46 protein-coding genes and 2 pseudogenes (2 of these 48 cut by a window edge) are annotated in these 57,671 nt (G+C 65.2%); 32 read left to right on the top strand and 16 right to left on the bottom strand.

Annotated features, from left to right (window positions below; genetic code table 11):
- On the top strand, positions 1–1,134 hold the 3' portion of the coding sequence (locus ACSQ14_RS25615; protein WP_436017924.1) for a Gfo/Idh/MocA family protein. The gene continues 111 nt to the left of window position 1, outside the view; 1,134 of the gene's 1,245 nt are visible here — the last part of the coding sequence; its start codon lies beyond the left edge, outside the window; the stop codon is at positions 1,132–1,134.
- 622 nt (positions 1,135–1,756) lie between these two features.
- Positions 1,757–2,539: a TetR/AcrR family transcriptional regulator gene (locus tag ACSQ14_RS25610; protein WP_436017922.1), complete on the top strand. Its 783-nt coding sequence runs from the start codon at positions 1,757–1,759 to the stop codon at positions 2,537–2,539.
- A gap of 155 nt (positions 2,540–2,694) precedes the next feature.
- On the opposite strand, the gene ACSQ14_RS25605 is transcribed toward ACSQ14_RS25610, so the two are convergent.
- The 4 genes from ACSQ14_RS25605 to ACSQ14_RS25590 form a co-directional block, all read right to left on the bottom strand.
- Entirely contained in the window at positions 2,695–5,151 is a 2,457-nt protein-coding gene (locus tag ACSQ14_RS25605; protein WP_436017920.1) for a TonB-dependent receptor, read from the bottom strand.
- 941 nt (positions 5,152–6,092) lie between these two features.
- Positions 6,093–6,938 (bottom strand): SDR family oxidoreductase, encoded by an 846-nt coding sequence (locus ACSQ14_RS25600; protein ID WP_436017918.1) that lies wholly within the window; start codon positions 6,936–6,938, stop codon positions 6,093–6,095.
- A 259-nt stretch (positions 6,939–7,197) separates the two neighbouring features.
- A complete protein-coding gene (locus ACSQ14_RS25595; protein ID WP_436017916.1) occupies positions 7,198–8,397 on the bottom strand; it encodes a cytochrome P450 in 1,200 nt (399 codons plus the stop codon).
- Between the two features lie 57 nt (positions 8,398–8,454).
- Positions 8,455–8,649 carry a ferredoxin gene (locus tag ACSQ14_RS25590; protein WP_436017914.1) on the bottom strand — a complete coding sequence of 65 codons (195 nt, stop codon included), beginning with the start codon at positions 8,647–8,649 and terminating at the stop codon, positions 8,455–8,457.
- A 461-nt stretch (positions 8,650–9,110) separates the two neighbouring features.
- Here ACSQ14_RS25590 and ACSQ14_RS25585 point away from each other — a divergent pair, with 461 nt between their 5' ends.
- From ACSQ14_RS25585 to ACSQ14_RS25570, 4 genes are all read left to right on the top strand, one after another.
- Positions 9,111–10,013: a fumarylacetoacetate hydrolase family protein gene (locus tag ACSQ14_RS25585; RefSeq protein WP_436017912.1), complete on the top strand. Its 903-nt coding sequence runs from the start codon at positions 9,111–9,113 to the stop codon at positions 10,011–10,013.
- A 1-nt stretch (position 10,014) separates the two neighbouring features.
- Positions 10,015–10,911: an alpha/beta hydrolase gene (locus tag ACSQ14_RS25580; protein WP_436017910.1), complete on the top strand. Its 897-nt coding sequence runs from the start codon at positions 10,015–10,017 to the stop codon at positions 10,909–10,911.
- 11 nt (positions 10,912–10,922) lie between these two features.
- Positions 10,923–11,540 carry a VOC family protein gene (locus ACSQ14_RS25575; protein ID WP_436017908.1) on the top strand — a complete coding sequence of 206 codons (618 nt, stop codon included), beginning with the start codon at positions 10,923–10,925 and terminating at the stop codon, positions 11,538–11,540.
- A gap of 364 nt (positions 11,541–11,904) precedes the next feature.
- On the top strand, positions 11,905–13,335 hold the full coding sequence (locus tag ACSQ14_RS25570; protein ID WP_436017906.1) for an MFS transporter: 1,431 nt from the start codon (positions 11,905–11,907) through the stop codon (positions 13,333–13,335).
- A 442-nt stretch (positions 13,336–13,777) separates the two neighbouring features.
- Here the strand turns inward: ACSQ14_RS25570 and ACSQ14_RS25565 are convergent, their stop codons facing one another.
- The 4 genes from ACSQ14_RS25565 to ACSQ14_RS25550 form a co-directional block, all read right to left on the bottom strand.
- Complete coding sequence (locus ACSQ14_RS25565) at positions 13,778–14,566, bottom strand: SDR family NAD(P)-dependent oxidoreductase (protein ID WP_436017904.1); 789 nt, start codon at positions 14,564–14,566, stop codon at positions 13,778–13,780.
- 403 nt (positions 14,567–14,969) lie between these two features.
- Positions 14,970–15,812 carry an IclR family transcriptional regulator gene (locus tag ACSQ14_RS25560; RefSeq protein WP_436018132.1) on the bottom strand — a complete coding sequence of 281 codons (843 nt, stop codon included), beginning with the start codon at positions 15,810–15,812 and terminating at the stop codon, positions 14,970–14,972.
- Between the two features lie 312 nt (positions 15,813–16,124).
- Complete coding sequence (locus ACSQ14_RS25555) at positions 16,125–16,634, bottom strand: nuclear transport factor 2 family protein (RefSeq protein ID WP_436017902.1); 510 nt, start codon at positions 16,632–16,634, stop codon at positions 16,125–16,127.
- 304 nt (positions 16,635–16,938) lie between these two features.
- The gene (locus ACSQ14_RS25550) at positions 16,939–18,576 is read right to left on the bottom strand and encodes an FAD-dependent monooxygenase (RefSeq protein WP_436017900.1); all 1,638 of its coding nucleotides are present in this window, start codon (positions 18,574–18,576) and stop codon (positions 16,939–16,941) included.
- Between the two features lie 505 nt (positions 18,577–19,081).
- Here ACSQ14_RS25550 and ACSQ14_RS25545 point away from each other — a divergent pair.
- Entirely contained in the window at positions 19,082–19,819 is a 738-nt protein-coding gene (locus ACSQ14_RS25545; protein ID WP_436017898.1) for a GntR family transcriptional regulator, read from the top strand.
- Between the two features lie 631 nt (positions 19,820–20,450).
- Entirely contained in the window at positions 20,451–21,347 is an 897-nt protein-coding gene (locus ACSQ14_RS25540; RefSeq protein WP_436017896.1) for a TIGR03619 family F420-dependent LLM class oxidoreductase, read from the top strand.
- A 586-nt stretch (positions 21,348–21,933) separates the two neighbouring features.
- On the opposite strand, the gene ACSQ14_RS25535 is transcribed toward ACSQ14_RS25540, so the two are convergent.
- The gene (locus ACSQ14_RS25535; protein WP_436018130.1) at positions 21,934–22,788 is read right to left on the bottom strand and encodes a LysR family transcriptional regulator; all 855 of its coding nucleotides are present in this window, start codon (positions 22,786–22,788) and stop codon (positions 21,934–21,936) included.
- A gap of 97 nt (positions 22,789–22,885) precedes the next feature.
- Here ACSQ14_RS25535 and ACSQ14_RS25530 point away from each other — a divergent pair, with 97 nt between their 5' ends.
- From ACSQ14_RS25530 to ACSQ14_RS25505, 6 genes are all read left to right on the top strand, one after another.
- Positions 22,886–23,896 carry a bile acid:sodium symporter family protein gene (locus tag ACSQ14_RS25530; RefSeq protein ID WP_436017894.1) on the top strand — a complete coding sequence of 337 codons (1,011 nt, stop codon included), beginning with the start codon at positions 22,886–22,888 and terminating at the stop codon, positions 23,894–23,896.
- A 375-nt stretch (positions 23,897–24,271) separates the two neighbouring features.
- A complete protein-coding gene (locus tag ACSQ14_RS25525) occupies positions 24,272–24,610 on the top strand; it encodes a helix-turn-helix domain-containing protein (protein WP_436017892.1) in 339 nt (112 codons plus the stop codon).
- Between the two features lie 481 nt (positions 24,611–25,091).
- Entirely contained in the window at positions 25,092–25,703 is a 612-nt protein-coding gene (locus ACSQ14_RS25520) for a cysteine hydrolase (RefSeq protein ID WP_436017890.1), read from the top strand.
- A gap of 261 nt (positions 25,704–25,964) precedes the next feature.
- The gene (locus tag ACSQ14_RS25515) at positions 25,965–26,483 is read left to right on the top strand and encodes a DUF1993 domain-containing protein (RefSeq protein ID WP_436017888.1); all 519 of its coding nucleotides are present in this window, start codon (positions 25,965–25,967) and stop codon (positions 26,481–26,483) included.
- 212 nt (positions 26,484–26,695) lie between these two features.
- Complete coding sequence (locus ACSQ14_RS25510; RefSeq protein ID WP_436017886.1) at positions 26,696–27,937, top strand: MFS transporter; 1,242 nt, start codon at positions 26,696–26,698, stop codon at positions 27,935–27,937.
- A 330-nt stretch (positions 27,938–28,267) separates the two neighbouring features.
- Positions 28,268–29,563, top strand: a complete 1,296-nt coding sequence (locus ACSQ14_RS25505; protein ID WP_436017884.1) for an ISNCY family transposase — start codon at positions 28,268–28,270, stop codon at positions 29,561–29,563.
- A 421-nt stretch (positions 29,564–29,984) separates the two neighbouring features.
- On the opposite strand, the pseudogene ACSQ14_RS25500 reads toward ACSQ14_RS25505, so the two are convergent.
- A pseudogene (locus ACSQ14_RS25500) lies at positions 29,985–31,027 on the bottom strand (IS110 family transposase).
- Positions 31,028–31,259: 232 nt separating this feature from the next.
- On the opposite strand from ACSQ14_RS25500, the gene ACSQ14_RS25495 reads away from it, so the two are divergent.
- On the top strand, positions 31,260–32,426 hold the full coding sequence (locus tag ACSQ14_RS25495) for a MucR family transcriptional regulator (protein ID WP_436017882.1): 1,167 nt from the start codon (positions 31,260–31,262) through the stop codon (positions 32,424–32,426).
- A 613-nt stretch (positions 32,427–33,039) separates the two neighbouring features.
- Here the strand turns inward: ACSQ14_RS25495 and ACSQ14_RS25490 are convergent.
- Positions 33,040–33,243 carry a hypothetical protein gene (locus ACSQ14_RS25490; RefSeq protein ID WP_436017880.1) on the bottom strand — a complete coding sequence of 68 codons (204 nt, stop codon included), beginning with the start codon at positions 33,241–33,243 and terminating at the stop codon, positions 33,040–33,042.
- Between the two features lie 661 nt (positions 33,244–33,904).
- Here ACSQ14_RS25490 and ACSQ14_RS25485 point away from each other — a divergent pair.
- The 4 genes from ACSQ14_RS25485 (at position 33,905) to ACSQ14_RS25470 (ending at position 35,654) form a co-directional block, all read left to right on the top strand.
- A complete protein-coding gene (locus tag ACSQ14_RS25485) occupies positions 33,905–34,279 on the top strand; it encodes a response regulator transcription factor (RefSeq protein ID WP_436017878.1) in 375 nt (124 codons plus the stop codon).
- 128 nt (positions 34,280–34,407) lie between these two features.
- Positions 34,408–34,590, top strand: coding sequence for a hypothetical protein (locus ACSQ14_RS25480; protein ID WP_436017876.1), 183 nt, complete (start codon positions 34,408–34,410; stop codon positions 34,588–34,590).
- Between the two features lie 106 nt (positions 34,591–34,696).
- Positions 34,697–35,137: a response regulator gene (locus tag ACSQ14_RS25475; RefSeq protein WP_436017874.1), complete on the top strand. Its 441-nt coding sequence runs from the start codon at positions 34,697–34,699 to the stop codon at positions 35,135–35,137.
- Positions 35,138–35,147: 10 nt separating this feature from the next.
- Positions 35,148–35,654, top strand: a complete 507-nt coding sequence (locus tag ACSQ14_RS25470) for a PAS domain S-box protein (protein WP_436017872.1) — start codon at positions 35,148–35,150, stop codon at positions 35,652–35,654.
- Between the two features lie 775 nt (positions 35,655–36,429).
- Here the strand turns inward: ACSQ14_RS25470 and ACSQ14_RS25465 are convergent.
- The gene (locus ACSQ14_RS25465; protein ID WP_436017870.1) at positions 36,430–37,044 is read right to left on the bottom strand and encodes a response regulator transcription factor; all 615 of its coding nucleotides are present in this window, start codon (positions 37,042–37,044) and stop codon (positions 36,430–36,432) included.
- Positions 37,045–37,175: 131 nt separating this feature from the next.
- On the opposite strand from ACSQ14_RS25465, the pseudogene ACSQ14_RS25460 reads away from it, so the two are divergent.
- The 3 genes and pseudogenes from ACSQ14_RS25460 to ACSQ14_RS25450 all read left to right on the top strand — a co-directional run.
- A pseudogene (locus tag ACSQ14_RS25460) lies at positions 37,176–37,351 on the top strand (IS110 family transposase); the annotation flags it as partial.
- Positions 37,352–37,431: 80 nt separating this feature from the next.
- Positions 37,432–37,932 carry a phasin family protein gene (locus ACSQ14_RS25455; RefSeq protein WP_436017868.1) on the top strand — a complete coding sequence of 167 codons (501 nt, stop codon included), beginning with the start codon at positions 37,432–37,434 and terminating at the stop codon, positions 37,930–37,932.
- Positions 37,933–38,236: 304 nt separating this feature from the next.
- Positions 38,237–39,238 (top strand): sensor histidine kinase, encoded by a 1,002-nt coding sequence (locus tag ACSQ14_RS25450; RefSeq protein ID WP_436017866.1) that lies wholly within the window; start codon positions 38,237–38,239, stop codon positions 39,236–39,238.
- Positions 39,239–39,657: 419 nt separating this feature from the next.
- Here ACSQ14_RS25450 and ACSQ14_RS25445 read toward each other — a convergent pair whose 3' ends face one another.
- Positions 39,658–40,425, bottom strand: coding sequence for an SDR family NAD(P)-dependent oxidoreductase (locus tag ACSQ14_RS25445; RefSeq protein WP_436017578.1), 768 nt, complete (start codon positions 40,423–40,425; stop codon positions 39,658–39,660).
- Between the two features lie 390 nt (positions 40,426–40,815).
- On the opposite strand from ACSQ14_RS25445, the gene ACSQ14_RS25440 reads away from it, so the two are divergent.
- Positions 40,816–41,475: an alpha/beta hydrolase gene (locus ACSQ14_RS25440; protein ID WP_436017864.1), complete on the top strand. Its 660-nt coding sequence runs from the start codon at positions 40,816–40,818 to the stop codon at positions 41,473–41,475.
- A gap of 206 nt (positions 41,476–41,681) precedes the next feature.
- Positions 41,682–42,809 (top strand): hypothetical protein, encoded by a 1,128-nt coding sequence (locus ACSQ14_RS25435; protein ID WP_436017862.1) that lies wholly within the window; start codon positions 41,682–41,684, stop codon positions 42,807–42,809.
- Positions 42,810–42,991: 182 nt separating this feature from the next.
- Here the strand turns inward: ACSQ14_RS25435 and ACSQ14_RS25430 are convergent, their stop codons facing one another.
- Positions 42,992–43,282, bottom strand: coding sequence for a DUF3892 domain-containing protein (locus ACSQ14_RS25430; RefSeq protein WP_436017860.1), 291 nt, complete (start codon positions 43,280–43,282; stop codon positions 42,992–42,994).
- 798 nt (positions 43,283–44,080) lie between these two features.
- On the opposite strand from ACSQ14_RS25430, the gene ACSQ14_RS25425 reads away from it, so the two are divergent.
- Together ACSQ14_RS25425 and ACSQ14_RS25420 are read left to right on the top strand one after the other, a co-directional pair.
- Positions 44,081–45,106, top strand: a complete 1,026-nt coding sequence (locus ACSQ14_RS25425) for an IS110 family transposase (RefSeq protein WP_436017858.1) — start codon at positions 44,081–44,083, stop codon at positions 45,104–45,106.
- Between the two features lie 223 nt (positions 45,107–45,329).
- Complete coding sequence (locus ACSQ14_RS25420) at positions 45,330–46,493, top strand: IS110 family transposase (RefSeq protein ID WP_436017856.1); 1,164 nt, start codon at positions 45,330–45,332, stop codon at positions 46,491–46,493.
- A gap of 549 nt (positions 46,494–47,042) precedes the next feature.
- Here the strand turns inward: ACSQ14_RS25420 and ACSQ14_RS25415 are convergent.
- On the bottom strand, positions 47,043–47,312 hold the full coding sequence (locus ACSQ14_RS25415) for a hypothetical protein (protein WP_436017854.1): 270 nt from the start codon (positions 47,310–47,312) through the stop codon (positions 47,043–47,045).
- A gap of 194 nt (positions 47,313–47,506) precedes the next feature.
- Positions 47,507–48,784: a sensor histidine kinase gene (locus ACSQ14_RS25410; RefSeq protein WP_436017852.1), complete on the bottom strand. Its 1,278-nt coding sequence runs from the start codon at positions 48,782–48,784 to the stop codon at positions 47,507–47,509.
- Positions 48,785–49,097: 313 nt separating this feature from the next.
- Here ACSQ14_RS25410 and ACSQ14_RS25405 point away from each other — a divergent pair, with 313 nt between their 5' ends.
- From ACSQ14_RS25405 to pflA, 6 genes are all read left to right on the top strand, one after another.
- Positions 49,098–49,250, top strand: a complete 153-nt coding sequence (locus tag ACSQ14_RS25405; protein ID WP_436017850.1) for a hypothetical protein — start codon at positions 49,098–49,100, stop codon at positions 49,248–49,250.
- A gap of 1,660 nt (positions 49,251–50,910) precedes the next feature.
- On the top strand, positions 50,911–51,561 hold the full coding sequence (locus ACSQ14_RS25400) for a response regulator (protein WP_436017848.1): 651 nt from the start codon (positions 50,911–50,913) through the stop codon (positions 51,559–51,561).
- A 299-nt stretch (positions 51,562–51,860) separates the two neighbouring features.
- Positions 51,861–53,453, top strand: coding sequence for an L-serine ammonia-lyase (locus tag ACSQ14_RS25395; RefSeq protein WP_436017846.1), 1,593 nt, complete (start codon positions 51,861–51,863; stop codon positions 53,451–53,453).
- A 9-nt stretch (positions 53,454–53,462) separates the two neighbouring features.
- Positions 53,463–54,734, top strand: a complete 1,272-nt coding sequence (locus ACSQ14_RS25390) for an MFS transporter (RefSeq protein ID WP_436017844.1) — start codon at positions 53,463–53,465, stop codon at positions 54,732–54,734.
- A gap of 33 nt (positions 54,735–54,767) precedes the next feature.
- Positions 54,768–57,029 (top strand): formate C-acetyltransferase, encoded by a 2,262-nt coding sequence (pflB, locus tag ACSQ14_RS25385; RefSeq protein WP_436017842.1) that lies wholly within the window; start codon positions 54,768–54,770, stop codon positions 57,027–57,029.
- A gap of 1 nt (position 57,030) precedes the next feature.
- Positions 57,031–57,671: the 5' portion of a pyruvate formate-lyase-activating protein gene (pflA, locus tag ACSQ14_RS25380; RefSeq protein ID WP_436017840.1), read on the top strand. The gene runs 208 nt beyond the window's last position; 641 of the gene's 849 nt are visible here — the first part of the coding sequence; its start codon is at positions 57,031–57,033; its stop codon lies beyond the right edge, outside the window.

Genomic DNA, 57,671 nt, shown 5'->3' with positions numbered 1-57,671 from the left:
CGTCGTCCTGGGCGAAGAAAGAGTTATGGAAGAATGACCGCACGAGTTGGACTAATCGGCCTCGGCAACTTCGCTCAACGCAACATAATACCCGGTATAGTTCGGGCTCGTGACGTTGAATTGGCGGCGATATACGATCAGTCGCCCAACGCTGTTCGCGCCGTTGCCGAAACTCTGCCGCCGGGCGCCGTCTGCAGCTCCGCGACCGAGCTGATCCAACGGCGAGATCTAGATCTTATCTACGTCGCGACGCCCTCAATTGCACACGCGGAGCTCGTAGAGGCCATCATCGGCGCGGGCCGGCACGTGATTTGCGAGAAGCCGTTCGCCACCAACTATCAAGAAGCCGCTCGCTTAGCGTCGCTTGCAAAGACCGCGGGGGTCGTGAACGCGATCGACCACGAAATGCGCTACTCGGCGATCTACCGCGGAATTCGCGATCGTGTGCAGGAGGGCTATCTCGGCAACGTCGTCATGTCCGCCCTCACCTTCAGCTCTGATTACGCCGTCAAACCCAAATATCCTGCGACATATTATTGGAGTTTTGGGTCTCTGAGAGACCATACGGGCGGCCTCTTAAGGCAGAGCATTTCTCACTTCATCGATCTCTACCTGTTCATGTTTGGCGGCATTCAACCCCATGGCGGGTATTGCGCGACAATGGTGAAGGCGAAGCCCGAGCTTGTCGAAAGCATCTCTTCAACTGGCGAGAGAGTGTTGTCCGCCGGGCCCTTGCGCGCCGTAGATGCGGACGACGCCATCGCGCTGGCAGGGCGGCTGACGAATGGCGCGCCGGCGTCAATAACGGCGACGTGGTCGGCTCCTGTGCCGACCGGGACACGATGGATGATCCAGGGCGATGAAGGAATGCTGGTCTACGAGGGGAACGAGACCGGCGGATTGTGGGGCGACGCATTGCGGGGCGCGCGCATCGGCAAGACCATTTCGGATCTGCAGCTACCGCAGGAGATCTTCCCCGACACCTATCCGACCGGGCCGAAATATATGAGCGCTCTGGTCGGGGCCGAGATTGAGGATGTCGTCCGCGTAATCGGGGGCGGCTCGGATGGAATGTTCGCGACATTCGATTCCGAATGCGAGGTCTGGAAAATCATCGAAGCCTGGGACAAATAGGCCCCTGCGCCGGGACAGGCCGCTGGTCGAGCGGCTGGCGGCCTGTCCGCTCTCTATCCATACGCGCGACGAATGGCCGGACGCCAAGATCGCCAGCGCCGCCGGCCGGCGCGCCAAGCCTGGTCGGCGACAGTATTTTCCGAGGGCTCATCAAGGCCTTCGGTCGCGAGCTCACCGATGCCGAGAGCGTCGGCCCGTCCTCGGGTCGCGGCGCTGAGGCTGAGGCGATCGTACGGGACAACGCTCCGAGGTGAAGGGCGACGTCGCCACCTAAGCGGTCAGTCGCAACGTCAACTACGCCAAGATCTGCACCGACAGGTTCAGCTTCAGCGCCCCCTCAAAGAGCTCGTCCAAGGCCCGCGTCCGCGACACCTATGCGCGCCGCCCGTGACTCGGCCAAGGCGCCACGGAGGGCCGCAGGTGCGCGAGACCGCAACGATGCATGCGATCGGAGCCTGCCCCCATGCCTCTAGTCCGCTGATGGATCAGCTCGGATTTGGCGCTATGAAGGACGCCTCATGGGGCATTGTCCGACGAGTCCCTTTTCGCTCAGGGACGGCGCGATCTTTGTCGCTTGGAGCAGGGAAGCGGCGGCGGGCCTGGGCAAGGAGTTTCAAGATAGATGTCCGGCGGCAAAAAGGACTTAGCGCAAGACATGCCTCACAGCGAGCAAGACGCCGGCGTCTTCGAGGGCAAGGAAACAAAGGGGGATCGTACGCGTCGGCGGATACTGAACGTTACCGAGGAACTTCTCGCAGAGAAGCCGGTCTGGGACCTGCGCTCAGTGGACATTACGCGGCGAGCCGGCGTAGCGCCCGCCACTTTTTATAGCCACTTCGAGAGCGTTACGGAGGCCGTGCTCGAGCTCGTAGAAACCTTCTCGGAAAGCCCTCCAGAGGTCGTGGCGTTGGCGACACAAAGGTGGTCCGACATATCGGATGCTCGGGAGTTTGTGCGGGCCCACTTCGACCATTGGAGCCGTCATCGCACCGCTTTCAAAATCCGAAGCATCACAGCCGATGCGGGTGAGCACCGGTTCGAATTGGCCGAGTATCGGTCCGTAGAACCTTTACTTCGTGCATTTTCGGCGCGCTTCGCCGAGCGTCAACAATCAAGCGACTTTCCGGAAGAGCTGGATCCAGTGGCCATAGCTGGTTTGTTCATCGCCATGTTGGAGAGAACCGCCGCGGTTCTGCCCCGCGTCGAAGCCAGGGGATTGGCGCCGGCCGCCCCCCAAATAGAAGTATCGGCTCTGATCGAAGCCACGGCGTTCATCGCTTTCAAGCTCTTCGGAGCAGAGGAGGCGACATCCGCGAATATCACGACGAAGCATCGGGATGCTCGCAGAACGCGTCGGAGCTCCACCCGAATAGCGGGCCGAACGCGTCGGAAGGACAATCAATAAGGCGCTGCATTTGTGCTTAAGGGTCCAGACGCACGCGCCTGGTTGCGCACCGCATCGTCGTCTCAAGGAAGCCGCGTTTGGCGCTCAAGCGGCGATTTCCACCCTCGGGAAGGGGCGCAGCGTCGCCGCTGCGCCCCGCCTGATACCTGCAGCGCCTAGTCTTCGCCGAAGGTTTTTCTGATCGTCAGGCCGAACATCCGCGGCTCGGTCGAAATGGCGGTAATGATTCCGCCCTGGCTGGACGGGTCGGGGCCCGCGATCTGGTATTTCTTGTTCAGCAGGTTCGTGACGAACAGACCCACCTTGAGACCGGCGTCCTCCACGGTGTAGTCCATACTGCCGCTCAGCAGCCCCACCGAGGCTCGGCCGTTGGTGCAGCTGCCGATGCAAAGCGCGACGAGCCGGTTGACCAGGTCTGCTGGAATGGCCGGGTTGATCAGGCGGGCCGACGGATTGGCGCCGGCCGTCCAGGACCAGTCCGCCTGCACGCCCAAGGTCCCCTCGCCCACCGTGGCTTCATAGCGACCGCCAAGACTGTAGGTCCACGGCGGTTGGGAGAACCGCTCGCCGCTGGCGTCCACAGGTGCGCCGCCGTTCACCCGCAGGGCGCCCGGGAAGGAGTCGTACTTGCCCCAGAGGTAGCCAACGGTCGCTTTCAACGTCAGGGCGTCGACCGGGCGAGCCACGAACTCCCCCTCGAACCCGCGCAGGACCGCCTTCGCCGCGTTCTGGATCACAGTCGCCGGAACGCCCTGGGGCGTCGTGACGTTCGTCGTCTCCTGCTTGTTGGTGTAATCGGTATTGAACGCCGCCAGATTGACTCGCAACCGGCGGTCGAACCAGTCGCTCTTCAGGCCGACTTCGACTTCTCGGGCGTACTCGGGGTTGGCCGGAGCCAGGGTCGGCTGACTGAACTGGAACGCGCCGCCTTTGAAGCCTCTGGCTACGTGGGTATAGACAAGGACATCATCGGTCGCCTGGTAGCTGGCGCCCGCCATCCACGACCAGCCGGTCCAGCTCTTCTCGTTATGGGTATGGCACGCGCCCGGATTGTTGGCCGGGAAAACCCCGGGCACGCCCGTGAGGCAAGTGATGGTGTTATTGGCCGGGTTGAAGTTCCGCGACTCAGAATTGAGGAACTTACGTTCCTCCGTGAAACGAACGCCCCCTTGAATCTTCAACTTATTGGTGAGTTTGAACTCTTCTTGGGTATAAAGCGACCAGCTGCCGTTGTAGATTTTGCTGCCGTCGAAAATGTTCGCCACAGGAGCGCCAGCCACCGTCACCAATGGTGGCAAGGCCTGGACCTCCTGCGTGTACGAGCTGACCTCGTTGGAGTAATAGAAGCCGCCCAACCAACTCAGGCGGTCGCCGAAGGCCGTGCCCGAGAGATTGAATTCCTGCGAGAAGAACCGGTTGCTCTGCTCAGGGCCCGGGTCGCTCTGGAAGGCGGTGGGCGGCAAGCCGGGAGCGGCCTGCACCAACGGCCCGTCCGGGAAGCGGCCTAAGCCGACCGACAGCAAGCGAAAGCTCGTGCCGTCCAAGTCGGTCAGCACATTGTTCGTAAAATGACGGTAGCCGGTGATCGACTTCAGCTTGACATCGGGCGAAAGATCGAATGTCGCCGTCAAGCCGAAATTCTGACCGTTGAAATTGTCGTGCTGCGGATGCTCATAGAAGGTCCGCCGATAGTCATCCTTGGACCTCGTGAACTGCGCGGCAAGCGCGTCAGCCGCGATCGCCCGCGACGCGGCCGACGTCGGGTTGGGAAGACCAAGCTGGTATCCCGCGGCGATCGTCGCAACTCCGCCCGGCGTAAGTCCAACAGCGGTGATGAGGTTGCCGTTCTCTCGGGTGCGGAAGAACTCGGCCTTCCCCTTAAGATTGACGCCTTCCCAGGGATCGGCGACGACGGTCGCGCGGGCGACCAGTTGGTCTCGGTCCGCCCCGATCCGCTGACCCGTAGTCACACTCTCGCCAAAGCCCCGGCGCCAGGTCCCTTGCGCCCCCAGGCGCACGCTCAGCTTGTCCTCGATCAGCGGCAGGTTTATTGCAAAGCGCGGCGCGAACAGCATGTTGTTGCCGACGTCCACGCCCACAAAGCCGTGGACGCCATGGTAGTCGGCGTCTCGGCTGATCAGGTTGACAGCCCCGCCCGTGGTGTTGCGCCCATATAGGGTGCCTTGCGGCCCGTTCAGCACTTCCACCCGCGCCAGGTCGAAGAAGGCCCCGTTCATGCCCTGGATGCGCGAGATGTTGACCCCGTCGGCGTAGACGCCCACCGGACGGTCGACGGTCGGCTGCGTGCCGCCGGACGTCTGACCGCGGATCGCAAAGGTGACCGTCGAAGACGACGCCGGGTGAGCATTGGCCGCGAGGTTCGGCACAAAGCGGGTCAGATCCCCGGTGCTGCGAACCCCGCTCGCCTGCAGCTGATCACCGGCCAGGGTGGTCACCGCCACCGGCACATTCTGCAGGCGCTCTTCACGCTTGCGGGCGGTGACGACAATTTCCTCGAGACTGCTCTGCGCCCAACCACAACCAGGAAGAGCAAGACTCAACGCAGTCGCGCCGAGCAAAGAGTGCAAAAGTACGGGTCCCCGTTGAAACATGTTTCTCTCCCAAATCTCGTTCAAATCTCGCGAAAGCGCCGCCCCGAGGCCCGGATCACGGGCAGGGTCGCCGCCTTTCCTCAAGCGCAACCACGCGATATGCATGCTTCCTAGAGGACGTCCACCGGCAATACAAGAGGGTCACCGCACACATTGCGCTTACAATGCATGCAATCTCGGCCGCCCGCTCCCACATCGGACTTGCCTTCGAGGGCGGAGTTTGCCGAGACCCGTGTAGAACATTCCTGACTTCCTCTACCTGGCCCGCCTCGTGGGGGCCGCTCGTCCGGCGACAGACCATCAGTCGTGCAGGATCGTAAGGCGCGAGACCGCACCCAGACCAAGTAAAGGAGGCCAGTCCTGTCGGATTCGGCGAGAGGAACAAGAACAATGCCGGCCGACGAACTCGGCGACGCCAATGCATGAAGTCCGTTTCTCACGGCCATCGGCCGCGTCGGGCCCCATTGCGCTTCGCTAAGGCCAGGCGTCTCTTGCGCTTGCGAACGAAGACGTCCCCAAAGGACGAAGACCCCGCCCGTTCGCCAGCGCCGTCGAAGCTTGGCGCGCACCCGCCGAGGTCACGCACGCCCCACTGACGGCCTTCTCGATCTGCACCGGTATGAACGGCGCAAATGGCGCGAACGAAGGCCGGGCGAGGCGCCGGGCGCGCTGCAAGCTTCCTTCGAGCGAACCCTGCTTCTATGGGGAAGGAGCGAACCGGCTGCGGCGCCGGGAGCGGCGAGCCGAATGCCGGAACCCAGAGGATCCTGCGATCCCTGTTGATTCCGGCGTGGGGCGCACGGCTTTCCGCGATCGTCCGCCCCACTCGCCGCCCCAATGCGCGTAGGGCGGAGCGAGCGGCTAGATTGAAGCTCGCGAACTTCGTGGGCGACCTTTCGAAGGCGCGCCCAAAAACAAAACCCTTGCGGACTCTATGACGATCAGAAGGCCACGCCCCGCATGCCCGGCGTGGCGGCGCCGTCGACGCGCAGATCCGTGCCACTGATGAAGGCGGCGCGTTCGGAGGTCAGGAAATCCACCGCGTCGGCAATGTCCAAGGCGGTGCCCCAGCGCCCGACGGGCGTGTTGGCGCCGACCACAGCGGCGTCCGGATTGCCGTCGGCCTCGGCGCGTCCCATCGGGGTCCACATCAATCCCGGCGAGACGCTGACAATCCGGGCGCCGGATCGCCCCCAAGCCGGCGCACGCGCCTCGCACATGCGGATCACCCAGCGCTTGGACACGCCGTAGGCGGGCCTGCTTGGGCCGGAGCGGTCGGTGGGATTGAGCAGGCCGTCCAGGTGCGGCTTGAGCCGCTGAAGCAGATCTCCCTCCAGGGGCGCGTCCAGGAGCGCGTCGACGGCCGGTCGCGCCGGCGTCATGTGGCCGGCCATGGAGGAGATCAGGACAACCGCCAGTCCTCGCTCGAGGTCGGCCTCAAGGGCGACGAGCAGACGCTCGGTCGCGATCACGTTGGCCCGCAAAATCACGTCCCAGGCGCCGAGCGACGGCGAGACGCCGGCCGTGTGCGCCACAGCCTGCAACGGTCCAGCCGCACGGGCGGCGTCCACCGCCCGTTGGGCGAGGCCGGGTTGGGAGAGGTCCCCGGCGACGGTCGCGGCTACCGTATATCCTTCCTCGCGCAGGCTCTCAGCGAAGGTCTCCAGGCGACCTTCGTCTAGGTCGCAGAGGACCAGGTCCGCCCGCCGACCGAGTTGGCGCGCACAGGCGCGCCCCATGCCGCCATAGGCGCCAGTGACGATAGTGGCGGGCCGTCCGTTGGCCATAGTGTGTCCCTCCTTGAAGAGCCGTTCAGGCCGCCCTCTCCGGGCGGCGACGTCTGCATTGGCGCCGTCTTCCAAGAACGAGCGTTCTTGAAAGACGGCGTTCCACTCAGCGAACTCCCATGAGTCCGCAACTTTCAGGATGCTGGCGCCTAACCGCGCGCCGCCGCGGCGCCATCTTCAGCAGTATGCGCGGCCCAGAGGCGAGTTCGTTCTGAGATGCTTCTGGCCGCACCGGGGTGATGGGGCGATTCCGTCCGAACTAGGCCGCGTCCCACTTCAGCGGCAGCGCGTGATATCCGACGCCCGCATAGACTTGATCGACCAATGGTTCAGACCGGTCCAGCGAATATTGCGGGATCTTCTTATGCCACTCACTCACAGCGAAGTTCCGCGCACGTCTAGCAAAGAACAGGCCGATGCACTGCCGCCAACCCTGGTTGAAGGCCAAGTGCTTGTTGACCTTGCGATCGAAATCCACGCGGTCGAAGCCAGGCACCCGCGGGTCACGGTTCACCATGCTATAGTTGATGAAGATCTTGGTGCCTTTTTTCATCTCCAGACCGTGGAAAACCGTATCCGCGGTGACGGTCCGCATATGTCCGCCGATTGGATACAAGCGAAGGAGCTCCTCGCACACGGCGTTCACGCAATCCGGCTCCGCGGCGAGGCGCGCCTGCAGTTCGGGATGATCGGCAAGATAGCGGAACACATAGGTTAGGTGGGAGGCCACCGTATGCCCGCTGCCAAACACGAAGATCTGCATCGCCCAGGTCGCTTCCTCCGGCGTCAGCTGACCTTCGTCCTGCAGCTTGACCACCCAACTGGCGAAACGATCATCGGGATTGGCCCTCTTGTCCGCCATCAGCTTTGCGACGTACTCGACGACGTTGTGGACCGCTGCGTTATCGAGATTGTACACCGCCGACTGCGAGCCGGCCGGGACTTTGAACGCCTCGTGCTCCCACTCGCAGAGCTGGTCCCAATCTTCTTTCGGAGCGCCCAGCATGTCTGCGCCGATCCTGGGGAAGAAAAGGCGCGCGAAGTCGTGGACGAAATCGCAGTGGCCGCGCTTTGCGAAACCATCGATCAGCTCGCGGCCCACCGAATCAATCACGCCCTCCCAAGCCTGAACTCGGGCAGGGGTGAACATTGGCATGAGGGCCTGGCGCACAAGGACGTGCCGCCTCATGGCCGCTTCAGCCTGCTCGTTGTCACAGACCACTTCGCCGAAGCCGTGCAGATGCGGCCCGTCGCCGAACGGGCCCTGCCAGAACAGCTCCCCATTCTTGAACACCTCGACGGCCGCGTCGTAACGCGTCGACCAGATCATCGGATCATCCCCCACGCGGAAGAAGGGGTAGGCCTCGCGCAAGGCGTCGAAGCGCGCTCGCCAGTCATCGTCTCCCTGCACGATCATCGGGATTTCCTTGGGATCCACGACAGGGATATCGGTAGACATTATTCAAACCTTTCCGCCGCTCGCAGCGGCACGACTTCAAAGCTGGGCTTGCGCGCCTCAGTCCGAGACCAGGATCGCACGCCAAGGACACGCTGATGCGGCGCGCCGAATGCGCTCCGGCTCCACTGAAGTCACATCCGCGTCCTCGCGAAGCGTGACCTTGTCATCAACGACTTTGAAGATTTCCGGGGCGACACGCTCGCAATACCCGGTCCCGCAACAGGACGCCGCGTCTAAGCTGATCTTGACCAACGAGAGACCCCTTTAAGTCAACAAACGAGACTGGAACGCAGCGGGTCCGGTCCATGCGCCCGCCGCAGAAACGCGTTCGGGTGGACGCGCCGATCATATTGAAGACCAACCCGCCCTGGCGCAACCCTATTTCCGAATAACATTCGCTTTTGTTCGCGGGAGCTGGCTCCGCGGGGGCGCGATGAACCGACGCCACGTCAACCCGAGTCCGAAAGGGGCCGATGGAGGGCCCTTGCCGGCCACCGGCCAGCCGCAGCGCCCTCGCACGCACGGCGCGTCGCGGCCCGCGAGCGCGGTCGGGATCGACAGCGCGATCGCCCGCGCGGGATTGCCCACCAGGTCCCCGCATCCTGCCGCGCCGCGCCGCGGCCCGCCCAATCAAGCCGTAAGCGGCATATCCACCTTGCCGCGCATACCGTCATGCCGTAATGGGTAACGCATTGCTATATCAGTAACGGCACATGAAATTCATTTCCTACCTTCTGAACGGCGATCCGCGGCTTGCGGTGACTGACGGCAACGTCGCGGTGGATCTCAATGCGGCCGACCCGGCGGTTCCCAGCGACTTCACCGCGGCGCTCGCTTTGGGTCCGGCCTTGATCGCCGCGGCGCAGACCGCCCTGCAGGGCCCCGGCCGAAGGATGCCGCTGGCCGGCCTCACGCTCGCACCCGCGGTTCCGCGCCCGGGAAAGGTGCTCTGCCTCGGCTTGAACTATGCGGAACACGCGCGCGAGGGCGGACTTGAGGCGCCGGCTTACCCCGCGGTCTTCATGCGTTCCGCCTCGTCTCTGGCTGGACACGGCGAAGCCGCGCCCCTCCCGCACGTCTCTCATCAATTGGATTTCGAAGCCGAGCTGGCCTGCGTGATCGGCCGCCGCGCACGTTACGTCTCGCGCGAGGAGGCGCTGGACTATGTGTTCGGCTACGCATGTTTCAATGACATCACCCTGCGCGACTACCAGATGAAGTCGCCGACCTGGACGGTCGGCAAGAACTTCGATCGCACCGGCGGCTTTGGACCATGGGTGGCGACGCGCGACGAGCTGCCCGCCGGCGGCGATGGACTCAGGATTCAGCTACGGCTGAACGGCGTGGTGGAGCAGGACGCCAACACCTCGCACATGATCGTGGGCGTCGCCCACGCCATCGAGCTGCTAAGCGAGGCGATGACGCTGGAACCGGGCGACGTGATCGCTATGGGCACCCCCGCCGGCATCGGCGGCGCGCGCCGCCCTCCCCTCTGGATGGTTCACGGCGACACGGTTGAGGTGGAGATCGAGGGCCTCGGCGTTCTGCGCAATTTCATTGTCGATGAACCGCCGGGCGCGTCTGCGTCCGAGCCGCAGACCTATGGGAGGGGCTGACATGCAGACCGGTTCGTTCACCGTCGAAGACGTCGAATACCTGCGACATGACGACAAGCCTCTGCTGGCGAGGGTATACCGCCCGGAGGGCGAGGGCCCGTTCCCCTGCATTGTCGAGCTGCATGGCGGCGGCTGGTCAATTTTCGACCGCACCCGCGGTAAGAACCTGCACGAGTCGCTCGCCCGCAACGGCGTGGTGGTCGTCGCGCTCGACTTCCGCCAAGGCGCCGAAGGGGCATATCCACGGTCCCTGGCCGACATTCACTACGCCATCCGCTGGGTGAAGGCCAACGCCCAGAGCCTGAAGACGCGGCCCGACCTGGTCGCCGCGTCCGGCAACTCCACTGGCGGCCATCAAGCCATGCTGATCTCCATGCGACCGGACGACCCGCGCTACGCGGCGCTCCCCGCCCCGCCTGGCGGGGAAGGATTCGACGCGCGGCTGCGCTGCGTCGTCATGCTCTGGCCGGTGATCAATCCCAGCGGCCGATATCGCTACGCCAAGGCGTTCCTTGGCAAGCCGGATGAACCCTCCTGGGCGGCGAACCTCATCCCTATGCATGACAACTACTGGGGGAGCGAGGCGGCGATGACCGAGGGCAATCCGATGTTGATGCTTGAACGGGGCGAGCCCGCAGAGCTCGTCCCGGCGCTATGGGTGCAGAGCACCCAGGACGACGTCCACAACTATCGCGACCCGAGTTCCGACTTTCCCGGAACAGAGTCCGAGCGCTTCACCAAGCTTTACACGCGCGCCGGCGGCGAAATCGAAACCCTCTATTTCGACGCGCCCATGATGTTCACCACTGCGCACGCCGAGCTTCCCGAGTCCATCGCCGCGATCCAGGCGATCATCGACTTCGTCCACAAAGCCGTTCCCGTCACCGCGGACCGCTGAGGCCAACACCCATGACCCATTCCTTTGAAGCTCTCCAAGCTCAAGTGCGAACTCTGCCGCAACCTCGGTTGAACGAGATCGTCATGCAGACCAACCGCTACGACGAGATGCGCGCCTGGTACGCGGCCGTCATGGGGATCGACTGGGCTTTCGAGAACACGCCCGAGTCGCCCGCGGAAGAGAAGTACCAGCCCGGCGAGAGACAGGTCCGAGCGGTGGATGTGCGGGCAAGCTTCGGGCGAATCGGCGCCCCGCCTGGCATCACCTTCGCCTTCTTCGAACTGCCCTGGTTGAGAGAGCCCAGCCACATCGAGCCCGGCATCAATCACACGAACTTTATGGAAGCCGACCTCGACACCTTGGTCAAACGTGTCGAACTCCTTCGCGATGCGGATATCCACCCGCACCGTGTCGCAAACCACGGGCCGGTGATGAGCTTCTATTACAAAGATCCGGAGGGAAATATCGTCGAGTTCTGCTCGGCGAACTTCGACACCCCGGAAGAGACGCTGGCCTTCACGAAGTCTGAAGCGTTCCGGAACAATCCCTCCGGGCTTGAACTGGAGCGCGACGAGTTCCTGGCGCGTTATCACAGCGGCATCCCAAAGAAGGAACTGCTGAAGATCTGACCGCAGGGCGCCGATCGCGTCTCAGGGCCCAGGGTACGAGAACGCGCATCGGATCGAAGCGCAAAGCGGAGGTGGTCTTCGCGACACGGAGGGCGTCGCGCGCTGCTGGCCGACCGCGGCGTGACCGTGGCGGCCCACGCAGCAGCGCGGCGGCCGCGCCCCATCTGTGATCGACCGCGGCCGCGTCCATGGGGATTTCCTCGAGGCGCAAGCGGTAGAGCGTTCGCGCGATGGCCTGGGCGCCCGGCGCGCAGGCGCGCTTCCTCAACCCGATCGATAGCGGACAGCTTCTGGCGAACGATAGCCGACAGCAACCTAGAATGACGTGGGCAGGTAATCGGCAGGATAACGGGTGACGGCGGGGATGAACTGGCTGACTGGCACGATTGAGCGAAGCAGATTGCTCGATAGACGAACGTCGCCTGGCAAACTGCCTCTTATCATTTCCGCGCTCTGGGTCGCAGAGGTCACCGGCTCTTTCGAGACAGCCATGATCCTTGCCGCGCTCAAGCGGCTTATCGAAGATTTTGGCGATCCAGCGATGGTCGGCTGGCTCATCACCGGCTACCTGATTGTAGGTGCTGGGGTCGCAGCGATCGTGGGCCGGCTGGGCGACCTGCTGGGCCGGCGGCCGGCGCTGATCGTGGTCCTGATCTTCGGCGCCTTGGGCTCCTTGATCAGCGCCCTGTCGACCAATTTCTCCGTTCTGCTCATCGGCCGGCTGCTTCAGGGTGTGACCGGCGCCGTCTTGCCGCTCTGCATCGGCCTCGTCCACGAGAACGCCGAAAGAGACCGCGCGCCGATGGGGATCGGGTTGATCACCTCAGGCGCTTCAGTCGGCATCGCGGCCGGATTGATCGTCGGCGGCGTTCTTGTCGATCGTTTTGACTGGCACGCCGTATTCTTGACCAGCGCCGGCCTGTGCACGGTTTCCGCTCTCGCCGTCTTTGCGCTGGTGCCGCCCTCGCCGCGGCGACCTGCTACTCAGCCAGTTGATTGGATTTCGGGTCTCGCGTTCGCGCCCGGCATTGCCCTGGTCCTTCTCTATTTCAGCATGGGCAAGACCTGGGGGTGGGCCAGCCCGGTACCGCTACTGGCGCTCGGCCTTGGCGGGGCGCTCGTGACCTGGTGGTGGCGAGCAAGCATCGCGAGCAGCAACCCACTGATCGCGGTGCGCAGTTTTTCGAACCGGACCATCGCGGTTGGCTGCGCGGTGACCGCGCTCGCCGCTATGAGCACGCTGCAGATCAGCGTCTTCTTCACTTTACTAATGCAGGCGCCGACGTGGACCATCGTCGGACTGGGCCTTACCGCGACGGCGGCGGGCCTGGCCAAACTGCCGTCAAATCTCAGCTCCGTATTCGCCGGGCCGCTCGGCGGCTGGCTGGCGGGGCGAGGAAGAGGACGAATGGCGCTTGTCGGGGGATGCCTTTTCACCGCTGCGGGCTGGCTGCTGTGGTTCGTTGTCGACGTTAAGAACTTCGCATTCCTTATCGCTCAGCTCGTCCTCATCAGCTTCAGCGCGACGATCCTCTTTTCGGTCGCGCCGACGATCATCGCCCAGGCCTCGCCTCCAGAGCGGGTCAGCGAAATCTCTGGAATGCTCACCGTTATTCGCCAGCTGTTCCTCGGCGTCGGCGCGCAAATGGTGACCACCATCCTTACGGTCGACGTTATTCGCCGCGGTAATGAAAGCTATCCCTCGCCCTTCGCTTACGATCTCACCGTCGGGGTAATCGTTGCGATGTGCGTCATCGCAGCTTGCGTCGCTTCCGCATTACCCCGCCGCACATGATCTCAGGACGAACATAAGGCCTTCGCCTTCCTCGCCCGCCGAGAGGGGTTCGGTGGCGCGGGTTGATCAGAACGTTCCACGCTGCGTCTTCGAAGCCCCAGCTGGCGAGGGGCTCGACCATCGCGATACGTGCGGCGCGGTGCAGGCGCCGAGCTTCCGCCGACCCCATCGCGACGGTGGGGCAGCCGGCGCAGCGAAATGGCCGACGCCAAGAGGGCGTGCTTCACGCTCCGGGCTCGCGACATGCTTTCGCCGAGCCGCCACCAGGGCGCCGAACGCGCTTCTGTCTCAATGCGGCCCAAGTTTGGAGCGGGTCAAGAAGCTGTAAACGCTCAGGCGCGAAGCCGCGGCGATTGAACGACGCATCAACGTCTTCACCGCAGCTGAATCCAACAACGACTTCAGCCACCGCGTCTACGACGTAGATTGAACGGAAGCGGCTCTAGGTCATGACCTGATCGAGTTCCAACCCGGCCGGGTCACCGAGAATGCGGCCGCCGTCAATCGTGAGCACGGTCCCGGTAATGTAAGCCGCATCATCGGATGCAAGATAGAGAAAGCCGAGGGCCTGCTCCATTGCCTCGGCCGGCCGGCCGAGCGGAATGCGCGCTGAGATCGCCTTGATCGCCGCGGGTGAGGCGGTCCGGCGCAAATGGGGGGAGTCAGTCAGTCCTGGCGCAACCGCGTTGACCGTAACGCCATAGCGGGCAAGCTCCAGACCCGCGCCGCGCACGAAGCCGTTGATCGCTGATTTCACAGCGGAATAATGCGTCATGCCAATGATCGCATTGCTCAGCCCCGCAATGGAGGACGTGACCAATATCCGTCCTGCCGCGCTTTGCTGGAGATACGGCAAGGCGTCCTTGGTCAGCCAGAAACAGGCTTTCACCCCGACGTCAAAGGTCCTGTCCAATTCCTCCTCGGCGAGCTTGTCGATTGTTCCAAAAGGAATATGCGCAGCATTGTGAACCACAATGTCGATGCCGCCATAAACCGCGGCCGCCTTGGCCACCATCTGGCGCACGCTGTCGCGGTCGCCCATGTCAAGGGGGACCAGCGTCGCCTGACCGCCAGCGGCCATGATCGCTTTCACCGCCTCCCGCCCTGGCTCGAGGCTGAGCGTCGCGATCACCACCTTGGCCCCCTCGCGGGCGAAGAGCTCGGCGATCGCGCGTCCGATACCGCGACCGCCGCCTGTGACGATCGCAACCCGATCTTGCAGCCTGCCCATCCACTCCATCCTCGTCGCCATGCCAAGCCGTCCACTGGCAGCCATCGATCAAATGCTGACCTCGCCCGGGCCGCGCGACGACTGGCCGTTTGGGCGCCGTTGCGGAGATCCGAGTGCGGGCGCACTTCAGCACGCCTCAGGCGGCTTGGCCTGGCCGGCGCCGCACCTCAGTCGGCTGCCACGATCGCCAGCCGCTCAGTTCTACTACTTGGTAGAATATGTTGGGCGCCGCGGGAAGCAACCGCGAAGTGGTCGTGGCGGCCGCCCCCTTTGACAGACATCTTTCATGGCTCTGGCGGTATCGCGATAGCCCTGCGGCGTACAAGGTCGACACCTGCTTGGACAGCCGCCGTCATCAGGCCCGGCTCGACGAACTCACGCCAGACGCAGCTGCAACCGTCAGCTAGCCGGCGGCTGCGCGCCAGGGATACCTCAGAAGCTCCGTTGCGCCGCAGCCGAGGCGCCTCGAGACTTCCTCGCAGCGGCTACGCAGGAGCGCGACCGGCGCGCCGGCAAGGCAGGAGTCGAAACCTTCGGTTGGCGCAAGCAGGGTCAGGCTGACCGTCATTACGCCGTCGCGGTCAAACACCGGCGCGCAGAGCGCCGTGACGCCCGGGCGCAGTTCGTTGCAGGACACTGCAATCCCGCTCGCGCGTATCGCGGCAAGTTTATGGTCGAGATCGTCCTGAATCGCTTGAGGCGTCGCGGCGGTCGCGGCGGCGATCCGCTTCATCTCTCGCGCCTGCAGCACTTTGGAGCGCTCCACCGGGTGAAAGGCCGCCCAAGCGCGACCTGTCGCAGAACTTACGACCGGCAGGACGAGGCCTTCCTGCACCCGCAGGGCGACATCGGGGCGGCCTTTCCAGCGGACCACGGTGGGCCCGGCGGACCCAAAGACGCACAGATGTCCGTCCAACTCGAGCTCCAGGACAAGGCAGCTGAGCGCCTCCACGCCCGCTTCGATCGCATCCACGCGACGCAGCGCGGCCAGGCCAAGTTCAACCGCCAACGGCCCGATGTCGTATTGGGCGGTTGCCGGATCCTGCGAAACCATGCCCGCGTCAACGAAGCTGACCAGGTATCGGTAGACGTTGCTGGGGGCCATGCCCGCATTCTGCGCGATCTCTCGCAGGTGCAGGGCTCGGCGACTTTCCATCAGGACCTTCAGGACTGCCATTCCGACGGTAGCCGACCGAACCCCCTGGGGTCGCTTGTCGCCGCCTTTCGCCGGCTGTCGCCTGTCCATCTGCATCCAACCTTCGTGCCCGTCCCAGCGCAAGGCGCGTCATATCCCATTGTCCCGGCGACAGGCGCAACTGTTTGCGCGCGAGGGCCCGACCGCCGGGAGCGCCGCTCCGGAGACAAAGAGCAGAGGCGTCCATAGACGCCCCTCGCCGGCGCCGCCGCGGATCACTACTCACGCGGGACGACGCTGCTCGCCCCCAAGTTCAAACGCGCGCCGCCCACTTCGGTGATCCTCACAAAGGCTCGGGGAGCCGACCGTCTTTTCAGGCGCCGACCAACAACGAACGGTAGCCTGACCTCCCCGAGGCGGCGATCATGAGCGCCAGGAGGTGAAGAGCTCGCGTAGCGCGTTGGGATTGAGGTCAGCTTCGAATTGCCAGGTGTTGTCGTGAGCCACGTCCCAGCCGCCCTCGATCCCCCGCATTGCGGAGATTCGCCAGCCTGCCGGCGTCCGGACGAACTCGTCAATATAGCCGACCCCGACGACGAGCACCTTGCGGCTGCCGTCGCGCTTGCGGACCGGGTTGAACGCTACGCCACGGATCTCGCCGCTGGCACGGTCACCATCCACCTGAATATCGACGGCGATCGGCAGAACATGAAAGTTCTCTATGATTGGGTGCATCTCAGACATGTAGCCTGAAATTTTCTTTCGAATCTCCGCGATCCCGTTGGCATTGGAATAGCGCGCATCGTCAGTGAAGACGGAGCAAATCAGATCAACGTCACGCTTTGCTTCACCATACCAATACCGCTCGTGGACCTTCTGACATGCCCACTGATCCGCAAATCGCCGAATTTCCGCGAATTCGTCCTGGTTCATCCGATCCTCCTAGAATCCAACAAATCGCCGCTGAAACGCACCGTCACTCAGCTCCTGGAGTGCCGGCCAGACGATGCGTTGAGATCTTTCAGCTGGACCGCCCCGCGGCTTTCGGCCGCCAGCCTTATCCGGACGGGGACCGGCGTTGGGAAATCAGCATCGCTTCCCTTGCCGAGCGCATCTCAATCAGGAGTACGCGCTTAAGCCCGGTTGGGTCGATCGACGCCTACACGGCGCCGCCGGCGGACCGATTTCACCATCCAGCTTTGAACGCCATAGCCTACGCTGCCTCCGCTTCGGGCGTTTAGGCTTGCAGCGCCGCCGCTTCGCCCCTGACGAGGTCGACCAACGCGTCAGGCTTATCGGGCAAGGCGTCGCCGCGCCAGGCGATATAGCCGTCGGGTCGAACGAGGACGTAAGTGCGCTCATACAGCTCGGCGGCGTGCGGCTCAGCGATGCGCACATGCTCGAGGGGAAGCCCGACCCGCACTGCGGCCGCAGTCAGTTCGGAAAGCCCGGGGGCGTCCGACTGGCTGAAATCCAGCAGGACGAAGCCCCGCCCGAACAGGTCCAAGGTCGACTTGTCCGTCGACAGCCAAGCATGCGGCGCCCGCGAGCCCGGGTAAGCTCTCTGGACGTAGGCTGCCACATCATCTTGCGGCGGGCGCGGCGTCTCATGAGCAATAATCGGAGAGTCCCAATAGACCGCGCCCAAATGGATGCCGAAGGAGAGCCACTCACGCTGCATGACCTTCTGCGTCAGCGCGCCCATTGCCTCACGAACCTCCGCGCCGGCCGCATCCAGGTCGAGCAAGCGAGGCTCCGCCGGCACTGAGCGCATGGCCGCCAGGTTCTCGGAAGCCTGGGCGACATTGCGGATGGCCGCCGGACGACGTTCCGCATCGTAGCTGTCGAGCAGCGAAGCGCCGCCCCACCCGCTCAAGATGGCGTCCACCTTCCAGCCGAAGTCCACCGCCTCGGCGATGCCGGTGTTCATGCCATAGCCGCCGGTCGGGGAAAGCTGGTGCGCAGAATCGCCGACGAGGAAGCACCGGCCGACCCGATATTGGTCAACAACAAACGCGCGCCTGGCCCACGGCGTCCAAGAAAAGACCTCGAACGGAACGTCCGCACCTATTCCTCGGCGCACAAACGCCTGGATTTCGGCGTCCGACCAAGCTGGCCAGGTTTCATCGCCGAGCAGTTGAAGCCGCCATATGTCGCGACCATCGATGTTGACGATCGTTCCCCAGGTTCCTTCTGCGCCGATGAGCATGTATCGATAGGCGCGTCGATCGCCTGCGCGACGCGCCAGTTCCGGACACCGAATGAAGATGTTCGTGCTGTTGCTGAGCAAACGCGGATTCTTCGGCGTAACGCCAAGCTGATTGGCGACGAAGCTGCCTGCGCCGTCACAGGCCGCGAGGTACTGCGCCCGGACGTTGACCGACGGCCCTCCGTCGGCCGCTTCCAGCCTGGCCAGGACGTGATCCCCCCGATCCTCGAATTCGGCCAGGCGATGGTGGAAAAGGATTTGATTGCCTGCATAGGACGCGGCCGCCTTCTGCATGACCGGGTCGAAGAAATTCTGCGGGCAGAGCTCGTGGTTTTGCGGGCTGAACGGCGATTGCGGCCGCTCGTTCATGGCGCCCACGGCGTCGCGCGCCAGCTCCGGCCCGAGGATGCCCGTCGTGTAGACGACGCCGAGCGGGAGATCGCGGGGAAATCCCGAATGCTCGATATCGTCGACCAATCCCCACCGGCGAGCGAACTCCATCGTCCGGATCCCGACGGCGTCCATCCTCGGATGGGTCCTGCGTGCGTCAGGACCATCCTTCTCGGCCAGCACGCACGCTACGCCTCGCCAACCGAGCTCGACCGCTAGCGCGAGGCCGACGGGGCCCCCACCGACGATCAGTACCGGGGTTTCAATGTTCGGCATAGGTGCACAAATCTCCGCCTTCTTGGGCCTGCACGGCGAGAAGGACTGAAGCGGCATAATGCATGCATCGTCAACCCTGAAACGACGACGATCGCGCGGCCCCGGCATGACGGGACAGCCCTATATTCCACCAACGTTCTGTATTTGCGTAGGTATCTCTCGCCTCCGACCAATTGACGCCCCCCGAGCGCCACGCTGGCGGGACCACAATCCCCCTCTATGCATTCATATCGCATTTGCTGGCTGGCCCGGGGACGACGAGGACGGCCACGCACCGTCGCCCGGCTCGGCCACAGATTGCCCATACCCGAGGTGGCGGCCGGCCCGGGGGCCTTGACGTCGATTGCGCGCCGGCCGCAGGGCGTCGAGTTCGCCGATCCGGCAGCCGCTGAAACCTACCGCCGCCGGCGGGGCGGCGCCAGGACCGGCGGCCTGCGAATCCGTGGACCGTGGATCGACAGCCGATGAGGTTTGGTGTTAGCGGTGACGCATCGAAGGTTGAGGCATGCCAACAGCAGTTGAAAAGGTCGTTCTCCGTCTACGCAGCATGATCTTGAACGGCGAGTTCGCACCGGGCGAAAGGATCCTTGAAAAGGCGATCGCCGAGCGGCTCGGGGTTTCACGCACGCCGGTGCGATGGGCTCTTCCGGCCCTCGAGAGCGAAGGTCTCGTGCAGGGATCGCCGAATCGCGGATTTCGGGTCCGCAGCTTCGCCATCAAGGACGTCCTTTCCGCGTACGAGGTGCGGGGGACGCTGGAGGGATTGGCCTGCCGGCTGGCCGCCGAGAACGGCGTCTCGCCAGAGGTTTGGCTGGAGCTGGACGATTGCCTCCGAGAGGGCGACGACCTCGTCCGGGTCTCCGAACTTGATGAGAGCGCCATGCGGCGGTGGAGCGAACTGAATGAACGCTTCCACCGCGCTCTGCTGACGGCCGCCAACAACGTTGCGCTTGAGCTCGCCATCGACGCCGTGACGCGAATACCCGCGACGTCCCCGGGCGCTTTGCTGTTCAGCGACACGAACCTGCGGGCCGCCTTGGCCGCAATGCGCTCGGCCCATGCCGAGCATAAGGTGATCGTGGAGGCTCTTCGCTTACGGCAAGCCCAGCGCGCAGAATATCTGATCCGCGAACACGTCTATAATTCGAGCGTGAATGTTCGAATCGAGCTTGAGCGCGAGCGCGAGCAGCAAGCCGTCGCCCGCGGGCGGCCGCACGAGGCCGTCCCGATCGAACAATCCTGAACAAATCCGTCTAGCTCCAGCGCAAGCGCGCCCCTGCGGCCGCCTCTGCACGACGACTTCGGAGCCGCCCATCGCGAGCCCCCTTCGCTTCCCTGTACCTGCAGCGGCGCGCTAAGCCCGGTCGTTCGGCCGCGCCAATCGGTGCAGGAGTCTCGACCGTAGCAGAGCATGGCCGCCTTTGCGCGCCAGCGACCCGCGCGGTCGCGCCGCAAGGACATGCCAGCCAAGGCTTCCCGTGCAAGGCTTGGGGCTCCTGCGGCGTGGAGGCCGGCATCCTTGGAAGCCCTATCTCACAGTCAAGCGGCAAGCCCTCGACCCGCAAGCCTGGCCGCATCGTCCGCAGCCGAAGCGCCCCGAACTTACAACGCAACACGGCCGCTCACATCACGGCATCGCCCCCAGGCGGCGGCAGCGCCCGGCGGTTATGCATGCATTTTTGCGCCCAACGCAACTTGAGTATCGCAAATCCCCTTGTGTCCCAAGCGCCCCTCCTTTACGACGCATGCATACACAACAACTCCTGCTGCCTTACAGGTCGGTACTCAGGACAGCGAACCTGCGCCGCTTCCTTCACCGGAGGCTTCGCGCGGCTGGCAATGCAGCAATCACCATTGTTGAGAGAGGGCACGTCATGGCGCCGCCACTTAAGGTAGGACTGAACATCGTCTGGATGAAGCCGGAGCTGCAGGTCGAGGTCGGGCAGCTGGCTGAACAACTCGGATTCTACTCGGTCTGGTCGGGCGAGCACATCGGGTTGCCGAAATATGAGGGCTGGTGGAAAAACTTCCCGTCGGTGATCGCCAAGGGCCCCGCCGGCGGGCCGGATGATGTCGCCTTCGGGCCCGACTCCGAATTCATGGATCCCTTGATCACGCTGAGCGCCGTCGCTGCGGTCACGAAGAAGGTCCGGCTCGGCGTCGGCATCTACATGCTGCCCCTGCGGGAAGCGCTGTTGGCCGCAAAGATGGTGGCTACCTTGGACGTAATCTCCGGGGGCCGGCTCGATCTGGCGGTCGGCCTCGGCTGGAGCGAGGGGGAATACGCCGCCACCAACAACGAGTGGAAGACGCGCGGCAAGAAGTTGGACGAGAGCATCCGCGCGCTTCGGGTGCTGTTCGAGGAAGAAACGCCGGAGTTCCACGGCGATTTCTTCAACTTCGGCCCGCTCGGATTCTGGCCAAAGCCGATTCAAAAACCCTTGCCGATCCTGATCGGCGGCGGCGCCGGCCCGGCGGAACGGCGAGCCGGCCATCTCGGCAACGGCTGGCAAGGAACCTCCGGCAGCAGCAAGGCGGAGAATATTGCGGCGATCAAGCAGCATCTGGCGGACGCCAATCGCGCCGGGGAGCCATTCCAGTTCAACTGCACCGTCTTGGGGCCTCTTTACAGCGAAGGCCTTGAAGCCATGGCCGCTGAGGGTGTCGAGCATGTCGTTGTCACGCCCTGGCCGAACAAGAAGGTCGGCGAGGTCGGTCGAGAGGGCTTCGCGGCGCTCGAGACCTACGCCAAGGAGATTGGGCTGGTCTGATTGACCAGCCTGGAGTCCGCACGGTCTGTGGCTGTGGGCGGATCGCCTGTTCACACGGCCCAGCGCGCGTGGACCATATCCCGCAGCGGCGACTTCGGCGCTGAAACCGGTTCGGTCGGCATATCCTAGGGGATCTGCGTCAGGCCGAGCGCCGCGGCGGTTCCGGATCGAGCATCGCCCTGGCTTGCCGCCGCTCCCGTCGGCGTCGGTCATGCTCGATCCGCAAGCCCTAGGTCAAGGACCGTCGCCGGACGGGAGGAAGAAGTCCTCGTGCGAGCCTCCTCCACACTACCCGCGCAAAGCTCGCGAGCGGGCGCCCCAAGACGTCCATGCCAGCCTGCCTCGCGGCGAACCTGGGGGGGAGCGTCACGGCCCTGCGGCGCCCCTCCATCTGGCGCAGCGCACGGCACGGCTCGCCCCCCTCCATGAGCGCGCTGCTCCGCATACGCCGATACGCCAGGCGCACCTTTTCCCAGCGATACCTCCTGCGGCAAGCGCCCGATCGGCAACCTTCGCGCGGACCGGGTCATCGTCCGATGGGTCGGAAACGCATGAATGTTTGCCCCTGAACGTCGCACGCGATTACTCAGTTTATCGTCCGCGCGCAGGCTTCCACCAAGGTCGTGATGGGCCCCCCTGTGGGAAGATGCGACCTGGAAATGATCGAGAGCTCGCGGTCGAGCATCGGGAAAGGTGTCGGAACGATCGCCAGCTCGCCGCGCCCGACCTCGCCCGCAACGGCGGCCTCGGATAGGCAGCCGAGCGCATCGCCGTTCTTGACCATGGTCTTGATGAGTTCGTTGCCGCCGAGCGTCAGAACAACCTTTGGGGCGGCTGGCCAGCCGGCGACGATTGCATCGAACGATTTCCGCGTTCCCGCCCCCTCTTCGCGCAGTATCCAGCTCGCAGCTTGCAGCTGCGCGGAGCTCGCGCCCGGGGCAAGCGGATGATCGGCCGCGGCGAACACGACCAATGGATCGCTGCGCCAGCGGCTCACATGCAGTTCCGGACGCGAGAACGGACCTTCCACGAACGCAAGGTCCACCCGGCCGCTCAGCACGGCTTCGCACATTTGCTCGGTGTTGCGCACCAGCACCTCGACCTGCAGCGCCGGGTGACGCACGCGCAAGGCCTGCAGCAAAGGCGCAAGCAGGTAGTTTCCGACCGTCACCGAGGCGCCGATTGCGAGGCGCTGCTGGCCATGCCGCGCCGCCAGGTTCCGCGCCGACAGCAGCAGCCGCTCCGCATCGCCGAGAAGGGCGGTTCCGGCTGGATTCAGGCGAAGCCGGTGGGTCCCACGCTCGAAAAGCTTCACGCCAAGGGTCGCCTCAAGATCCCTTAGCGTCACGCTGACGCTCGCTGGCGCAAGGCGCAAGGTCCGCGAGGCCGCCGCCACTCCCCCCTCGCGCGCCGTCGCCACGAACACGCGGAGCTGTCGCAAAGAAATGTCCAAGCGCGCGACCTTTCGCTAAATCCGAACGAATTAGCGCATATTATCGGGATTTCATGATGATCGACAGGGATATATCAGCAGGCGCATGACCTTGCGCATTCCCAAGCTCGACGGATTTCTGCTGGTGCTTATCAGCGTTATCGTGATCGCCTTCCTCGCCCCCAACGTCTTCGCGACGAAAGGCGTCATCCCGGCGGGATACGTCGGATCACTGGGCGTCAGCCTGATCTTCTTCCTGCACGGCGCGGCCTTGTCACCCGGCGAGCTGAAAGCCGGCCTGGCCAATGTCCGGCTGCACCTCGTGGTGCAGATGAGCACCTACCTGCTCTTTCCGCTGATCGGGCTCGCGCTCTGGGCGGGTCTGGCGCCGGTCGCTTCGCAGGAGGTCCGCCTCGGACTCTTTTTCCTGGCGGCGCTTCCCTCAACTGTGTCCTCTTCGGTGGCCATGACGGCGGCGGCTCGCGGGAACGTTGCCGCGGCGGTCTTCAACGCCACGCTTTCCGGGATCCTCGGCCTCGTTCTGACTCCGCTGCTTGTGGCGCTAGTGACCGTCGGCGCCCACGGATCCAGCTTCGCTGATCAGTTTCTTGCGATCGCTCGGTCCCTGTTGCTCCCCTTCATCGCCGGTCAGGTGTTGCAGCCTTGGCTCGGGCGGACGATGCGGCGTCACAAGCGGGCCATCACGCGCTTCGATCAGGGCGTGATTGCGCTGATTGTCTTGGGCAGCTTCGCGGATTCCGCCGCAGAAGGCATCTGGCGCAATTACTCGTGGCTGCTGCTGCTCCAGATCGCCGGCCTGACCGCGGGCCTGCTCGCCGTAGCGCTCACCGTCACCACTCTCGTTTGCCGAAAGCTGCGCTTTTCGCGGGAAGACGAGGCGGCGGCGGTGTTCTGCGGCTCAAAGAAGAGCCTGGCGAACGGTGCGCCAATGGCTGCGATCATCTTCGGGACCAACGCCACGCTCGGCGTGGTGATGCTGCCCCTGCTGATATACCACCAGCTGCAACTGATCGTTTGCTCCTTCATCGCCAGCCGCTATGCGGAAAAGGCGGCCTCTCAAAACTATGTTCTGCAGCGCCAGGGCGCACCGTCGTAGCCGCATGGGGTTGAGTTTTCGCGTCAACCGCACCCAACACGCGACGCTCTGCTCTGGTCGGGACCCGGTCATACCCCTGCGAGCAATGCCCGGGCCCAGGCGCCGTAGACAAACACCGCGCCCTGACCTCCACGGCGCTCGAGCAATCGCGGCTGCGGCCCTGCGGATCACGTGCTCGGAAAGGCTCCCTATGCTCACTCGCGCCCTCGCAGGGGAGCAAACGCCGACCCGCATCTTGATGCCGGTGGCCAAGCGAGCCGAGGTCTTCTGGCGCCATGACAGGTCAGAAGCGCAAATAGAGCGCTCATAACCTCAAGCTTAGAGGCTTTGATAAGTGTCGTTTGTTCCTATTGCGATCATGGAGCGCCAGCTCTGATGTATGCGCGTCGCCCCAATCCCGTCTTTACCGATGAATACAAGATTATTCGAGATGCACTTATTGCAGCCCGCCGAGCCTCCGGGATGAGCCAAGCGCAGGTTGCAGCCAGGCTGGGCAAAGCAAAATCACACGTCGCCTTGATAGAACGCGGCCAACGCAGAGTTGATTCGCTGGAATTGCTTCATTTGCTTGAAATTTTCTATCTTGATGCTGGGCCTTTTTTCTCTGAGCTCGCCGCGAGCTTGTCTAAATTGAACAAGAACAGTGATCCGGCAGTTCGGCGCAGCGCCGCTTCGCGCGCGCCCCCTTTGTCCGCCGTGGCTGGACGCCAATAGCCATTTACCAGGCTGGCCGAGCGCGCACACCGGCGCCTTGCTCGGCAGATCAGGGATTGAACAGTCAAAACATATGGGAGCGAATTAGACTCGCCTCGCGGCGGGTTGGCTCATGGCGGGAGACGCCGCGCGGGTAGACAGCAATTGCACCAATCCGGCAGTGCCGCATCAAAGTGCGTCGCACGATTTCGGCGCATAAACTGGGATCGGATCGGTCCGCCGCCAGGTTTGCAGGCGAGAGCGTCGTCTCGATCGGGCCAGGCGGCTTGGGCTCGCCGCGGCGGGCGGCGCGTCCGGCGCAGCAGTTGACACAAAGTCCCCATGGCCGAGGCGAACTGGCTGAGGTGCGCCGCGCCATGAGCCCACGGCCATAGGCGTGACGATGTAGGGCCCGCCACAACGACATCGCCGACCTAGTTTAATATGTTTTTACATGCTATGGAGCGCCTCTCGTAAAGCCGCCAATAGGGAGAACGTCGGCATGGTGAAGGGGCTGGACCGTGGTCAGAGGGCCGCGCTGCTGATTTCGGAAATGCAGAACGGGATCGCCAACTCGGCTTTTGTGAGCTCGCCGCTCAGCGGTCAGGTGGCCGAGCGCCGCCTTCCGGAAAAGGTGAACGCCCTGGCGGCGAGATTCCGCGCCGGCGGCCTGCCGGTCGTCCATTGCACCATCGCGGCGCGTCCCGGGTTCGTTGGCTGGCCGGTCAACTGCGTGCTAGCGGCGCGGATCTACAAGCGGGGCGAGCTGGTCGCCGGCTCGCGGTTCGCCGCCATTCACGACGACATCAAGATCGCCCCCAACGACATCATCAGCGAGCGCCACCACGGCATGGCCGCGTTCACCGGGACAGACCTGTCGACCATTCTGCGCGCCCAGGGCGTGGACACCGTGGTCTTCTCCGGGGTCTCCACCAACGTCGCCCTGATGGGCGGCTCGGTCGAAGCGGTCGGGCTGGGCTTCAACGCGGTGATCGCCGAAGACTGCGCCGCCGGCGCCCAGGTCGAGACCCATCAGATGCAAATCACCATGCACCTTCCGATGGTGGCGACCGTCTCGAGCGCGGAGGCGATCTGCGCGGCCTTGAGCATCTGACGGAACCCGCCCGTGGGAGGGCGGGAGGAAAGCGTGGGAATTTGATTGGAGCCGCCTGCGCCGCCGCCCCGGCGCAGCGCCCCGCCAAAAACCCCCGCCTTCGCCGCAGCCGGCCCGCAGGGCGACGACGAACGACGTTTTGTCCCCCGCCCAGGTTCTGGGGACGAGTTTCCAGACTTCGCCGCGCGCTCGCAATGCGGGCAGCTATTTCCGCATGCGCATCCGAGCGCCAACGACCCGCCATAAGAAGGGAATGCATCGATGATCTCGCTTTACGACGCCGTCATACCCACTTTCGCCCAGATACTGCGCTCGACCCATGGCCTCGTCGAACGGGCGGGTGCCTTCGCACGGGATCGCGGCATGACCGAGACGGACATTCTCGCCGCCCGTCTCACAGACGATATGCGCCCGCTCGCGTTTCAGTTCCAAGCGGCGATCGCGCATTCGTCGGGCGCCATCAACAGCGCCAGGAGTGGGCAAGCGGGGCCGGATCGCTCCAATTTCCCGACGAGCCTTGCCGGCGTGGCCGAAAAGCTTTCCGGCGCGATCGCGGCGATCGACGGCGTTTCCCGAGAAGAGGTCGATGCTCTGCAGGGGCGGCCGGTCGCCTACATGTTGAGTGAGCGGACGATGAATTTCGTGGCCGAAGATTATCTGCTCTCGTTCGCCCAGCCGAACTTCTTCTTCCACGCGACGACCGCTTACGCGATTCTGCGCCATCTCGGCGCGCCGATCGGCAAGCGCGACTATCTCGGCCAAACCCGCATGTCCGGCTGAACGGCTGGCCGTCAGGCGCCGAGCTTGCGCTTTCGGCGGCCACCGTCGTGGCTTGGGCCCGGCCGCGCTTCGCCGCCCTCGAGGCGACGCTCCACGCCAGACATCGTCCGCTCGATCCCGACTTCGGGTCGAGCCGCGATGGCGAAGCTGAACGGCGTCGAGCACCAAACTCTCGTCCGCGCCGCAGCGCTTATAAGGCGCTTGGTGGCAGCGTGACGATCGCGAACGGAAGTCGCGGCATGGCAAAGGGCACTTTCCGCTCGCTGCGGATCTTCAATTACCGGGTCTGGGCGGGCGGCGCGCTCGTCTCTAACATCGGCACGGGGATGCAACGCACCGCCCAGGACTGGCTGGTGCTGACCGAACTGACCCGCCACAGCGCCACCGCCGTCGGTGTGGTGATGGGGCTGCAGTACGGACCGCAGCTCCTGTTGCTGCCGTGGGCGGGTTACGCCGCCGACCACTTCGACCGCCGCAAGCTCCTGGTCGCCACCCAGGCGGCGATGAGTCTCATTGCGCTGGCGCTGGGCTTGCTCACTGTCACCGGCATGGTGCAGCTCTGGCACCTCTATGTGCTGGCCTTCCTGTCCGGCTGCGCCAGCGCGATCGACAGCCCGACCCGCCAGACCTTCGTCTCCGACCTGGTCGAGGACGCGGACTTGCCAAACGCAGTGGCCTTGAACGCCACCTCCATGACGCTTGGGACAATGGTGGGCCCCGCCGTTGCGGGCGTGATGATCGGCGCGGTCGGCACAGGATGGGCCTTTCTAATCAACGCCGCCTCCTTCGCCGCCGTAATCGCGTCCCTCGGACTGATGCGCGCAGATGAGCTGCGCGTCCATCCGCGCGTCGGGCGGGTCGGCGGCGGCCTACTGGAGGGGTTCGTGTATGTCGGCGCGCGGCCCGACCTTCAGGCGATCCTCTGGATGCTGTTCCTAATCGGCCTCTTGGGTCTGAACTTCCCGATCTTCATCTCCACCATGTCGGTGAGGATCTTCCACGGCGGGGCGGACCAGTACGGCGCGCTGAGCTCCGCGATGGCAGCCGGCACCTTGGGCGGAGCTCTGCTGGCCGCCGGGCACCACGACCCGAAGTTCCGCCTGCTGTTCGTCGGAGCGGCGGCCTTTGGTCTTGCCTTCCTCGCCGCCGCGCTTGCGCCCAACGTCTGGATGTTCGGCGCGGCGCTTATGGCGAGCGGCGTGGCGACGCTGACCTTCACCAGCGCCACCAGCAGCCTGATGCAGCTCTCCACCGAGCCGGCGATGCGCGGCCGAGTGCTGGCGCTCCGCATGGCCGTGAGCGTGGGCGTCACCCCGGTTGGAGCACCGGTGGTGGGCTGGATCGCCGACCAGTTCGGCCCGCGCTGGGCGCTGACCGCGGGCGCTGCGTCAGGCTTCGCCGCAGCGCTCGTGGCGCTGATCTACATGCGGCGCCGGGACGGCCGCGCCTCCTAGCTTTGATAGTCCGAGGACGCAAAATTGGCGGTGGGCGTGGCGCAGAGACGACTGGCAAACAGGAGCTCAATCCAGGTGTGCATCACGGCTGCCTCGTCGCGAGTTCGGCAGCGGCGCTCGGTTCGCTGAGCGTAGCCGATTGCCTGCCGCAGGTTTCACAGAGGCCAGATTTCTTGAACGACAGCGCCGTTCGATGATCGCTCGCTGCACGGCTAGTTTCGCATAAAGTTCCTTGTCCGGCGCAGACATGTAGCCGCAAAGTGCAAATGTCAGTGCCGTGCAAATTAGAGACGTCAGCCTCCCTCCAAGCTTGGCTGGGAGACGGCGTCGATGGCGGTGCGGATCATGAGCGATACGGAGCTGTCGAAGTTCGAGGTCCTGCGCGACGTGGACGCCGAGCGATTGCCGGTGCGGGCCGCGGCCGGCGTGCTGGGCCTCAGCGAGCGCCAGGTCTGGCGGCTGCTGAAGGCCTACCGACTGCGCGGCGCTGACGGGATCATCTCGAAGAAGCGCGGCCGGCCGAGCAACCGCAAGACACCAGCCGATGTGCGCCAGGCGGCGATCGACATCATCAAGGCGCGCTACCCGGATTTCGGCCCGACGTTGGCGGCCGAGAAGCTGTTGGAGCTGCACGACATCACCGTCTCGCGCGAGACGCTGCGCGCCTGGATGATCGCCGAAGGCTTGTGGGATGCGCGTACGCGGCGGCGGCGCAAGATCTACCAGCCGCGCTATCGTCGCGACTGCGTCGGCGAGCTGGTGCAGATCGACGGCTCGGAGCATCGCTGGTTCGAGGATCGCGGGCCGAAGTGCACGCTGCTGGTGTTCATCGACGACGCCACCAGCCGGCTGATGCACCTGCAGTTCGTCGAGAGCGAGTCGACCTTCGCCTACTTCGCCGCGACCCGCGCCTACCTCGAGGCGCACGGCAAGCCGGTGGCCTTCTACAGCGACAAGCACTCGGTGTTCCGGATCAACAAGCCCGCAGCGCTCGGCGACGGCATGACCCAGTTCGGCCGCGCGCTCAGCAAGATGAATATTGAGATCATCTGCGCGAATTCCAGTCAGGCCAAGGGCCGGGTCGAGCGGGCCAACAAGACGCTGCAGGACCGACTGGTGAAGGAGCTGCGGCTGGCGGAGATCGGCACGATCGCCGCGGGCAACGCCTTCCTCCCCGGCTTCGTCGCCGACTACAACGCCCGCTTCGGCAAGGTCCCGGCCAACCCGAAGGACCTGCACCGGCCGATATCGCCGCGCGACCAGCTCGGCGACGAGTTCACCTGGCAGGTCGAGCGCACCCTCTCCCAGTCGCTGACCCTGCAGTACGACAAGGTGCTGTTCATCCTCGAGCCGTCGGAGACGGCGCAGGCGGCGATCGGCAAGCGGGTCACCGTTGTTGACTATCCCGACGGGCGGATCGCCATCCGCTCCCGGGGCGAGGAGCTCGCCTACCGGACGTTCGACAAGATCCGGAAGGTCAACCAGGCGGCGATCGTCGACAACAAGCGGCTCGGCTCGCTGTTGGAGATGATCAAGGCCTATCAGGACAGCCAGCCCCCGGCGAAGCGCAGCTCCGACGCCCCACGGCGCCGCGACCAGTCGGGTCACAAGTTCAGCATCGGCTGATGCTCTACGTGCCTCGCACGCCTGCCGGCGTGCTCGGAAAACCCGCCGTCATTGATGTCGTGCGCCGGCCGGGCGGTCGGTCGCTGCGCGGGCTGAGGGCTGCGCGCCCGCCCTTCGGCCGACACCAAACGCCCGTGCCCTGACATCTCTACTTTGCGGAAACCGCGACATCTCTTCTGTAACGGGACCTCGAAGGTCAATCCCTCGTAGCTTCATCCACCCGCCGGCGTCGCTCTTCTGTCCGCAGTCGGTCGGAGCCGCTGCTTGATGGAGTCGGATGAGACGGGCCGGTCATTCTAAAGTGGCGCAGCGGCGGAGCCCTGCTGAAATGTCGTCGACCTAACCTGCCTTGCGTCCCGGCGAGGGACTCGGCGACGGGGGCTGATGGTTCGAGACCCCCGAAGAGCGTGCGTCTCCCTGGCTAGATCGCGGCCGCCGCCGAGGGCGCGGTCCTAGTGGCGACAAAGTCGGATTGATCGCGCAGCATCCGATGCAGCACGACCGCAAGTTTGCGGGCGAGCGCGACCTTCGCCTTGCGCGGCCCCGCGCGCTTCGCGACGCCGAGCGCCCAGGTCTTCAGGTCCGAACCCCTGACCGGATGCGTCAGGATCACGTTCGCCGCTTCGTAGAGCGCGCTCCTCACGCCGGCGTCGCCGATCTTGGAGATCCGGCCGGTGCGGTCGGTCTCGCCCGACTGGTACTTCTTCGGCGTCAGCCCGAAGTGAGCGCCGACCGAACGCGACGATCGAAAGCGCTCCGCCTGGTCGACCGCCGAGACGAAGGTCAGCGCCACCAGGGCTCCCACGCCAGGCGTCGTCATCAACCGTCGGGCACGTTCGTCGTCGCGGGCCATGGCGCGCACTTGGCGGTCTATCGCGCGGAATTCCTCGGCGATGACCGCGCGGGCCTTGAGCAACCCCCGAGCAATGAACTCCAGCGCCGGCTGGCCTTCGACGAGCGTGCGGATGCGGCCTTCGAACGTCCGCGGGGTTGTCGCGCCGACCTTCAGCCCGAAGCCACGCAAGATGCCGCGGATGCTCATCTCCAGGTCATGGAGCTTCCCCTGCAGCAGCTTGCGGGCGGTGAGCACGGCGCGCACCTCCTGCGCCGGCAGCGACTTGCACCAGACCGGCCGGAACCAACCGAGCCGCATCAACTGGGCGATGCCGCGCGCGTCCTTCTTGTCGGTCTTCACCGGCATGGTCTTGAAGGCGGCCCGCACGTGCCGCGTCTCCAGCAGCTCGACCGGCAAGCCCGCCTTCGACATTGCCGCGTACAGCCACTGCGACAGGGGGCCGGCCTCGAGGCCGATGCGTTCGATGGGCACGTCCTGCTTCGCGAAGAAGGCGACCAGCGCCTCCGGCTCGCTCACACGTTCCCTTCGTGGACAATCCCGCCTTCCGCATCCACGACGCAGACGCTTGAACTCTCCAGCGAGACGTCGATCCCGGCATAGTGCTTCATGGTCGTCTCTCAGATGAGCGGCGGCCGGCCGGCGCCGGCGCCGCGGTTGATGACACCATCACACTGAGGGACGACCGCTCGGCCGCAAAAGACCGGGGCGCGGGGCCGGCCCGTTACCCCATCTAACCGGCGTAGACATTGGTCACCCGACACCGTCCGCGCGGAATGCCTCCGGCAGCGGTTGAGCACGCAAGAGGACGGCCAGACCTGAGCTTCTTCGCCGCGGCGTCATGTGGGCATCATCCTTCTCCATCTTTTGCCCGCGGCCACTTCGAGGCGATTTCTTGAGGCAAGCGCGTGGCGCGTTGACTCTTGGCTTTCATTACTGTTCGTGGCGACCGCAAAGACCGGAGCATTCGCATTGTCAGGTGAGTTCAAAGCCCTCGTCGCCGAGGTCGCTGCCGCGTATTTCGCAAAGAACCATGTGACGCCGTCGGAAATCCCCACCGTGATCAGCCGGATTGCGACGAGCCTGGGCTCTGTCGGGGTGGCGACGACGCGCCCCGCCGAACCGGAAGCCGACGCGCCGAAGCTCACGTCGGCTCAGATCCGCAAATCAATCACGCGCGACGCGCTCATCAGCTTCGAGGACAATAAACCCTACAAGACGCTGCGGCGGCATCTCGCTGCGAAAGGCCTCACGCCGCAGCAATACCGCGAAAAGTGGGGGCTGCCGAAAGACTACCCCATGGCGGCGCCCAGCTACAGCGAGGTTCGGGCGGAGATGGCTCGGTCGATCGGCCTGGGGAGCCGCGTTTCAGCCCCGACGAAGGCGCCGACCGCTCGCGAAGCGAACGCGGCTCGCCCCCTCGAGGCGGCGCCCCTGTCTGCCGCCCCAACCGCGGCCTACGCCCAGGCGTCGGTCAGCCCCATCCAACGCGAGGCCGGCACGATGGCCGTGCGCTCCAGCTTGGAGGCCGCAGGACAGCCGCCCGCATCGCCGACAACCTCGGTCGAAGCGCTGACCAGCGCTCAGATCCAGCGATCGATGACGCCTGAGGCTCTCATCAGCTTTGAGGACGGCAAGCCCTATAAGCAACTAAAGCGGCATCTCACTGCCCGGGGGATGACGCCGGACGACTACCGCGCCAAATGGGGCCTGCCTTCGGACTATCCGATGGTGTCCGCCAATTTGTCGGCCGCGCGCTCGGCCGCCGCAATCGGCACTGGATTTGGCAAGAAGGCCGCACCCAGCGGCGCTCCGACGAACGCGGCAACGCCGACGGCCGCAGCGTCGTCCATTGAGCAGTTGCTCGAGCCCCCTCTACCGGCGGCGACCGAAGTCCGGGAGGCCGAGCCACCGGCGCAGTTCGGCGAACCCGCGGCGGCGACGCAGCCGGCTCGGGCTAGAATACCGGGTCGCCTCAGCCTTTTCCGTCGACGTCCCGAGAGCGCATAACCAGGGCGTTCGCAATCTGTGTGCTCCGCGTCAGATGACGAGGACATGAGCGTCGCAAAGCTGCATCGCTTCCAAGGTTTTCAGTAACGTGGGGAAAGCGCCCAGCGTGCCGAGGCACGCTGGGCTTACGCAACGAGGGGCTTGTCAGGGGGCGTTAACATCGTTGCGGCAAGCAGGAGCGGCTCGCGCGGGGCTTACAGCGCAACTAGCCTGGGGCAGCAAGCGACCCGCAGTTGTGCTCTCTACCGCAATGCCGCAAACGGCGAACTTCGCGGACGCTGCGTCCAGCCGGAGCCGCGGCGGCCAACTCTACTCTTCAAGCGCTGCGTAGCTGATCGATGAGCCTCTGGCACCGGGGTCGGATCTCGGCGAGCGGCGGAAGGCCGTGCAGCCAGGCTCCGAAGGCCGCTATCTCCTGATGCTGCCGGGGCGACCAATCCTCCGCCCGGGCCAAGGCAGAATAAACGGACCGCGCTTGGCGCCGGGGATCGGGCGCACTGTCGAGCGTGCGCAGCAACCTCTTGGCGTCAGCCAATCCCTCAGGCGCGGTCGTCAACTCATCCCTCCAGAGCGGGACACCGCCTGCCTCGTCGGCATCGGCTCCGCCGTCTGGCTAATGCAAGACCACCTTCGTGTCGTCCTCGAGTTCTTGCCGGGGCCAGATTTGCACCCGGCGCTTGCCGCACCACAGCTCCTGCGGAACGGCGTCGCTTAAGTCCAACACGGCTCCTTCAGCTTCAGCATCGTCCGGCGCATCAAACTCGAAGCGCCTGAGGCGGCGATGACCAGCTTCGTGGAAGAGCAGTCGGTACTGCATCGCAGGCCTCCCTCCCCTTACGGAAAGCAGGCGCTTTCGTTATGCGGCTGTCAATACAAACGCCACGGCGTCCTGGAGCGATGAACGCGCCCACTGGCGCGGAAGATCAACTGGCCCTCCGAACGGAAGGGGGGGAGGCCCAGCTGGCGCGCCTTCGACGGCGGCGTCGGCCATTGCGCGCCAGCAGCGGCCTCTGAGCGCGTCCCGGCTTCGGAACTCGGGGCGCCTTTCCAGGAAGCGGAACATCAGGCCCTTCGCAGCTCAGGAAAGCCGAATTTAACCATGAGATGAGAGCCTCGTTCTTGAAGACCGATGCTTACCGTTTGCCGCATATTGCCCCTCAGGGGCCGACGCCTTCAGGCGCTGGCGACTGCGCTTGAAGATCAGCTCGGCGCAGAGCGCGCTGTGCGCGCCATCCGACAACAGATCACGACCGCGGATCGCCGAGGACGCGAGCGGCTCTATTCGCTCCACGACGAGATCGCCCGCCGACATGGTTGGTGGCTGAGGGACGCAAGCCAATAGCGGCCTGGAAACGGCTCTGCGGGCCCCGTCCGCAGCAACTTTCGCATAACCACATCCCTTCAGCACATCGACAGAAGACGACGGCAGGCTGCTCGCAATGAACCCCATGCAGCCATCATCGTCCCGCGGCGTCCTGTTGATCGAAGACGACGACGCCCTTCGGAAGATCCTCGCCCATGCGCTTCGCCTGGCGGGCTTTCTGGTGCGGACCGCTCGCGATGAACGGACTGCGCTTGCGGAATTCGCCAAGCAGGCGCCGGCCGCCGTCGTGACGGACCTAGTGCTCCCCGGCGGCGAAGGCATGCGCGCCGTGCAGACCATGCGGCGGGCCAGACCGAAACTTCCGATCGTTGTGATGTCGGGCGGCGGGATGTTCGCCTCGGACCAGCTGCTCACAGTCGCCAAGGGCTGCGGCGCCGACGCGGCGTTGTCGAAGCCATTTCGCGCCGCGGATCTCGTCGCTTGTCTCAGCGAGCTGATTGCGCCGCCCCGCCCCGAGCTCGCGGCCTAGCACGCCACTCCTAAGCGCTCAGCACAGCTGCAGGATCAACCAACGCTAGGGAAGCGCGCACGCCTGTTGCTGGCGCTCTGTCCGCTCGCGCACAGACCGCGAATCACCGAACGCGTTATGCGATGGTCGTGGGGGAAGCGTTCAACGTCTTCGGCGTCGGAAGTGATGATCGCGCGCTGGCGAACACCGAGGTCTGCGCGTCCTCCCCCGCTGAAGCTTGCGCGATCGCCGAGCTGATGTTTGGCGACTGCGCCCTTGTGGAGGTCTGGGAAGAGGCTGTCCTGATCGCCAGGATCCGGCGTCAGTGGTAGCAGTCGCCGCACCAAGCTCGGGGGTAAAGAGGCGCGCGGAGCGCGCCTGGAAAATCGCAGGCCAGAAGCCTACAAATGGGCGCCTAAGCAGCGTCAGGTGGCGACAATGCCCACGGCTCATACGGGATGGGGAAGCGCCGCTATAGGAAAGGGCTCCGGTTTTCCCGCCGCCTATCCCGCGCTCCTCGGGCTCGAGATCCTTCTCGTCGAGGACGAGGCGCTCGTCGCAGCCATGCTCGAAGACATGCTTGCGGACTTCGGCTGCGTCCTGGCCGGGGGCGCCGCCACAGTCAGCGAAGCGCTCGCTGCGGTTGAGGCCGCCACCGAAATCGACGCCGCGATCCTGGACGTGAATCTGGGCGGCGAGAAGGTGTTTCCGGTGGCGGACATCCTCGTTAGTCGCGGCGTCCCCATCGTCTTCTCGACGGCGTACGGTCCCGCCGATCTCGCGGAGCGCTACCCGCGAGCCCGGGTCATCCACAAGCCCTACCGCCCAGAGGCTCTCGCAGAGCTGCTGATAGACATCGCGCATAGCCCGCGCGCCTAAGGAGCAGCGCATGACGGACGCTAACCTCGCCCGAGAAGTCGCCGCGCTCCGGCAGCAACTTGCCCAGCGCTCAAGGTCGCTCGAGGAGGCCGAGGCGCGTTACCATGCGGTGTTCAATTCCGCCCTGAACCCAATGTCGATCTGCACGACCGACGGCATCATCCTGGACGTCAATAAGGCCGCGTTGCGCGCGATCGACGCCTCGATCGAGGCCTTTATCGGCAAGCACCTGTGGGAAAGCCCCTGGTTCGCTCAGAACCCGCAGGAGGCCGCGAAGGTCGAAACTGCGATCACGCGCCATCGCGGCCAGTACATCGAGTACGATTCCGACGTTCTCTCGCCTAATGGCGAGCGCCGCACCTTCCAGTTCGTCCTACGACCGTATCGGTCCTATGTCGGCGGCGACGCCCGTTTCCTCGTCCTGGAAGTTCACGATAACACCGCCATTCGGACGAAGGCTCAGATCCAGGAGGCCAAGATTGTAGCCGTACGGCCTGTGAAAGCGACGCTCGCCTGAACGCGCCAAAAGAGAAGCGGAACTTCCCTGCCCTCCCGGAATGGGAAGTTGCCGGCGGCAGCCGAACCCGGTTCGAGCTAGGGAGGCCGGAAGTTCGAGACATGGTGGCTGCGGCGCTCACAGGTAGGATTGATTCCGTCCGCTAAATGGTGCGGCTGCCAGAAGCCGAAGTCGGTTTGCGGACATTCACGGGAGCACCACCCGAATGCCGGTCGTCGACGAGCCGTCGATTCTGGAGCTTCATCCAAAGAACCGCGTTTTCTAGACGCGACGGCGAAAGAGCCCCACCCCCACGCCGCTGGCGCAATGCCAGAGCCCCCGGCTTCTCTCCAGTCCCGGGGGCTTCGCAGACTGAGGCTTTGGGGGCAGCCTACGGCCGGCAGCGCCAGGAGCGGAACTCGGATCGCTTCCCGGAACAGGAACTTCGCGGGGTCAAACGCATCGTTCTGACGACCCAAGCGGTAGTTGGCTTCGATGTCACCCAACCTCAAGGACGGGAATGACATCCGTTTCAGCGGCTCCGGCCGCCAACCATTCGGCCAGATGGGCGAGCAGCTGCGCTTGATACGCGGCCGCGCGATCGACCGCAGCTCGGGCAAACGAATAGCAGCACCCGCAACCCAGCCCAGAGGGCGGCGATGAACGCTGGCAGCTGAGCCTCTGGCGGCCGGGAGTCGGGCTCTGCGCGCCGGAAGGCTCAGAGTGAAGACGCAAGCAACTCCGAACTCGACCTTAGCGGCGTGTCAAACCGTCGGGGCTCGCGTCTGCCATAATCCTAGATCAGCCGGTGCTTGAACGCATAGCGCACCAAGTCCGCGGCTGTGTGGCAGTTGCCCTTCTGCATCGCCGAGGTCCGGTGGCTCTCTACGGTTTTAATGCTGACATTCATCCGCCGAGCGATCTCGTTGTTCTTACAACCGTCGGCCAGCATCTGAGCGATCTGCAGCTCTCGGGTGGTGAAACGACTGATGCGCCGGCCGCTCGTCACGCACTCTAATGTTTCAGATATCGAGGGCGAAAAGTAAGTGCGATTGCCCGCCACCCTGAGCACCGCGCGTTCGAGCTCCTCCGCTCCCTCGTTTTTTAGAAGATAGCCACGCACGCCCGCGGCGACTGCGCTCAAGACGGTGCCCTCGTCCTCCCACATCGAATACAGAAGCACCTTCACATCCGCGCGCTGCTCGCGCAGACAATGCGCCACGCCAATTCCGCTCAGCCGCGGCATCATGACGTCGAGGAGCGCGACATCAGGCGCTTCCGCCATTGCTAATGCGAGGGCCGCTTCCCCGTCCGCCGCCTCACCGCAGACCAAAAACCCCCTGTCTTCGAGAAGATTTCGCACTGCCAGCCGCACGATAGGCTGATCGTCGGCCACCAGAATGCGAAACATGCCTAATCGGCTCCAGTCGAGAAAGGCCCGTTTGGCCCGCTCGTTCGCCGAAGCAGCATAAGCTCTGATGGAGGTGATGGCGGTCGGGCCGTCGACATAAGCTTCGGAAACGGTTTGCCGGGCCGCCCAAAAGCCTGCAGTCGGTTCAGGCCAAGATCGCCGCGCTTGATCGCGAGATCGCCGCGCGGTCGAAGGCCAATCCGATGCTAAGCGCCTGATGACGATCTCCGGTGTCGGACCGGTCGCCGCCGCGCTGGTAGCGCTTACGCCGCCGCCGTCAACCTTCCGCCGAGGCCGCGCGCTCGCCGAGACCACCTAGGGGCTTCACCCGATGTTGCAGCTCCGGGGCCCCCTCTAGGGTCGCGGCCCTTCACGAGAGAGGCCGCCATGCCTGATCCATTATCCTCCCCCAGCACCCACTCAAGTCGGGGGGTACCCGATGATAATGCCGATACAGCTACCAGCGCCGCTATTGGCGAGCGCGAGAGAACGTTCGCGCCTCCGCCACAGCTGGAAGCGTTAAGTCGCGACATCGAAGGCGCCCGCGCAGGCGCCTCCAACACCTTCGAAGTGTTCGAAAAGCTCAGCCGGACGCTTTCGCAGGCGTTCGCCGGTGGACCGGGACAGAACGACCTCGCCTTCACGGCAAGCACCCCGCTTACCAGGATCGCCGAGGAGACCTCCAGGGCTTGGCTGTCGCTTGCGCAGCGGGCAATCGCCGCCAATCTCGCCGCGCTCACCGAACTGAGCAAATGCCAAACCGCCCCAGATCTCGCGGCCTGGCACACTTGGGTGGTTCGGGAACAACTGCAGCTGGCGAGCGAGGCTGGCGAAGCGGTCGTCGCGATAGCCACGAGAGCGATCGAGCAGGCCAAGCGCACGCTGTGATGCAGGGAAGCGCCGCCAGCTCCTTAGCGACCTACGTAAGAAGTCGAGTTGCGCGGCCATGGCTGACCAGAAGGGTTGCCCGGCCCGCCCCGCGGCCGCGCGGGGCTTCCGCTATGGCGCTCGGGGCCGGGCTGCGCGATGGGCTCAGCGCCAGAACCGGAAGTGGGGGTGCTACCCGGAGCATGAACTTCGCGGAGCCGGGCCAACCGGCGCTGCCGACGTTGAGCCCGCCCTCGGGACGCCCTAGACATAAATGTCATCAACAGCTCCGATGGCTGATACACGTTTGGCAGGAGATGCTCACGTGTCTGCCCAAGGCCCCGGCTCGCAAGTCTGGCTCCCCGAACATCTTAAGCAGGCGATCGAGGCTGCGAGCGTGGCGCTCTGGTCGTGGAATGTCGACAGCGATCACTTCACCATGGACGAGCGCGCCTTCGACCTATGGGGCCTCCCGTGGGCCGACAAGGTCTCCTTCGAGGAGCTTTCAGCGCATATCCACCCCGCCGACCGTGACCGCGTCCGGGCCGCCTTCACGGGGACCCGGTCGGTCGCGGGTTCCTATGAAATCGACTTCCGGATCATGCTCGGAGACGTAGTCCGCTGGATTTCTGCGCGCGGCCAGGGCGCGGACGCGGGCATTGTCGACGGGGTCATGTTCGGCATCTTCCTGGACGTGACCAATCGTAAGCAGGCTGAGGAAAGCAATGAACTGCTTGCGGGTGAGATGAGCCATCGCGTCAAGAACCTGCTCGCGATCGCGACGGGCCTGACCCACATCTCCTTGCGGTCAGCCAAGAGCCTCGAGGAGATGGCGAACGATCTAACCCAGCGCCTCACCGCCCTTGGTCGCGCCCACGACCTCGTGCGTCCCCTTCCCGGAATGGAAGGCAAGGCCGCCCTGATCGGTGACCTGCTGTCGATCCTGCTTGCGCCCTATGACAATCCGGAAGCGTTCGCGGGCCGCATCCGTGTAGCCGTGCCGAGGATGGGGATCGGGGAAGGAACGGCGACGACGCTCGCCATGGTCATTCATGAACTCGCCACCAACGCGGTCAAGCACGGCGCGCTGTCGGTTCAAGAAGGGACCCTAGACGTCTCGGGTTCCTGCGACAGCACCCACCTCACGCTCATCTGGGCCGAGGACGGCGGCCCCGCGGTGGAAGGCACGCCGGAGATGCGCGGGTTCGGCAGCAAGATGATATCGCGCAGCATGGCCCAGCAGTTTGACGGCGCCCTCACCTACGACTGGCAGCAGAGTGGGCTCGTCGTAACCTTGCGTATGCGCAAGGATCGCCTCGCCGCCTAGACTGCTGGGTCCGCCTGAACAACGTCGGCTTCCACCCTCTCCTGCACTTCGGAACTTCAGCTTATTGGGTCCGGGCCAGGCCGCGCGCCAGCTCAAGGGGCGCGCCAACAGCGGACGTTGGCTTGCTTCTCGGAATCGGACATCCAGCATGGAGCGGATGCTGAAGGTTCGGTCCGTGCTGCCCTGACCTGGCGCCGATCCACGACCGGACCCTGGCGATCCTGACCCTGCAACAGGGGCTGCAACGGCTGGATCTAGGCGGCCCGGGCGAAGCCGTCTTCGAGCAGCCGTCCGGGACCTACGAGGTGCGAGAAGCACCGCGTAAACGGCAGACCCTTTCCCGAGAAATGCGCCGGGCGCTGCCGTGATGGGCGGCGGCCCGGCCAAAGGTCTGGAGGCCGGGCCACTCGATGCGTCGGTCAGGCCGAACCCATGTAGCGGCCGCCGTTGACGCTGATCGTCTGGCCCGTGATGTAGCTGGCTTCCTCCGACGCAAGGTAGGAGGCGGCGGCGGCGATGTCCTCCACCTGGCCGATCCGCCCGACCGGAAGCGCCGCGCCATAGGCCTCGACGGCCCCTTCCCGCTGCATGACGTCGGCTCCGCGCAGCATGGGGGTGTCAATCGAACCCGGCGGGATCATGTTGACGGTGATCCCGGACTTGCCGAACTCCACCGCCAGCGACTTGGTGAAGCCGAGCAGCCCGCCTTTCGAGGCCGTGTAGTGCGTCTGGGTGGGCGAGCCGGTCTGCACCGAGGACGAGGTGATGTTGATGATTCGCCCCCATTTCGCGGCGATCATGTCCGGGATGATCTCGCGCGTGAGGATGTAGGGGCCGCGCAGATTGACCCGCAGGACGCGGTCCAGGAGCTCGTCGCTGACCTCGAGGAAGGGCGTGAACGGGGCGATGCCGGCGTTGTTCACCAGGATCCCGATCGGGCCGAACTTCGCGCGCGTTTCGGCGGCCGCCTTCTCGATCGCGGCGCGATCGGCGCAGTCGGCGGTGATCGCCAGAGACTGGCCGCCGGCGTTGGCGATCAGCTTCGCGGTCTCGGCGGCGCCCTCGCCGTTGATGTCCCAGATGGCGACCGCCGCGCCGTCCGCAGCAAGCCGCACCGCGATGGCCCGGCCCATGCCCGACCCGGCGCCGGTAACGACCGCAACCTTGCCCTTCAGTGAACGCGACATCCGTGTTCCTCCTCGATCCTTCGCTGAGCAGGGACCAATAGAGAGCCGGTCTCAGGCCGCCAAGGTCGGGGAGTTCGCGGGGGCGGAATTGCGCCGAGGTCGGGGGGGCGCTGCTCTCGCCGCGCACGTCGCCCAATCGTCAATTACCGCGCCACGACCGGAACTCCCCTCACCTCCAAGATACGAAGGTTCCCGACGCCGATGTCGTACGTACAACACCCCTGCCCACAGGGCAGCGCGCGCCACTTCCGGACATTGCGGCCGCTCCAGGAAGACGACCTTTGGGCTCGCGTCGAAGGCGACTTCGACCCGAAGCTTGGCGGCGCCGGCCGATGCGCATGACCTGTGTGATCAGTTGACCCCCGCGCGCGCCTCCAGCAGGACAGCCACATGACCGGACCCACCCTTCTCGACGGCCCGACGTCGGGCCCAGCCACAGGCGCTGCCCCGCGCTCGCTGGTGATCCTGCTCCATGGCTACGGCTCCAACGGCGCCGACTTGATCGGACTGGTTCCCTATTGGCGCGCGGCGCTCCCCGACACGCTCTTTCTGGCGCCCAACGCGCCGCAGGACTGCCCAGGCGCACCGGGCGGGCGGCAGTGGTGGCCACTGACCAGCCTTTCGCCGGAGGCCCGTGCGGCCGGGGTGCGGGTCGCCGCGCCTGACCTGAACGCCTACATCGACAGCCACCTCGCCGCGCACGGTCTGAGGGAGGACAGGCTGGCGCTGGTGGGGTTCAGCCAGGGAACCATGATGGCGCTGCACGTCGGCCCGCGCCGGGCAAAGCCCATTGCCGGGATCGTCGGCTATTCGGGGATGCTCGCCGATCCCGATGCCCTAGCTCAAGAGGCCGCCACGAAGCCGCCGATCCTGCTCGTGCACGGCGACGCCGACGAGGTCCTGCCAGTGACAGCCATCCATCAGGCGAAGACCCGGCTTGACGCTCTGGGCTTCGAGGTGGCGGCGCACGTCTCGCCGAGCCTTGGACACAGCGTGGACGAAACGGGGCTCCAGCTGGGCGCCAGCTTCCTCGGGAACCGCCTCGCCTGACGCCGACCGATGGCCCCGTCCCTCACTCACCACGCAACCAGCCGGGTCCGAGCGGCGCCATGAGCCGACCTTGGCTCCACTCCAGGAACAGGCATTCGGCAGCCAGCGTGGACCGCAGCGAACGACCCCATTCCAGCCTTTCCGAGCGCCGGCCCTCCGGTTGATCTGCCTTGGCGCGTCCACGCAGCTCAGGTCGCGCTGCAGGGTTGCACTTCCACGACCTTCATTCGACAACAGCCAAGATGAACGGCGGTCGCAAGAAGATCACACTGACGGCCAAGGTCTGCCTTGCGGCGGCCCTGACACTCGCGCCGATGGCAGCGCTCGCGCAAACCGAGACGCCGATGACGTTCGCACCTGGGGCCGACAACGCGAACGAATTCGCCAAGCGCGTGGTGATCGATCATCTCGTGCCGCGCATCTACGCGGTCGGCGTTATCACCGAAGACTCCGCCGATAGGCTTCGGGCGTATGCCCACCAGCGTCGCCTATCGCATGCGAAGATCGTCCTCGATTCACCGGGTGGGTCCCTCATCGGAGGGCTTCGCCTTGGGATGGCGATCCGCGATCTCGAGTTCGATACCGAAGTGGGGACGGAGGCCTGGAACGAGGACAACCACGCTGCATCGATCTGTGCGAGCGCATGCGCCTACGCCTTTGCAGGTGGAGTGAGCCGCTACTACGGCCTCAACAGCCGAATTGGCGTCCATCAGTTCGCCGGCAGCGGTGCGGGATCCCTGCGCGCCGGCCAAGAGGTCAGCGCATTGGTCGTAAACTACCTGCACGACATGGGCGTCGACACCACGGCCTTCGCCGTCGCCAGCCGCGCGACACCCGACGATATGACCTGGCTCGACGAGCCAGCTGCTCTCCAGCTGGGCCTCGCGAACAACGGAACCTTGCCGACCATCGCTGAGATCAAGATCAGTGAGGGCGCTCCGTATCTCCGGTTGGAGCAAACCCGCCGCGAGGTGACCGGCCGGGCCCTCCTGATGTGCGGGACCAAGGGATACCTTCTCGGAGTTGGCGTCGTCACTGACGCCGAGACCACCACGAGCCGGGCGAAGGAGGTCACCAGAGCCTACATTGAGATTGACCATCGCCCTTTCGGCGTGATGACCGGACCCGGAAGCATCCAACCGAGCGGTGACGTCATCTGGGTGACCCGCGGCGTCACGAAGGCGGAGATCCAGCGCCTGGTCGGCGCCCGCGACCTCGATGTTTGGACTGAGAACGGCGGCCCCATGCGATGGGGTGCCGGAATAGACCTGACTAAGGTTCAGCCTCAGGTCGCCTCATTCGTTGCCAATTGCATGCCGACCGGCAGCCTGTAGCCGACAATGCGGTGCGGATGCCGAACTTCAGCGGCGTCGGAAGATCAGCGCCAAACAGCGGAACCTGGACCGCCTTCCGAAACCGGAACACGGCGCAAGGACAGAGAATCGCACCGGAAGCTCGTCAGCCGTGGGCAAATCCTAACGAGCGCGAACGCCGCTCGCGCTCGTCATCGGTTGGGTCAGTTACAGGTCAGAAGCGAGAGCAGATTATTCGGTTCGACCCCATCGGCGGTCGTCTTGAGATACTTCCTGCCGTTAGGTCGCTTAGCGACGACTACGTCCACTGCCTTTCCGCCGCCGTAGGTCCAGAACTGGTAGGTTCCATTTTCGATGCCTGCGATGGCTTGATCGATGGGCAGCTTCCACGGGCCGCCGTTGGCGGCACCGGTCGCGCCACCAATGGCGTCGATGCGCTGATCAGCGTCAGCTCCATCGGGCGTAATGCAAGTCACTTGATGGCGTGCAGCCATAGGTAAGACCCTCAGGTTCTAAACAATCAGAGGGTGCTCGCCCACCAAGGCATCGTGATTTGCGGCCTTGAAGCTGCCTATGTGGCAACGTAGCCTTCGCAAATCACCCGATGCGCGAGCACCTGGTGGTGTTGGAGGGAGGGGTCGACCAAAGTTTGCCGACCTAGGAACCGACCTCTCCTCTCCCGGCTCTCAGACCTGCCGCATCACGCCAGCCGATCTAAGTCTGCCTCAACGCTCACTTCTTCTTAGGCGGCTCTGACACCGTCCCGCGCGGGTTACGCACGGCCGTCGCCGTCGTGACGTAACGACCCGTGGTCGCGGAGCGATGCGGACCTTTGGGCGGCTTCGCCATCCCAATCTCCCATGCTCGTTATGCAGCCGGACCCTGCACTGGCCTATCCACCCTGGCCGGTTCGCCTCAGAAGTCCAGCCACAACATTTAGCGCCCGCTCGACTTATCCACAGCACATGTGGGAATAGGTGTGGCGCGCACCGCCGAACTAGGCGATTCTCGACGAGTAAGTGTGGTCCGATTTGGAAATCGGGGGAAGTCGCATTCGTTCCCCTCATGTTCTCTGTTCAGAGGGCCTCTGTGGCGGCTTCCCAGCTGGGCCCGAATGCGGTGCATCACGCCAGCTTCGGACCTATCGTGTGATCGGGGGGCCTGACGCGGGCGCCGCGCGCGCACCTCGAGCTCAACGGCAGCGGGCGCCAGCAGCGATGGGGTGGACGCCCCCTGACGGCCTCGAAGTGCCAAAGTGGAGGTGTTGAAGCACCACTACGAAGGAGGCGTCCGTGGGCGAAGTTACAACGATCGGGCTCGATCTGGCGAAGAGTGTCTTCCAGGCGCACGGCGCGGATGCGGCCGGCGGCGTGGTCTTCCGGAAGAAGCTGCGGCGCGATCAGCTACTGACCTTCTTCGCGGCGCAGCCCCGCTGCGTGGTGGCCATGGAGGCCTGCGCCGGCGCCCACCATTGGGCCCGCGAGCTTGCCGCGCTCGGCCATGAGCCCCGGCTGATCCCGCCTTCGTATGTGAAGCCGTTCGTGAAGCGGCAGAAGAACGACATGGCCGACGCAGAGGCGATCTGCGAAGCCGCGCAGCGCCCGACGATGCGCTTCGTCACGCCCAAGAGCGCCGAGGCGCAGGGCGCGGCCGTGGTGTTCCGAACGCGCGATCTGCTCGTCAGGCAACGCACTCAGCTGATCAACGCGTTGCGCGGTCACCTCGCCGAGTTCGGCTTCGTCGTGCGCCAGGGACCTGGCCACGTGGACAAGCTGATCGATCTGGTCGTCGATCCTGCGTCCGAGCTGCCGCCGGAGGCGCGGCCGGTCCTGGCCATCGTCGCCGAGAGCCTAAAGGCGGTGCACACGAGGATCTCGGCTTTGGATCGCGAAATCGCCGTCCGGGCGAAAACCAATCGCCTCGCCAAGCGCCTGATGACCATTCCAGGCGTTGGGCCAGTCTTGGCCACGGCCCTGGTCGCCTTAGCGCCGGCCGCAGACACGTTCCGTCGCGGCCGTGACTTCGCAGCCTGGCTCGGCCTCACGCCCAGGCAGCACTCCAGCGGCGGCAAAGAGCGGTTGGGTCGAACCACGAAGATGGGGGAGCGAAGCCTTCGACGGCTGCTGATCCTCGGCGCCAGCTCCGCGGCGCAGGCCGCGGCGCGCGACGGATCACGCGCCAGTCCGTGGCTCGCCGGCATGCTGGGGCGCAAGCCGCGGATGCTGGTGACGGTGGCGCTGGCCAACAAAATGGCGAGGATCGTCTGGGCGCTGATGGCGCACGGCGGCTCCTACAGAGCTCCGGCTGCGGCGGTGTAAGACCGCGGGTCTGAGACGTCAGGGAGGCGGGAAGGTCAGACGAGAGGTATGGCGCAACGGTCAGAGACGGGGTCGGGAAAGCCAGACAAGTTCCGAGCGCCTCGAGCGCGCAGCAAGCGGTATGGCCCCGATCCGCGATCTCCATACAGATCCCATGGGGCGTGGATAGCGCCCGGAGCTCTGCCAGAGTGAGGTCGCTGATAACCCTCACCTGGAGAAGACCATGCTTGTTGCAACAAGCGTCTCGGAGCGCCCGGCCGCTATCCGCGTGGATCTTGGCGCGATCTTCGTCTCGATGGAACTCAGCCGATCGAAATGGCTGATCACCTCGCTGGCGCCGGGCGGCGGGGAGAAGATGTCGAAGCACGAGGTCGCGGGCGGCGACCTCGCGGCGCTCTTCGTCCTGTTCGCGACGCTGCAGGCGAAGGCGCTGGCGCGGACCGGCCAGAGCTACCGGATCCTCGTCATCCAAGAAGCGGGCCTCGACGGATTCTGGATCCACCGGGCCCTGGAGACGCGAGGGATCGAAAGCCACGTAGTCGACCCGGCCTCGATCGCCACCTCCCGGCGGAAGCGGCGGGCCAAGACCGACCGGATCGACGGTGAAGCGCTGGTGCGCGCGCTGCTGGCCTATAAGCGCGGCGAGCCCAGGGTCTGCTCTATGGTGCGACCGCCCAGTCCAGAGGCGGAGGACCGCCGGCGTCTCATGCGCGAGCGCAAGGCCCTCATTGCCGAGCGGGTCCGGCACACAAACCGCATCAAGGGGCTGCTATTCGCGCAAGGGATTGCCGGTTACGAGCCGCTGCGCCGCGACCGCCGCACGCGGCTGGCGGCCATGTGCACGGGCGATGGCCGGCCGCTGCCGCGTCACCTGACCGCGCAGATCGCGCGCGAGCTCGACCGGCTCGAGCTTCTCCTCGCGCAGCTCAAGGCCGTCGACGCCGAGCGCGACGCCCTGCTCGACGAGGCGCAGGTCCACGCCAAGGCGCCCGCCGGGCTGCTGCTGAAGCTGAAGGGCATCGGCCCGGAGTTCGCCGCCATCCTCTGGTCCGAGGGCTTCTTCCGCCACTACGACAACCGACGCCAGATCGCGGCCTACGCCGGCCTGGCGCCCACCCCCTGGCAAAGCGGCCAGATCGATCGCGAGCAGGGCGTCTCGAAGGCCGGCAACCCACGGCTCCGCGCCGCCCTTGTCCAGCTGAGCTGGCTGTGGCTTAGGCACCAGCCGCAATCGGCGCTGACTCGTTGGTTTGAGGCACGCGTCGCCCGCAACGGCGGACGACGGCGCAAGTCAACGATCGTCGCCCTGGCGCGCAAGCTGCTCGTCGCGCTCTGGAAGTACGTCAACGCCGGAGTGGCCATCGAAGGCGCCGTCTTGGCCCGCTGACGCTCGAGGAGACCCCCATCCGCAGGCGCTGATCAGGCCTGCCGGATCCAGGCGACGAACCGCAAGCTGGCCTTGGCCCTCAAAGCCGACATACAGAATGGTCTCGTCTCCTGAGCCCAGACCGCCGCAAGCGGGATGTTGGTGCAGCCGTCTCCAGGCGGCGACCGGATGTGAGGTGGACTGGTCTGCAAAGCAGACCGCGTCACGCAACGGGCTCAGACTTGGATCCCTCAACCACGAAGGATCAACTATGCCCAGGTAGTCCCTTGACGGCATCATGCCCCATGTGAGGCCAGCGGCCGTGCAAAAGCCGCATCAACAGGCCGGACACACGGAAGCACCTGAACCTGCGCGCCTCACCTCTCCGAATCTTCTTGCATCCGCGGGGGCGTCCACACACGGAACTTGTGCGGGTCAGGCCGCCCCCAGCGTTTAGGTAGCGGCTGCGAACACTCGCGGTTTGCGGCGCGTGAAACGCCACACTCTGCAGCCCCGCCGACGATGATGCGGCACTTTACGCCCTCAGGCGGAAATTCGAGCGAGACGCCGTCAAGTCCGCCGCTGCGCCGTCAGCAAGCGGGACCCAAGGCCCCTGCGGGTGGGGGGCTGGACGTCTGGCCCGTCCTTCTCGGTCCAGTCCAGCACGACCTCATGGCGTCCGTCGTCTGCGGCGACCACGGTCCAGGCGAGATTCACCGAACCGGTCAGGCTGGAGAGCGCGCCATATTTGACAGCGTTGGTCCCAAGTTCGTGCAGCGCCAGCACCAACGGAACGCACGCAGCCTCAGGCAAGGTGCAGGTCGGGCCGGCGACGCTCAAAGCTCCTGCCCTCTTCCACCGTCAGGACCATCAGCGGCCTGTCGGCAGAAGTTCGGAACCTCCGCTTCTCGGGGCCGTGGGCGTGCTCACGAAGCCCGGGGCAGCCAGCGCCAACCCTAGTGCGACGGACGCGGCAGCGAATCGGGCCCGACATCGACTACCCGCCAAGCGCCGGCCAACTCCACTGGATGAGCTCACCCCGGAATCGTGCCTGAGGGCCGCAGCGGAAAGGTGATCGTGCACTGGACACCTTCCGGCGGGAACCCCAGCACCACTGCTCCTTGCAGCTCACGGCCCAGAGCTCGCTCCAGAAGACGACTGCCAAACCCGCGACGGTTGGGCGGCGATACCAGCGGACCGCCATGCTCTTCCCAGCGGAGCCGCACGATCTTGCCGGCCCCGCCGCTTTCGCAGGCCCATCGAATGAGCACCCTCCCGACGCCCTCGGACAGTGCGCCGTACTTCGCCGCATTGGTGGCCAACTCGTGCAAGGCCATCGAAATGCTCGCAGCCTGCGTGGGATCCAACCACAGGTCGGCTCCTTGGACGTCGATGCGCTCGCCGCTCCAGGGGGCCAGGGCGCGAGCCACGAGGTCGCTCAACCACGCTCCGCTCCAACTGGACGCGGTGAGCAGCTCGTGAGCCTGCGCCAAGCTGACGAGCCGGTCCTCAAATCCCGCCCGAAAGTGCTCGCGGCTTGGCGACGCCTGAAGGATTTGCGATGCAAGGCTTTGCACCGTGGCCAGGGTGTTCTTCACCCGGTGATTCAGCTCGTTGATCAGCAACGTTTGGCGTTCTTCGGCGCACTTGAGGTCATGAATATCAATCGATGTGCCGACCCAACGGATCTCGCGGCCTGCGGCGTGCATCGGGTCGGCCCGGACCATGTACCAGCGAAACTCGCCGTCTCGCCGCCGGATGCGGAATGGCATTTCATACCCCTCGCCCCGCGCCCGGGTGTCCGCCCAGACTTGGAGGACCGCGTCGACGTCGTCCGGATGGATCGTCTCGGTCCACCCATTGGGGAGCGCCTCTTGCGGCGTTTGCCCGGTGTACTCGTACCAACGATCATTCAGATAGTGGATCTCGCCGCCCTGGCTGGCGAACCATACGAATGCGGGCACGCAATTCGTGAGGGCTCGAAAGCGTTCCTCCATTTCCCACCGGTCGTGGATGTCCACGACCGATCCGATGTGTCCGAGGAAGGCGCCGTCCTCCGCGAACCATGGGTTGCCTACGCCCATCGCCCAGCGGTAATCGCCGGACGCCGAACGAAACCGGTATTCAAGCTGGAATGGCGTGCGGGCTGCGTTAGCGGCGCGATAGATCCGCAGAGCTTCGGCGCGATCATCAGGATGGATGACGTCAAGCCAGCCAAACCCAAGCGCCTCAGCCTCGCTCAGGCCGGTTAGTTGGCAGCAAGCGCGATGGACGTAGGTGCACCGGCCGTCAGGCGCCGTGACCCAGATCATTGCTGGCGGCTGACCCGGGATTTGGGAACGAGGATCCGAGCTGCCGACGGAAACCCTATGCCGTGACTTAGCCGCGGTCACGTGGCTCCTCCGCTGTCGGCGTATCAAGGCGCCAGCGGGAACCTGCTGCTTTGATCTAGCGGCGGTCACGGGCACTCTCCGCTGTCGGCGTATGAACGTGCGAGCGGCTCGTCGGGTCCCAGCGCGCCAGTCCGGGACCTATTGAGCATGTAGCCAAATCCGCCGCCCTAGAGCCCGAAAGGGGCCGGCTCGCATTGGGGCGAGTTCCCCGAAAGGCTTGGAAAGCCCGCCCTTGCACAACGGGCAGGATGTTCTTCACCCGGTGCTCAAGTTCCGAGTTGAGGTGCTGAAGCTGGGCATTGAGGTCGCGCCTCGCAACACCGGCCTGAACCTCCAGCAATGTGCGCCGAAGGGTCTGCGCGAGAGCGATGATCAGGTCGGATGACAGGTCGGATGAGATGCAGAAGAATATGGCACCACAGGTGTCGCCCGGGCGGAGGCGGTGCCGCCAGCCGTGACCTCAAAAAACGGAACTGCCTTGCTGGTGTGGGCCGCACCGCTGGTGATGCTGGTCGTCGCCCCCGGCCCATGGCCCTACGGGTTCTACGGCCTGCTCGGATTGTGGTGTGCGCCAGCGCCCTCTGATCACCCGGGCGGACGGCAGCCAGGCCACGACGCTGAGCGACTTCCCCGACGACCGGACCGCGATCGCCGACACCGGGGTCTTCGTCTCTGCTGAGCATCCCGCGGCGGCGTTGGCGCGCGGCGCGGCGAGGCCGTTGAGCTCCTCGGCGCTTGGGACTGGAGCGAGGGCGAGGCGCGTTGGACGCCCGGGGTCTAAAACCTTGAATTTGCGTTCGAAACCGGGCGTCGGTTCGGCGGTCGATAATGTGGGCGGCTCACAGCGACCCCTCCGAGCCGCCATTTCAGGGCGCACCTTGCCTGGTGAACAAAACGCCCGGCCCCCGGACACAACCCGGGGGTTTGGCGTCTCTGGCTCGTCAGTGAACCGGCTGGCTCGGCGATTGATGAGGCTGGAGGCTTAATCTCCTTGCCCAGTGAGCAAACGCCCGCCCAGTGCGGCGACCAAGCTAGGGTTTTCGCGTGGTCCGCTTCGCGGCCCCTACGCGGGCACCAAGCGACGTCGTCCAACGTCGAGTTCTGGGTCTGGAACTGGACCTCCTCGCAATAGGCGCCTTCGCGAAAGAAGAGGACTTCGCGGTGAGAGCGGCAAAGTCCTCAGTCGGAGACGATGGAGTTGTCGCCGACTTTGCTTTGGCGACGCGGGAAAGGCTAACCCCGGTTAGGGCCGAAGGCGCCCGGCAAAACCCGCAGCCCACATCCCAAATGACCGGACTCCAGTGACCCCGCCGCAGCCCCGGAGGCGCTTGCCGCGGTCAAAGTGGGAGTGCCCCGCAGCGGCTTCAAAGTGCTCGATCCACAGCACTTTGCCGCCCTCGCAGATCTCGACCGAGTCGGCGTTGCGGGCCTTCATCAACTCGCGCCGCGCCAACTCCCGCGCCCGCTCCTCCGTCTCGGCCAGAATGTACGACAGTGTAGAGCCGCCCGCCCCAGTCCCCAGGGATGAAAAGGTTCGCAGCGAAGTCCGCCCCAAGGGTTCGATGAGCAAAGGCTAACATCGTTATCCATCGATTACAATTAGGCTGCCGCGAGGCGCGCGCGTCCACGTTCAGCGCCTGGGACCATGTACTCAACGCGCTGGCGCAGCATTCCCGGAAGCCGAGCTCGGTGCTTGGTTCGCATCGGCTGGCGGGTAGTCGGGGATCTGGACCTGGTTCACCGCCGCCGCCGCATCTACGTTCGGCGACGACGTGGAGTCCGCGCCTTTTGCAAGCGACAAGCGCTGAGCCGAGCGCAAGCGCCACATGAAAAGTTGAATCTGCATCGCCTCATTCCTCTCTCTGGAACGCGCGAATTTGAACGTCTGGTCGACAGCTTTGTGCACGGCATCCTGCGGATCCGAGCGGAGCAAGGCCACGCTGACGAGCGTCGAACGGCCAGGTCACTGCGGGTTTTACCCGATCCCCTGGCAAGTCAGCACCCCAGTATCCTCTCCGAGCTCATCGCACCCAAGGGACCGGAGAATGTTGCGTATCTTGGTCGTAGACGACCATCCAATCGTCAGAGTGGGCATCCGGAATTTGATCGGGACGCGCAGCGAATGGGCGGTCTGCGGCGAAGCTGATGACGGGGTTGCGGGACTTGAAGCAGCCTTGAACAACGCGCCGGACATTGTCGTCTTGGAGGTCGGCCTTCCACTTCTCAACGGCATCGCCGTCACGCGGCAGCTCAAGCGGCAGCGCCCGGAGACAAGCGTGCTCATGTTCACCGCGTACGAGGACGACGAAAGCATCAACGCTGGGCTGGCGGCGGGGGCGCGCGGGTTTGTGCTCAAATCCGACACCGCAGACGATTTGGAGCCGGCAATTTCAGCACTCGGCGCCGGCCGAACCTACTTTTCAGCGCGAGTTACCGAACTCCTGATGGACGCCATGCAACGCCCGCGCGCCCGCTCGCCATTAGAGCAATTCACGCCGCGGGAACTTCAGGTGGCGCAACTGATGGCGGAGTCGTGCTCAAATAAGCAGATCTCACGAGCGTTAGGAATAACGCTGAAAACGGTTGAGACGCACCGATCGTCTTTAATGAATAAGTCAGGATGCCACAGAATTGGAGAGTTTACTAGATTTGCTTGCAGATATAAGCTTATCTCGGCCCGACGCTCTTCCATATAGTCACTTGTATTGAATATCAGCAGCGGCGGTAGAATTGGAATCGATAGAGGCGTCGACGCCACCTATTGCAGGGCCTCAGCACTTGCGGTCGACCCGGGCGGCTTGGGTCATCCCGATCGACGAGGAGCGCATGGTGGCGCGCCACACCAAGGCCGTTCTGGGTCTCGTCGACGCCGGACCAGGCCCCCCTGAGCGCTTCGCAGCCAAGCTCGGGGTTCCACCCGATAACCGCGTTTTCGCTACAGGCGTACGATCGCCGCATAGATCGGAAGCCGAGACTTCCGACGGGAGGAAACGCCATGGCTGCCGACAGCATTTCGGGGCCCACTCCGTTCGTCCCCACGCTTGATCTGACTGAACCGCCCTTCGGTTCCGACCGCCGCGCCTTCATGATGCGCAGCGCCCTGGCCGTGGCGATCGCCGCCCTCACCGGCCGGCCGATCGCCGCATTCGCCCAGGTTCCCGCCACGTCGCCGCAGCCGGTCAAGCTGGATCCCAGCCTCGACGTGGTGAAGAAGTCCAAGGGCCCGATCGTCACCACGGTGGACGAATTCTACAAGGTCGGCCCCGGTCCGTCGTCGTCGCACACGATCGGACCGATGCGGATCACCTACGACTTCTACCAGCGCTGCACCAAGCTGCCGGCGGCGGAACGCGACCAGGCGACGGCGCTGAAGGTCAACCTGTTCGGCAGCCTCAGCGCCACCGGCAAGGGCCACGGGACCGAGCGGGCCTCGCTGGCCGGCATCGTCGGCAAGGAGCCGGCGACCGTGGATCCGGCCTTCCTCGACGGGCTTGCCACCGATCCCAATCAGGTCTTCCCGGTGAAGCTCGGCGCCAAGCCGTTCGACGTTTCGTTGAAGGACGTCGTCTACGACGCGCCGAAGGGCGATTTCCCGCATCCCAACACCATGACCTGCAAGCTGATGGCCGGCGACAAGGTGCTGCTGGAGCAGGAGTACTATTCGGTCGGCGGCGGCTTCATCGAGTGGAAGGGCTACGTCGCGCCGAAGAAGGGCGCGCCGAAGTACCCGTACCAGACCATGGCGGAGGTCATCGCGCACTGCAGCAAGAACAACCTGTCGCTGGCGCAGCTGGCCATGGCCAACGAGGTGTCCGTCTCCGGCAAATCCGAGGCCGAGGTGAACGCCTATCTCGACAAGATCCTGGCGGCGATGAACGCCACGGTGAAGACCGGCCTCGCCGCGCCGACCTCGACCCTTCCCGGCCCGATCAAGCTGAAGACCAAGGCCAACGACATCCACAAGAAGGCGCTGACCCAGGAGGGCGAGGCGCGCCGGGCGGTCGGCCTGGTGTCCGCCTATGCGCTGGCGGGCTCGGAGGAGAACGCCCGCGGCCACCTGGTGATCACCGCGCCGACCGGCGGCTCGGCCGGGGTGATGCCGGCGGTGATCTACTCGCTGGGCGAAGGCGGCGCGAAGCTGTCCGACGCCAAGCTGCGCGAGGGCCTGCTGGCAGGCGCCGTCGTCGGCTACCTGTGCAAGCACAACGCGACCCTCTCGGCCGCCGAGGGCGGCTGCCAGGCCGAGATCGGCGTCGCCTCGGCGATGGGCGCAGCCTGCATCGCCCAGGCCTATGGCGACAGCCCGCAGGTGGCGGCGAACGGCGCGGAAGGCGCGCTGGAACACCACCTCGGCATGACCTGCGATCCCGTCGCCGGCTTCGTGCAGATCCCCTGCATCGAACGCTGCGCGTTCGGCGCGGTGAAGGCCTGGACCGGCTACCTGATCGCCAAGAACGAGATCCCGGCCAATCGGCGGCTGGATCTGGACACGACGATCAACGCCCTGGCGCTGACCGCCAAGGAAATGAACTCGAAGTACAAGGAGACCTCGGAAGGCGGCCTCGCGGTCTCAGTCACCCTCTGCTGAGGACGACCGATGGCGCAGCCCGACGACAAGTCGAACGGCGCGCGTCGCGCGGTCACCGTGGCGTGGCTGATCACCTCGATCTACTACTTCTACCAGTACGTAATGCGCTCGGCTCCGTCGGTGATGATGCCGGAGCTGAGCGCCGCCCTGGGTCTGAGCGCCGTCGGCCTCACCTCGCTGCTGGGCCTTTTCTATTACGGCTATGCGCCCTTCAGCCTGGTCGCCGGCGTCGCCATGGACCAGCTCGGACCGCGCCGCGCCGTGCCGCTGGGCGCAGCCGTGGTGGCGATCGGCGCCTTCCTGTTCGCCACCGGCGACCCGACGCTCGCCAGCATCGGCCGTTTCCTGCAGGGCGCCGGCGGGGTGTTCGCCCTGATCGGCGCCGCCTATCTCGCCACCACCAACTTCCCGGCCTCGATGGCCGCGACGCTCATCGGCATCACCCAGATGTTCGGCATGGCCGGCGGCTCGGCCGGACAGTTCCTGGTCGGTCCGGCGATCAGCGGCGGACTCGGCTGGAGCCAGTTCTGGGTGATCATGGGCGTGGTCGGGCTGGTGATCGCCGGCCTGCTGCCTGTCTTGCTGCCCCGCTCGCCCGCCCAGCCCGCGCCTCGCGCGCAGGCCAACTGGGCTCGCTCGGCGGCGGTGGCGATCGGAGCCGTGTTCCGCAATCCGCAGTCGATCCTTTGCGGGCTGATCTCCGGCCTGCTGTTCATCCCGACCACCATCTTCGACATGGTCTGGGGCGTGCGGTTCCTGCAGGAGGCGCACGACATGCCCTATGGCCTCGCGGTGCTGCGTTCGGCCTCGGTGCCGTTCGGCTGGATCATCGGCTGCCCGCTGTTCGGCGTCATCTCCGACCGGCTGGGCCGTCGAAAGCCGGTGATCATCGCTGGCGCGGCGCTCCTGCTCGTCTGCCTCGTGCTGATCCTCTACGGACCGGCCGGCATGTTCCCGCCCTACACCCTGGGCCTGGTCGCCGGGATCGCCTCCGGGGCGGCCATGCTGCCCTACACGGTGATCAAGGAGGCCAACCGCCCGGAGCACAGCGGCACCGCGACCGGCGTCGTCAACTTCATCAACTTCTCCTTCTCGGCCCTGCTGGGCCCCGTGTTCAGCGGCCTGCTGACCCGGGTGAGCGCGGGCGGCGAGCGGGAGCTCATCCACTATCAGGCGGCCTTCCAGCCGCTGGTCTACGGGGTCGCCCTGGCGATCCTGCTGACCTTCTTCCTGCGTGAGACCGGCCGCGCCGCGCGCCCGGCCCCAGCGCTCGCAGCCTGAGCACGACTTGGCCTTCCCCCAACGGAGGACAGGATGACGACCGAAACGCTCGCAGCCCCCCAGACGCGCCAGCCAGGCGACGCCTGGTCAGGGTTCCGTCCCGGCCTGTGGAATAAGGAAATCGACGTCCGCGACTTCATTCAGCAGAACGTCGAGCCCTACTACGGCGACGAGGCCTTCCTGAGCGGCCCCACGCCGCGGACCCAGGCGATCTGGGCGAAGCTCGAGGCGCTGTTCGTCGAGGAGCGAAAGAAGAGCGTTCTCGACGTCTCGCAAATCCCCAGCTCGATCACCGCGCACGCCGCCGGCTACATCGACCAGGCCAACGAGATCATCGTCGGCCTGCAGACCGAGGCGCCGCTCAAGCGCGCGATCATGCCGAACGGCGGCTTCCGCCTGGTGCTGACGGCGCTGAAGACCTACGGATACGAGCCCGATGCGGCGGTGGTCGAGACCTTCACCAAGTATCGCAAGACCCACAATGACGCGGTGTTCGACGCCTACACGGCCGACATCCGCCGCTGCCGCAGTTCACACGTGCTGACGGGACTGCCCGACGCCTACGGTCGCGGCCGCATCATCGGCGACTACCGGCGGGTCGCGCTCTACGGAGTCGACCGGTTGATCGCGCGCAAAGCGGCGGAGAAGGCCGCGCTGGACGACGAATGGTCCTCCGAAGACATCATCCGCGACCGCGAGGAACTGGCCGAGCAGCTCCGTGCGCTCGACGAGCTGAAGGAGATGGCCGCGAAGTACGGCTTCGACATCTCGGGCCCGGCGAAGACCGCCCGGGAGGCCGTGCAGTGGCTATACTTCGGCTATCTGGCGGGGGTGAAGGAGCAGAACGGCGCGGCCATGTCGCTGGGCCGCACCTCGACATTCCTCGACATCTACTTCGAGCGTGACCTCGTGGACGGCCGGCTCACTGAGGAGCAGGCTCAGGAGATCATCGACGACTTCGTCATCAAGCTGCGGATCGTCCGCTTCCTGCGCACGCCAGAGTACGATGACCTGTTCGCCGGCGACCCCACCTGGGTCACTGAATCCATCGCCGGCATGGGAGACGACGGTCGGCCCCTGGTCACCAAGACCAGCTTCCGGTTCCTGCAGACCCTCTACAATCTCGGCCCCGCGCCGGAGCCGAACCTGACCATCTGGTACTCGCCGAGGCTGCCGGAGCCGTTCCGGCGCTTCGCGGCCAAGGTCGCGATCGACACCAGCTCGCTGCAGTTCGAGAGCGACGAGACCATGCGCCGGGCCTGGGGCGACGACGGGGCGATCGCCTGCTGCGTCTCCCCCATGCTGATGGGCAAGCAGATGCAGTTCTTCGGCGCCCGGGCCAACCTCGCCAAGTGTCTGCTGTACGCGATCAACGGCGGCCGCGACGAGGTCTCCGGCGAGCAGATCGCGCCGGCGTCTCCCCCTGTTGAGGGCGACTATCTCGAGTTCGACGACGTGCTCGAGAAGTTCGAGCGGACGATGGACTGGCTGGCCGGCGTCTACGTCAGCGCCATGAACGTCATCCACTACATGCACGACAAGTACGCCTACGAGCGGATCGAGATGGCGCTCCACGACTATGCGCCGTTCCGGACGATGGCGTTCGGCATCGCCGGCATGTCGGTGGTCTCCGACAGCCTCTCGGCGATCAAGCATGCGAAAGTGAAGGTGGTCCGCGACCACACCGGCCTGATCGTCGACTACGAGACCGAGGGCGAATTCCCGACCTTCGGCAACAATGACAACCGCGTGGACCAGCTGGCCACCTGGCTGGTCTCGACCTTCATGCGCAAGCTGCGCAAGTACCCCACCTACCGCAACGCCCAGCACACCCAGTCGGTGCTGACGATCACCTCCAACGTCGTCTACGGCAAGGCGACCGGGAACACGCCGGACGGCCGCCGGCGCGGCGAGCCGTTCGCGCCGGGCGCCAATCCGATGCATGGGCGCGACAGTCACGGGATCCACGCCTCGGCCGCTTCGGTGGCCAAGATCCCCTATCGCGACGCCGCCGACGGCATCTCGCTGACCTCGACCCTGGTGCCCGGCGGACTCGGCCGCACCGCCGAGGAGCGGGTGACCAACCTGACCGCGATCCTCGACGCCTTCTTCGGCTCGACCGGCTACCACATGAACGTCAACGTCCTGAACCGCGAGACGCTGATCGACGCCATGGATCATCCGGAGAAGTACCCGAGCCTCACCATCCGGGTCTCGGGCTACGCGGTGAACTTCGTCCGGCTCACGCGCGACCAGCAAATGGACGTCATCAACCGCACGTTCCACGGAGAGTGAGATGGCCGGCCCGTCCGCCGCCGGGGCCCCGTCGCTGGAGGGCAAGAGCCCCTACGAACTCCGCCTGCACCAAAGCGTGGCCGTGCCCGAGCTTGACGTTCGCGCCGCGCTGGCCAGCGGCGACGTGGGCTTCCTCCACTCGTTCACCACCGGGTCGGCCGTCGACGGTCCCGGCATCCGGGTCGTCGCCTGGACCACCTCGTGCATGTTCCGCTGCCGGTTCTGTCACAACCCGGACACCTGGACGCTGGCCAACGGCATGGCGGTGCCGCTCGCCGTCGCGGTCGACGAGCTGCGCAAGTACGCCGCCGGCCTGAAGGTGATGAAGGGCGGCTTCACCCTCTCCGGCGGCGAGCCGCTGATGCAGCATCGCTTCGCCGCCAGGCTGTTTCGCGAAGCCAAGCAGCTCGGGGTCCATACCGCGATCGAGACCAACGGCTTCTATTCCGAGAAGCTCTCGGATGCTGAGCTCGCCGATATCGACCTCGTCATCCTCGACATGAAAGGGTTCACCCCGGCGCAGCACCAGCGGGTCACCGGCGTGGAGGACAACGCCCGAGTGCTCGAGTTCGGCCGCCGGCTGGCGGCGCAGAAGCGCCCCATGTGGCTCCGCTACGTCTTTGTCCCTGGCCTCACCGACGT

It is taken from the genome of Phenylobacterium sp. LjRoot219 (assembly GCF_964252995.1).
GTDB lineage: Bacteria > Pseudomonadota > Alphaproteobacteria > Caulobacterales > Caulobacteraceae > Phenylobacterium.
The sequence above is the reverse complement of the archived record's forward strand: the minus strand, read 5'-3'. Positions and strand labels throughout refer to the sequence as shown.

What these genes read in the sequence shown, in the direction of transcription:
- ACSQ14_RS25600 (WP_436017918.1), bottom strand. Translation starts at nt 6,938, where the DNA reads ATGGCCAACGGACGGCCCGCCACTATCGTCACTGGCGCCTATGGCGGC.
- ACSQ14_RS25515 (WP_436017888.1), top strand. Translation starts at nt 25,965, where the DNA reads ATGATCTCGCTTTACGACGCCGTCATACCCACTTTCGCCCAGATACTG.
- ACSQ14_RS25605 (WP_436017920.1), bottom strand. Translation starts at nt 5,151, where the DNA reads ATGTTTCAACGGGGACCCGTACTTTTGCACTCTTTGCTCGGCGCGACT.
- ACSQ14_RS25440 (WP_436017864.1), top strand. Translation starts at nt 40,816, where the DNA reads ATGACCGGACCCACCCTTCTCGACGGCCCGACGTCGGGCCCAGCCACA.
- ACSQ14_RS25465 (WP_436017870.1), bottom strand. Translation starts at nt 37,044, where the DNA reads ATGTTTCGCATTCTGGTGGCCGACGATCAGCCTATCGTGCGGCTGGCA.
- ACSQ14_RS25445 (WP_436017578.1), bottom strand. Translation starts at nt 40,425, where the DNA reads ATGTCGCGTTCACTGAAGGGCAAGGTTGCGGTCGTTACCGGCGCCGGG.
- pflB (WP_436017842.1), top strand. Translation starts at nt 54,768, where the DNA reads ATGACGACCGAAACGCTCGCAGCCCCCCAGACGCGCCAGCCAGGCGAC.
- ACSQ14_RS25585 (WP_436017912.1), top strand. Translation starts at nt 9,111, where the DNA reads ATGAAATTCATTTCCTACCTTCTGAACGGCGATCCGCGGCTTGCGGTG.
- ACSQ14_RS25575 (WP_436017908.1), top strand. Translation starts at nt 10,923, where the DNA reads ATGACCCATTCCTTTGAAGCTCTCCAAGCTCAAGTGCGAACTCTGCCG.
- ACSQ14_RS25520 (WP_436017890.1), top strand. Translation starts at nt 25,092, where the DNA reads ATGGTGAAGGGGCTGGACCGTGGTCAGAGGGCCGCGCTGCTGATTTCG.
- ACSQ14_RS25565 (WP_436017904.1), bottom strand. Translation starts at nt 14,566, where the DNA reads ATGGGCAGGCTGCAAGATCGGGTTGCGATCGTCACAGGCGGCGGTCGC.
- ACSQ14_RS25395 (WP_436017846.1), top strand. Translation starts at nt 51,861, where the DNA reads ATGGCTGCCGACAGCATTTCGGGGCCCACTCCGTTCGTCCCCACGCTT.
- ACSQ14_RS25550 (WP_436017900.1), bottom strand. Translation starts at nt 18,576, where the DNA reads ATGCCGAACATTGAAACCCCGGTACTGATCGTCGGTGGGGGCCCCGTC.
- ACSQ14_RS25420 (WP_436017856.1), top strand. Translation starts at nt 45,330, where the DNA reads ATGCTTGTTGCAACAAGCGTCTCGGAGCGCCCGGCCGCTATCCGCGTG.
- ACSQ14_RS25530 (WP_436017894.1), top strand. Translation starts at nt 22,886, where the DNA reads ATGACCTTGCGCATTCCCAAGCTCGACGGATTTCTGCTGGTGCTTATC.
- ACSQ14_RS25505 (WP_436017884.1), top strand. Translation starts at nt 28,268, where the DNA reads ATGGCGGTGCGGATCATGAGCGATACGGAGCTGTCGAAGTTCGAGGTC.
- ACSQ14_RS25610 (WP_436017922.1), top strand. Translation starts at nt 1,757, where the DNA reads ATGTCCGGCGGCAAAAAGGACTTAGCGCAAGACATGCCTCACAGCGAG.
- ACSQ14_RS25525 (WP_436017892.1), top strand. Translation starts at nt 24,272, where the DNA reads ATGTATGCGCGTCGCCCCAATCCCGTCTTTACCGATGAATACAAGATT.
- ACSQ14_RS25545 (WP_436017898.1), top strand. Translation starts at nt 19,082, where the DNA reads ATGCCAACAGCAGTTGAAAAGGTCGTTCTCCGTCTACGCAGCATGATC.
- ACSQ14_RS25580 (WP_436017910.1), top strand. Translation starts at nt 10,015, where the DNA reads ATGCAGACCGGTTCGTTCACCGTCGAAGACGTCGAATACCTGCGACAT.
- ACSQ14_RS25555 (WP_436017902.1), bottom strand. Translation starts at nt 16,634, where the DNA reads ATGAACCAGGACGAATTCGCGGAAATTCGGCGATTTGCGGATCAGTGG.
- ACSQ14_RS25430 (WP_436017860.1), bottom strand. Translation starts at nt 43,282, where the DNA reads ATGGCTGCACGCCATCAAGTGACTTGCATTACGCCCGATGGAGCTGAC.
- ACSQ14_RS25470 (WP_436017872.1), top strand. Translation starts at nt 35,148, where the DNA reads ATGACGGACGCTAACCTCGCCCGAGAAGTCGCCGCGCTCCGGCAGCAA.
- ACSQ14_RS25560 (WP_436018132.1), bottom strand. Translation starts at nt 15,812, where the DNA reads ATGGACAGGCGACAGCCGGCGAAAGGCGGCGACAAGCGACCCCAGGGG.
- ACSQ14_RS25540 (WP_436017896.1), top strand. Translation starts at nt 20,451, where the DNA reads ATGGCGCCGCCACTTAAGGTAGGACTGAACATCGTCTGGATGAAGCCG.
- ACSQ14_RS25455 (WP_436017868.1), top strand. Translation starts at nt 37,432, where the DNA reads ATGCCTGATCCATTATCCTCCCCCAGCACCCACTCAAGTCGGGGGGTA.
- ACSQ14_RS25400 (WP_436017848.1), top strand. Translation starts at nt 50,911, where the DNA reads ATGTTGCGTATCTTGGTCGTAGACGACCATCCAATCGTCAGAGTGGGC.
- ACSQ14_RS25475 (WP_436017874.1), top strand. Translation starts at nt 34,697, where the DNA reads ATGCCCACGGCTCATACGGGATGGGGAAGCGCCGCTATAGGAAAGGGC.
- ACSQ14_RS25490 (WP_436017880.1), bottom strand. Translation starts at nt 33,243, where the DNA reads ATGCAGTACCGACTGCTCTTCCACGAAGCTGGTCATCGCCGCCTCAGG.
- ACSQ14_RS25595 (WP_436017916.1), bottom strand. Translation starts at nt 8,397, where the DNA reads ATGTCTACCGATATCCCTGTCGTGGATCCCAAGGAAATCCCGATGATC.
- ACSQ14_RS25410 (WP_436017852.1), bottom strand. Translation starts at nt 48,784, where the DNA reads ATGATCTGGGTCACGGCGCCTGACGGCCGGTGCACCTACGTCCATCGC.
- ACSQ14_RS25390 (WP_436017844.1), top strand. Translation starts at nt 53,463, where the DNA reads ATGGCGCAGCCCGACGACAAGTCGAACGGCGCGCGTCGCGCGGTCACC.
- ACSQ14_RS25570 (WP_436017906.1), top strand. Translation starts at nt 11,905, where the DNA reads ATGAACTGGCTGACTGGCACGATTGAGCGAAGCAGATTGCTCGATAGA.